46 protein-coding genes and 1 pseudogene (1 of these 47 cut by a window edge) are annotated in these 53,657 nt (G+C 68.3%); 18 read left to right on the top strand and 29 right to left on the bottom strand.

Features of this window, described 5'->3' with window-relative positions:
• The 7 genes from metG to ACMGFH_RS21545 all read right to left on the bottom strand — a co-directional run.
• Positions 1 to 227, bottom strand: the beginning of a protein-coding gene (gene metG / locus ACMGFH_RS21515) for a methionine--tRNA ligase (RefSeq protein WP_415380679.1). It extends 1,888 nt beyond the left edge of the window; 227 of the gene's 2,115 nt are visible here — the first part of the coding sequence; it begins with the start codon at positions 225 to 227; its stop codon lies off the left edge, out of view.
• 299 nt (positions 228 to 526) lie between these two features.
• Positions 527 to 829 carry a hypothetical protein gene (locus ACMGFH_RS21520; protein WP_415380680.1) on the bottom strand — a complete coding sequence of 101 codons (303 nt, stop codon included), beginning with the start codon at positions 827 to 829 and terminating at the stop codon, positions 527 to 529.
• A gap of 148 nt (positions 830 to 977) precedes the next feature.
• Positions 978 to 1,265, bottom strand: coding sequence for an ArsR/SmtB family transcription factor (locus ACMGFH_RS21525; RefSeq protein ID WP_415380681.1), 288 nt, complete (start codon positions 1,263 to 1,265; stop codon positions 978 to 980).
• Between the two features lie 131 nt (positions 1,266 to 1,396).
• Positions 1,397 to 1,996: a YqaA family protein gene (locus ACMGFH_RS21530; RefSeq protein ID WP_415380682.1), complete on the bottom strand. Its 600-nt coding sequence runs from the start codon at positions 1,994 to 1,996 to the stop codon at positions 1,397 to 1,399.
• 71 nt (positions 1,997 to 2,067) lie between these two features.
• Positions 2,068 to 3,117, bottom strand: coding sequence for a tyrosine decarboxylase MfnA (gene mfnA / locus ACMGFH_RS21535; RefSeq protein ID WP_415380683.1), 1,050 nt, complete (start codon positions 3,115 to 3,117; stop codon positions 2,068 to 2,070).
• A gap of 149 nt (positions 3,118 to 3,266) precedes the next feature.
• Positions 3,267 to 3,998 carry a DICT sensory domain-containing protein gene (locus ACMGFH_RS21540; RefSeq protein ID WP_415380684.1) on the bottom strand — a complete coding sequence of 244 codons (732 nt, stop codon included), beginning with the start codon at positions 3,996 to 3,998 and terminating at the stop codon, positions 3,267 to 3,269.
• Entirely contained in the window at positions 3,988 to 4,470 is a 483-nt protein-coding gene (locus ACMGFH_RS21545) for a hypothetical protein (protein ID WP_415380685.1), read from the bottom strand. Before ACMGFH_RS21545 ends, ACMGFH_RS21540 begins: the two co-directional genes overlap by 11 nt.
• 223 nt (positions 4,471 to 4,693) lie before the next feature.
• On the opposite strand from ACMGFH_RS21545, the gene ACMGFH_RS21550 reads away from it, so the two are divergent.
• The gene (locus ACMGFH_RS21550; protein WP_415380686.1) at positions 4,694 to 5,437 is read left to right on the top strand and encodes an SDR family oxidoreductase; all 744 of its coding nucleotides are present in this window, start codon (positions 4,694 to 4,696) and stop codon (positions 5,435 to 5,437) included.
• 21 nt (positions 5,438 to 5,458) lie between these two features.
• On the opposite strand, the gene ACMGFH_RS21555 is transcribed toward ACMGFH_RS21550, so the two are convergent.
• The 4 genes from ACMGFH_RS21555 to ppsA all read right to left on the bottom strand — a co-directional run bounded on the left by ACMGFH_RS21555 (position 5,459) and on the right by ppsA (position 11,149).
• Positions 5,459 to 6,382 carry a plastocyanin/azurin family copper-binding protein gene (locus tag ACMGFH_RS21555; RefSeq protein WP_415380687.1) on the bottom strand — a complete coding sequence of 308 codons (924 nt, stop codon included), beginning with the start codon at positions 6,380 to 6,382 and terminating at the stop codon, positions 5,459 to 5,461.
• A gap of 223 nt (positions 6,383 to 6,605) precedes the next feature.
• A complete protein-coding gene (locus ACMGFH_RS21560) occupies positions 6,606 to 7,514 on the bottom strand; it encodes a dihydrodipicolinate synthase family protein (RefSeq protein WP_415380688.1) in 909 nt (302 codons plus the stop codon).
• A gap of 96 nt (positions 7,515 to 7,610) precedes the next feature.
• Positions 7,611 to 8,750 (bottom strand): enolase C-terminal domain-like protein, encoded by a 1,140-nt coding sequence (locus ACMGFH_RS21565; RefSeq protein ID WP_415380689.1) that lies wholly within the window; start codon positions 8,748 to 8,750, stop codon positions 7,611 to 7,613.
• A 71-nt stretch (positions 8,751 to 8,821) separates the two neighbouring features.
• The gene (gene ppsA, locus ACMGFH_RS21570; RefSeq protein ID WP_415380690.1) at positions 8,822 to 11,149 is read right to left on the bottom strand and encodes a phosphoenolpyruvate synthase; all 2,328 of its coding nucleotides are present in this window, start codon (positions 11,147 to 11,149) and stop codon (positions 8,822 to 8,824) included.
• Between the two features lie 293 nt (positions 11,150 to 11,442).
• On the opposite strand from ppsA, the gene ACMGFH_RS21575 reads away from it, so the two are divergent.
• From ACMGFH_RS21575 to ACMGFH_RS21585, 3 genes are all read left to right on the top strand, one after another.
• Positions 11,443 to 12,681, top strand: a complete 1,239-nt coding sequence (locus ACMGFH_RS21575; RefSeq protein WP_415380691.1) for a hypothetical protein — start codon at positions 11,443 to 11,445, stop codon at positions 12,679 to 12,681.
• Between the two features lie 150 nt (positions 12,682 to 12,831).
• Complete coding sequence (locus ACMGFH_RS21580; protein WP_415380692.1) at positions 12,832 to 14,607, top strand: ABC transporter substrate-binding protein; 1,776 nt, start codon at positions 12,832 to 12,834, stop codon at positions 14,605 to 14,607.
• The gene (locus tag ACMGFH_RS21585) at positions 14,604 to 15,389 is read left to right on the top strand and encodes a phosphatase PAP2 family protein (RefSeq protein ID WP_415380693.1); all 786 of its coding nucleotides are present in this window, start codon (positions 14,604 to 14,606) and stop codon (positions 15,387 to 15,389) included. The genes ACMGFH_RS21580 and ACMGFH_RS21585 overlap by 4 nt, the downstream gene beginning before the upstream one ends.
• Positions 15,390 to 15,428: 39 nt before the next feature.
• Here ACMGFH_RS21585 and ACMGFH_RS21590 read toward each other — a convergent pair whose 3' ends face one another.
• From ACMGFH_RS21590 to ACMGFH_RS21620, 7 genes are all read right to left on the bottom strand, one after another.
• Positions 15,429 to 16,346, bottom strand: coding sequence for a PhzF family phenazine biosynthesis protein (locus tag ACMGFH_RS21590; protein WP_415380694.1), 918 nt, complete (start codon positions 16,344 to 16,346; stop codon positions 15,429 to 15,431).
• Positions 16,347 to 16,739: 393 nt separating this feature from the next.
• Positions 16,740 to 17,924 carry a tubulin/FtsZ family protein gene (locus tag ACMGFH_RS21595; protein WP_415380695.1) on the bottom strand — a complete coding sequence of 395 codons (1,185 nt, stop codon included), beginning with the start codon at positions 17,922 to 17,924 and terminating at the stop codon, positions 16,740 to 16,742.
• Positions 17,925 to 18,110: 186 nt separating this feature from the next.
• On the bottom strand, positions 18,111 to 18,236 hold the full coding sequence (locus tag ACMGFH_RS21600) for a hypothetical protein (RefSeq protein WP_415380696.1): 126 nt from the start codon (positions 18,234 to 18,236) through the stop codon (positions 18,111 to 18,113).
• A gap of 99 nt (positions 18,237 to 18,335) precedes the next feature.
• On the bottom strand, positions 18,336 to 19,130 hold the full coding sequence (locus ACMGFH_RS21605) for a helix-turn-helix transcriptional regulator (protein WP_415380697.1): 795 nt from the start codon (positions 19,128 to 19,130) through the stop codon (positions 18,336 to 18,338).
• Positions 19,131 to 19,574: 444 nt separating this feature from the next.
• On the bottom strand, positions 19,575 to 20,576 hold the full coding sequence (locus ACMGFH_RS21610) for a segregation/condensation protein A (protein ID WP_415380698.1): 1,002 nt from the start codon (positions 20,574 to 20,576) through the stop codon (positions 19,575 to 19,577).
• Complete coding sequence (gene smc, locus ACMGFH_RS21615) at positions 20,569 to 24,144, bottom strand: chromosome segregation protein SMC (RefSeq protein ID WP_415380699.1); 3,576 nt, start codon at positions 24,142 to 24,144, stop codon at positions 20,569 to 20,571. The genes ACMGFH_RS21610 and smc overlap by 8 nt, the downstream gene beginning before the upstream one ends.
• A gap of 24 nt (positions 24,145 to 24,168) precedes the next feature.
• Positions 24,169 to 24,435, bottom strand: a complete 267-nt coding sequence (locus ACMGFH_RS21620) for a bZIP transcription factor (protein WP_415380700.1) — start codon at positions 24,433 to 24,435, stop codon at positions 24,169 to 24,171.
• A 168-nt stretch (positions 24,436 to 24,603) separates the two neighbouring features.
• Between ACMGFH_RS21620 and ACMGFH_RS21625 the strand changes: the two are divergent.
• The 3 genes and pseudogenes from ACMGFH_RS21625 to gatB form a co-directional block, all read left to right on the top strand.
• Positions 24,604 to 24,804 (top strand): annotated as a pseudogene (locus ACMGFH_RS21625) (Asp-tRNA(Asn)/Glu-tRNA(Gln) amidotransferase GatCAB subunit B); the annotation flags it as partial.
• A gap of 141 nt (positions 24,805 to 24,945) precedes the next feature.
• Complete coding sequence (locus ACMGFH_RS21630) at positions 24,946 to 26,115, top strand: hypothetical protein (protein WP_415380701.1); 1,170 nt, start codon at positions 24,946 to 24,948, stop codon at positions 26,113 to 26,115.
• Between the two features lie 80 nt (positions 26,116 to 26,195).
• On the top strand, positions 26,196 to 27,686 hold the full coding sequence (gene gatB, locus ACMGFH_RS21635; RefSeq protein ID WP_415380702.1) for an Asp-tRNA(Asn)/Glu-tRNA(Gln) amidotransferase subunit GatB: 1,491 nt from the start codon (positions 26,196 to 26,198) through the stop codon (positions 27,684 to 27,686).
• Positions 27,687 to 27,740: 54 nt separating this feature from the next.
• On the opposite strand, the gene ACMGFH_RS21640 is transcribed toward gatB, so the two are convergent.
• The 3 genes from ACMGFH_RS21640 to ACMGFH_RS21650 form a co-directional block, all read right to left on the bottom strand.
• A complete protein-coding gene (locus tag ACMGFH_RS21640) occupies positions 27,741 to 28,019 on the bottom strand; it encodes a hypothetical protein (protein WP_415380703.1) in 279 nt (92 codons plus the stop codon).
• A gap of 137 nt (positions 28,020 to 28,156) precedes the next feature.
• Positions 28,157 to 29,131, bottom strand: a complete 975-nt coding sequence (locus tag ACMGFH_RS21645; protein ID WP_415380704.1) for a TIGR03560 family F420-dependent LLM class oxidoreductase — start codon at positions 29,129 to 29,131, stop codon at positions 28,157 to 28,159.
• Between the two features lie 1,428 nt (positions 29,132 to 30,559).
• The gene (locus tag ACMGFH_RS21650; protein ID WP_415383293.1) at positions 30,560 to 31,993 is read right to left on the bottom strand and encodes an MATE family efflux transporter; all 1,434 of its coding nucleotides are present in this window, start codon (positions 31,991 to 31,993) and stop codon (positions 30,560 to 30,562) included.
• 193 nt (positions 31,994 to 32,186) lie between these two features.
• On the opposite strand from ACMGFH_RS21650, the gene ACMGFH_RS21655 reads away from it, so the two are divergent.
• Together ACMGFH_RS21655 and ACMGFH_RS21660 are read left to right on the top strand one after the other, a co-directional pair.
• Positions 32,187 to 33,323, top strand: coding sequence for a hypothetical protein (locus ACMGFH_RS21655; RefSeq protein WP_415380705.1), 1,137 nt, complete (start codon positions 32,187 to 32,189; stop codon positions 33,321 to 33,323).
• A gap of 165 nt (positions 33,324 to 33,488) precedes the next feature.
• Positions 33,489 to 36,083, top strand: a complete 2,595-nt coding sequence (locus ACMGFH_RS21660; protein WP_415380706.1) for a DNA topoisomerase I — start codon at positions 33,489 to 33,491, stop codon at positions 36,081 to 36,083.
• A gap of 11 nt (positions 36,084 to 36,094) precedes the next feature.
• Here the strand turns inward: ACMGFH_RS21660 and ACMGFH_RS21665 are convergent, their stop codons facing one another.
• Together ACMGFH_RS21665 and ACMGFH_RS21670 are read right to left on the bottom strand one after the other, a co-directional pair.
• Positions 36,095 to 36,547 (bottom strand): Rieske (2Fe-2S) protein, encoded by a 453-nt coding sequence (locus ACMGFH_RS21665; protein ID WP_415380707.1) that lies wholly within the window; start codon positions 36,545 to 36,547, stop codon positions 36,095 to 36,097.
• A gap of 87 nt (positions 36,548 to 36,634) precedes the next feature.
• Positions 36,635 to 40,816 carry an Eco57I restriction-modification methylase domain-containing protein gene (locus ACMGFH_RS21670; protein ID WP_415380708.1) on the bottom strand — a complete coding sequence of 1,394 codons (4,182 nt, stop codon included), beginning with the start codon at positions 40,814 to 40,816 and terminating at the stop codon, positions 36,635 to 36,637.
• 160 nt (positions 40,817 to 40,976) lie between these two features.
• Between ACMGFH_RS21670 and ACMGFH_RS21675 the strand changes: the two genes are divergently transcribed.
• Both ACMGFH_RS21675 and ACMGFH_RS21680 read left to right on the top strand, forming a co-directional pair.
• Positions 40,977 to 41,699, top strand: coding sequence for a phosphoglycerol geranylgeranyltransferase (locus ACMGFH_RS21675; protein ID WP_415380709.1), 723 nt, complete (start codon positions 40,977 to 40,979; stop codon positions 41,697 to 41,699).
• A 92-nt stretch (positions 41,700 to 41,791) separates the two neighbouring features.
• Positions 41,792 to 41,929 carry a hypothetical protein gene (locus tag ACMGFH_RS21680; protein ID WP_415380710.1) on the top strand — a complete coding sequence of 46 codons (138 nt, stop codon included), beginning with the start codon at positions 41,792 to 41,794 and terminating at the stop codon, positions 41,927 to 41,929.
• 199 nt (positions 41,930 to 42,128) lie between these two features.
• Here the strand turns inward: ACMGFH_RS21680 and ACMGFH_RS21685 are convergent, their stop codons facing one another.
• From ACMGFH_RS21685 to ACMGFH_RS21695, 3 genes are all read right to left on the bottom strand, one after another.
• Positions 42,129 to 44,300 (bottom strand): amino acid permease, encoded by a 2,172-nt coding sequence (locus tag ACMGFH_RS21685; protein WP_415380711.1) that lies wholly within the window; start codon positions 44,298 to 44,300, stop codon positions 42,129 to 42,131.
• Position 44,301: 1 nt separating this feature from the next.
• Positions 44,302 to 44,745 carry an NAD-binding protein gene (locus ACMGFH_RS21690; protein WP_415380712.1) on the bottom strand — a complete coding sequence of 148 codons (444 nt, stop codon included), beginning with the start codon at positions 44,743 to 44,745 and terminating at the stop codon, positions 44,302 to 44,304.
• Between the two features lie 207 nt (positions 44,746 to 44,952).
• Positions 44,953 to 45,423: an Lrp/AsnC family transcriptional regulator gene (locus ACMGFH_RS21695; protein ID WP_415380713.1), complete on the bottom strand. Its 471-nt coding sequence runs from the start codon at positions 45,421 to 45,423 to the stop codon at positions 44,953 to 44,955.
• Positions 45,424 to 45,554: 131 nt separating this feature from the next.
• On the opposite strand from ACMGFH_RS21695, the gene aspS reads away from it, so the two are divergent.
• Positions 45,555 to 46,859 (top strand): aspartate--tRNA(Asn) ligase, encoded by a 1,305-nt coding sequence (gene aspS / locus ACMGFH_RS21700; RefSeq protein ID WP_415380714.1) that lies wholly within the window; start codon positions 45,555 to 45,557, stop codon positions 46,857 to 46,859.
• A gap of 162 nt (positions 46,860 to 47,021) precedes the next feature.
• Positions 47,022 to 47,645 carry a hypothetical protein gene (locus tag ACMGFH_RS21705; RefSeq protein ID WP_415380715.1) on the top strand — a complete coding sequence of 208 codons (624 nt, stop codon included), beginning with the start codon at positions 47,022 to 47,024 and terminating at the stop codon, positions 47,643 to 47,645.
• 42 nt (positions 47,646 to 47,687) lie between these two features.
• Here the strand turns inward: ACMGFH_RS21705 and ACMGFH_RS21710 are convergent, their stop codons facing one another.
• The 3 genes from ACMGFH_RS21710 to ACMGFH_RS21720 all read right to left on the bottom strand — a co-directional run bounded on the left by ACMGFH_RS21710 (position 47,688) and on the right by ACMGFH_RS21720 (position 49,520).
• Complete coding sequence (locus tag ACMGFH_RS21710; protein WP_415380716.1) at positions 47,688 to 48,524, bottom strand: bacteriorhodopsin; 837 nt, start codon at positions 48,522 to 48,524, stop codon at positions 47,688 to 47,690.
• Between the two features lie 177 nt (positions 48,525 to 48,701).
• Positions 48,702 to 49,217 (bottom strand): hypothetical protein, encoded by a 516-nt coding sequence (locus ACMGFH_RS21715; RefSeq protein WP_415380717.1) that lies wholly within the window; start codon positions 49,215 to 49,217, stop codon positions 48,702 to 48,704.
• The gene (locus ACMGFH_RS21720) at positions 49,218 to 49,520 is read right to left on the bottom strand and encodes a UPF0175 family protein (protein WP_274324235.1); all 303 of its coding nucleotides are present in this window, start codon (positions 49,518 to 49,520) and stop codon (positions 49,218 to 49,220) included.
• A gap of 166 nt (positions 49,521 to 49,686) precedes the next feature.
• Between ACMGFH_RS21720 and ACMGFH_RS21725 the strand changes: the two genes are divergently transcribed.
• The 5 genes from ACMGFH_RS21725 to ACMGFH_RS21745 all read left to right on the top strand — a co-directional run bounded on the left by ACMGFH_RS21725 (position 49,687) and on the right by ACMGFH_RS21745 (position 53,630).
• Positions 49,687 to 50,544 (top strand): pantoate kinase, encoded by an 858-nt coding sequence (locus ACMGFH_RS21725; protein ID WP_415380718.1) that lies wholly within the window; start codon positions 49,687 to 49,689, stop codon positions 50,542 to 50,544.
• Positions 50,545 to 50,746: 202 nt separating this feature from the next.
• On the top strand, positions 50,747 to 51,016 hold the full coding sequence (locus tag ACMGFH_RS21730; RefSeq protein ID WP_415380719.1) for a UPF0058 family protein: 270 nt from the start codon (positions 50,747 to 50,749) through the stop codon (positions 51,014 to 51,016).
• 89 nt (positions 51,017 to 51,105) lie between these two features.
• Positions 51,106 to 51,828, top strand: a complete 723-nt coding sequence (locus tag ACMGFH_RS21735) for a bacterio-opsin activator domain-containing protein (protein WP_415380720.1) — start codon at positions 51,106 to 51,108, stop codon at positions 51,826 to 51,828.
• A gap of 57 nt (positions 51,829 to 51,885) precedes the next feature.
• Positions 51,886 to 52,650: a 4-phosphopantoate--beta-alanine ligase gene (locus tag ACMGFH_RS21740; protein ID WP_415380721.1), complete on the top strand. Its 765-nt coding sequence runs from the start codon at positions 51,886 to 51,888 to the stop codon at positions 52,648 to 52,650.
• A 26-nt stretch (positions 52,651 to 52,676) separates the two neighbouring features.
• Positions 52,677 to 53,630 carry a M48 family metallopeptidase gene (locus ACMGFH_RS21745; RefSeq protein WP_415380722.1) on the top strand — a complete coding sequence of 318 codons (954 nt, stop codon included), beginning with the start codon at positions 52,677 to 52,679 and terminating at the stop codon, positions 53,628 to 53,630.
• The last annotated feature ends 27 nt before the right edge of the window (positions 53,631 to 53,657 follow it).

Genomic DNA, 53,657 nt, shown 5'->3' on the forward strand with positions numbered 1-53,657 from the left:
TCCTCGGGGTCGATGCCCTGCTCGGCGGCCTGGACGGCGATCGGGGTGCCGTGCATGTCCGATCCGGAGACGAACACCGTCTCCTGGCCGAGCGTTCGCAGCGCCCGCGAGAGCACGTCGCCGCCGACGTACGTCCGCAGGTGGCCGATGTGCAGGTCGCCGTTGGCGTAGGGCAACCCGCACGTGACAACGGCGGGGTTCTCGGTGGGAAAGTCGTCGTGGCTCATACTATGCGATACCTCCAGTCGACTCTTTAACGCGGTGATTCGGTGTCATCGTTGGATCGTTCGTTGGCGGCTGCTGTCGGTGAGCGGCGCGTTCGGGAGCCGGCGTTTCACCGGTCGCGTCGGACCGAAGGGGTCCGCTGTGGGGTATGAGCCCACCGACGACGACTGGGTCCACCCGGCGCTACTCGGAGAAGCGCATGCGCATACGGCCGGGCGGACCCCCGTGGAACACACCGGTACGTGGCCGCCCGCCGGCAAAAAGGTTGACCATCGGGTGTGACGGGGTGGCAGTCCTCGCCTCACTCCCAGGTGATCTTCACGAGGAAGGCGATGGCGACGAGTTCGAGGACGTTCATGGCCATCGTGCCGCGCTGGGCGATGGGCGCGGAGTAGTAGACCCAGTCGTGGAAGGTCGGGTGGAGGGTGTAGAGATACAGGGCCAGCAGGTTCTGGGCGAGGAGGACGACGGCGAACACGAGCAGACCGAGGGTGTGTTTGGCGCCGTGCGAGCGGTAGTTGCGCGCCCAGACGGTCGCGAGCCCGAGGAGTAAGACGACGTTGAGGACGACCGCGCCGCGGGCGGCCTCGAACCAGAGATTCATCCTCGAATCCCCCCTTTGCGACGGGCCGACAAATAGGCTGTCCAAATTGTCTCCACACTCGGGCGGTCGGCGGGCGGTCGGCTCTCGATGGCCGGTCGGTCGGTGATCTGTCGGTCGGAGATCTGCCGGTCGGTGGTCGGTCGGTGGATCATGAGTCGTCCTCCAGAACGGTCGCGAGAACCTCCTCGACGGTGTCCCAGTTGGCCCGGCACTGGTCGGTCGGGAGGTAGACGGCGCCGTACTCGTCGCCGCTGGCCTCGACGACGTTGTTGTCTTCGAGCACGTCGAGGTGGTGCCGGACGGTCGTGTAGTCGAGGGCGAGGTCCTCGGCGAGCTGGTTGGCGTTGCGCGGCCGCTCGTCGACCGCCCGGAGAATCCGCGCGCGGTTCTCACCGCCCCGGGTGCTGGCGAACACGTACCAGAGCACCCCTTCCATTACCCCGTAGGTGAGCCGGCCCCCTTGTAAGCGCACCGGCGGCGAAACGCGCCGACGAGGACAGCGAACGCGGCGCTCTGGCCGGGCGAGCTACCGGGCGGTCGCCCCGCGTGTCGCCACCGCGAACGGCGTCACAGGTTGGCGACGCCGCCCCGGACGATGACGATCCAGACGAGGAAGCGGCCGACGCTGCCGACGAATGTGGCCGCGGCGAACTTGAGGTAGTCGTCTTCGAGCACGGAGAAGGCGTAGACCGAGAGCGTGTCCGGAAAGGCGGGGACCGACAGCGCCAGCGCGAGGCCGGCGTAGCCGTACTTCTTCGAGAGCTGGACGACCTTCGACTGGGACCACTCGATGATGTCGAACCGAGAACGCCGCAGCCACCGGATCACGGGGCCCGACTCCTTGGCCTCCTGGCCGATGTGGAAGGCGAAGACGCTGCCGCCGGCCTTCCCGATGCTGGCGACGAGGATGACCAGGCTCAGGTTCGCCCACAGTGGCAGGCCCAGGCGGAGCTGGTCGGCCAGCGGGAGGACGATCTCGGAGGGTAGCGGGAGGATGAACGTGATCAGGAACGAGTAGACGGCGACGATGAGCAGTCCCGCGGGCCCGGTCGCGGTGCAGACCGCACCGACGATCGCGCCGCCGGAACCGTCGCTACAGGCGCCACCGAGCAGGAGTGCGGGGACCTCGACCGGGAACACGACCGGCGGTAGCGCCCGGGGTGTCATAGGCTTTCATATTTCCCCTATGGACCTGATTGTATCCATCGAACTCGGGGACCGGCCCGATGGAAGCGAGGTCAGTACCAGTCGAGGTCGGCGACGAACGACCGGAGCATCGACCGGGTGACGTGGGGCATGCAGACGACGCGCATCTCGCCGGCGCCGGTCTTGGTGACGCGCCAGCCCCGCGAGCGAAGCTCCTCGGTCATCGGCACGGACAGGTCGGCGGCCACCAGTGGCAGGTCGGGGTCGACGACCTCGTGGCCGCGCGCGGTTAGCTGGTCTGCCAACCACTCGGCGTTGTCCATCGAGGCGCGGTACTGCTCGCGGTACCCTTCCGGCCAGAGCGCCTCCATCGCGGCGACGGCGCTGGCGACGCCCGCGCCGCTCCGGGTGCCGGTCAGCGTCACCTGCGAGGTCGATTCGAGGTACGGCGTCCGGATGGCGAGCTCGTCGAGCAGGTCGCGCGAGCGCACGAGCAGCCCGCCGGCGGGGATGGCGGCCTGCCCCATCTTGTGGGGGTCGATGGTCATCGTATCCACGTCGGCGTGGCCGAAGTGCCACTCGTGGTCGGTGAAGGGGAGGACGAACCCGCCCCAGGCGGCGTCGACGTGACAGAGCGCGTCGACTTCGTGGGCCAGATCCGCGAGTTCGGGGATGGGGTCGACGTAGCCGTACTCGGTCGAGCCGGCGACGCCGATCACGCAAACGGTGTCCTCGTCGACGAGTCGGGCCATCGCATCGGGGTCGGCGCGGTGGTCGGTCGTCGGCGCGGTCCGGTACTCGACGCCGAGCAGGTCCGCGGCCTTCGTGAACGAGAAGTGGGCGCTCGTGGGTGCGACGACGTTGGGGTCGTCGGTGTCGGCGCGGTTGCGTGCGATCCGGATCGCCTGGATGTTGGCCTCCGTGCCGCCGCTGGCGACGTAGCCCTCGGGGTCGGGGTGGCCGGTGACCTCGCCGAGGAGTTCGACGGCGCGTTTCTCCAGGGCGGCGACGCTCTCGTAGGTGCCGGGGTCGCCGGGGTTGGTCGCCAGGAACCGCTCGGCCGCCTCCCGAGCCGCGGGGTGTGGTTCGGTGCACATCGACGACAGGACGCGCTCGAAATCCTGCGGCTCGGCCAGCTGCATACCCGATCACTGGGATGGGAGGCGTTTAGCAGTTGCGCTCCCCGACGTGCCGAGCCGAGCCGGGCCCGACCGGGCTGAGCATGGTCCGACCGGATTGAGTCGGGCCGCCGTCGATCCCGCGGCGGCGCGCGCTCGGTTCGCCCGGGTCTCTATTCGGCGACCTCGTCGAGAAAGGAAGTCAGGTCGTCCACGATAGCCGGATCGTAGGTCACGACGCCCGCGTACTCGCCCGGATCGTCCTCCTCTGCGATCATCGCACACTTCGCGTCGTCGTCGCCCGCGCCGTCGAACGCGACCACCCAGAAGTCGGTGAGGTCGCCCGCGTCGTCGAGGTGGACGGTCAGGTGTTCCACGGCAGGCGGCTCCCAGTCCGGCGCGCCGAAGACCGTCGCGCGCAGGTCCGACCGGCCGACCAGTCGCTCGTAGACGGGCACCTGCGCCCGGAACGCCGACAGGGACTGAAACGCGGCGTAGAGACGCCCGCGGCCGTACCGGAGCGCGCGGTCCTCGATCTCCCGGGTCGTCGCGAGCAAGTGGCCCTTATCGTCCATCACGAATGTCGTCCCCGCGAGTAGCTCGACGAGGTCGCGATACGCGGACTCGCGCGTCGCGGCGTCCCAGGGGAGCCCGCTGTCGGGATCGCGCAGTTCGCCGAACGCGGCCGCGGAGATCGAACCGAGACTCCGGCCGTCGACGGTGACGGTGAGGTACCCCTCAGACTCGGGGAGCGGGAGGTACTCGTGGGCCAGCGAGACGTCGAACTGTTCGAGGGCGGGCCCCAGGTCGGCGTAGGAGTCCGGACCGAACGTCGTGACGGTCTTGTCGGGCCCGCGAGCGCGGTCGCGCAGGTCGCGCAGCGAGCGGTTGGCGTCAGCCGCCATCGCCGTCCTCGGTGGCACTGCCGGGCCGGTCGCCCCGACCCGCTCCGTCGTCGGGGCCGCACGCGGCCTCGCCGGGCCGACACGCGTCCCCCTCTCCCGCGGCGGCGGCCAGCACCCCCTCGATGTCGAGCGGCGTCTCCGTCGTGTCCGCCTCGAAGGCCGCGTCGAGGATCTCCTCGGCGGCCGCCGAGTACCCGCGGAGGGCGACCGTCCTGTCGTCGACGTCGTACTCGATCAGGTCCGCCTCGTCGAGCATCGGCAGATGGACGTGGTATAATTCGGCACGGACGGCGTCGCGGTCGACCGGTTCGTCGGGGCCCGGGCCGACCTCGACCCACCCGCTCACGAGGTCGACCAGCCCGTCGAGCGTCGCGGTCTCGTGTTCCCGTAGGTAGTAGAGGGCGATCCGGCGATACCGATGTGCGAGCGCGTCGAACAGGCGCGACGCGTCTTTCGTGCCATCGGTTGTCATAGTGTACACTCGTATCGCTGCACCGAAGAGTCTGTCGGCCCCACCCACCGGTAATCTCTGAAGAGCGACTGTCAACACTGGAATCAGCGTGCTGAACCGTCCTGGCGCGGCCGGCCCCCCGCGGCAGACAGTGACCGATCACGCCCAGGGCTCGACGGTCTGGCCCGCGATCCGGAGCGGCCGACTACCGATACTTATAGTCTCGACCGTCCTATCCCGTCGCATGTCCACCGAGCAGTCTCTGGACGGCGACGCAGCGATCGTCACGGGCGCGAGTTCCGGGATCGGCGAGGCGACTGCCCACGCTCTCGCCGAGGACGGCGCCGACGTGGCGCTGGCGGCTCGCCGCGAGGAGCGACTGGAATCGATCGCGACCGATCTCGAAGACGCCTACGGCGTCGAGACGCTGGTCGTCCCGACGAACGTCCGCAGCGAGGACGCCGTCGACGCCCTGGTCGAGAAGACGGTCACGGAGTTCGGCGGGCTGGACCTCCTCGTGAACAACGTCGGCGTCGTCGCCGGCGAGGGCGTCGACGACCTCGCCACCGACGACTACCGCACGATGATGGAGGTCAACGTCGACGGGTACTTCTTCGCGACGCGCGCGGCGCTGCCGCACCTCCGCGAGTCGTCGGGGACGCTCGTGTTCATCGGCAGCTTCGCCGGGCAGTACCCCCGGCCGTTCAACCCGGTTTACGCGGCGTCGAAGTGGTGGGTCCGCGGCTTCGCCAAGAGCGTCTCCGCCGACGTCGGCGAGGACGACGTGGCCGTCACGACCATCAACCCCGCCGAGGTCCGCAGCGAGTTCGCCAGCGAGAGCGGCGAGTCCTTCGAGGAACGCTTCGAGCGCGGCGAGGCCTCCGAACCGACCGAGATCGCCGACGCCGTCCGCTTCGCCGCGAAGCAGGACCCCTCGATGGTTTCCGAACTCGACCTCTATCGCCGCGACAAGCTGACGTTCTTCTGATCAGAGACGGGCGGGCCCCGGTCACCCGCCGTTCTCGGTCTCCGTCGCTGCCGTCTCGGTCTCGGCGGTAGGCGTCTCGGTCGCGGTCCCTTCGCCGCCTCCGCCCTGGTTCGCTTCCAGCGCGCTCCACTCGACGCTCCCCTGCTCGACGATGTTCTCGGGCGCGAGCGCCGGGTCGGTCAGCGTCACCCGCGCGAGTCCCACCGGGCCGACGCGGGGCTCTGGGAGCGCTTCGGCGTCCTCGGTCTCGAAGTCGGCGTCGGTCTCGTCGCCGACGACTACGCGCATCGCCATCCCGAACACCTCGTGGGGCGAACAGAGGAAGTCGTAGACGCCCGGTTCGTCCAGCGCGAGTAGCCAGTAATCCGGTACCGGCCCCTCGCTCCCGCCGTCCGTTCCCGTCGCGGTCCCGGTGTCCGTGGGCGTCTCGGTCTCCATCGGCGTCGTGGCTTCGCCGCCGGGGGTCGCTGTCGCCGTTCCCCCGGGTCCCTCCTCGGCCGCTGGCATCGGCGGGTCGACCATGTCTCCCGGGATCGAATCCGGTCGGTAGCCCTTGAGCGGTGCGGAGATCGCGTCGACCCCGAGCGGGACCCGCCGTCGCATCCCGAAGGCCGGGTGGTAGGAGACGACGTTGTGGTCGGGGGTGACGAACTCGAAGCGGATCACGTCGCCCGGCTGGACGTGCAGTCCGGTGGGCTGGTAGAAGAAATCGGCCGGCCGTTCGGGGTTCGTCGGCGGCCCGCTGATGAGCGTCTCTACGGTGTGGACCGACCCGGCCTGCTGGAGCCGGTCGTCGTGCTCGACCGCGGCGGCGTCGACCTCGCCGACCGCTCGCCCGTCGCGCCCGCTGACCACGGCGGTCCCGCCGAGCGCAGTGAGTACGGTCCCCGCACCGACCGCCTTCATCACGTCCCGTCGTGAGGATTCGAGGTTCTCCTGTGACATTGCAACAGTGTGTGAGGGCGTCGCGATCCTTCGTTATCAGCGAGGTATCCGGCCGGGAGCGACGGCAACGGACCGTTACTCCGCCGCATTCAGCTGCCCCGACTGCACGGTCGATCCGCCCGCCCGCCGAGCGATGCCCGAGGCTACTGGGTTCGACGCGGCATTTGGTGATCGTTACCAATGAACATTCGGGCGCCGAGGCAGTCTGGGGTGTCTCCGGCAGTCACAGCTCCCCGAGGTAATCGAGCGCGCGCTCCAGGCGGTCCTCCCAGAGGTCGACGACGTAATCGTCGGGGTCCGTGGTGGGCGGACGCATATGCGTCGCGTCCTCGGCGATGAACCCGCGGCGGGCCTGGATCTCCTTGTCGAAGCGGACGAACGACTCGCCGCCGGCGCTGTGGTTGAGCATCGGCAGGAGCCTATCGTGGACCGCGATCGCGCCCTCGCGGTCCCCGGCGTCGTACCGGTCGAATATCTCGACGTAGAACTCGTGGAGGCCGCCGGTGGGGATCACGCCGACGCCGCCGCGATCCAGCAGCTCGATCAGGTGCTTCCCGTTGGAGCCGACGAGCACGTCGACCGCGCCGTCGGTCGCGTCGAGGAGCGCGGTCGCGTACGGACCCGGCGGTTCGCACTCGACTTTGAAGTGCGAGACGTTCGAAACGTCCTCGCTCACCTCCGCGAACGTCCCGGGGGCGATAGTCACCCCGACGTTCTGCGGGGCGTACTGGACCATGATCGGCAGGGAGACGGCGTCGGCGACGCTCCGCATGTGCGCCAGGAGCGCGCCCTCGCTCGGGCCGGCCATGTGCGGCGGGAGGAGCATGAGGCCGTCGACGCCGGCGTCGGCGTACCACCCGGCCCACTCGACCGCCGCGGCCGTGGTCTGCTCGGTCACCGAGGCGTACACCGGCAGGTCGAACTCGGCGCCCGCGTCGACGGCGACGCGCGTGAGTTCGCGCCGTTCGCCGTCGCGTAGCTTGTAGAACTCGCTGCCGAACCCGAACAGGATCACGCCGTCGCAGCCGCCGTCGGCGAGCGCGGCGATCTGCGTCCGGACGCTCTCGTAGTCGATCTCGCCCGATTCGCGACACGGGACGGCAAGGATAGGGAGTACGCCCTCGAATGGCATACCCGTGGGTCGGCGGGAAGCGCTTTCAACGTTCGGGCGGCGGAAGCGGTCGCCTCGGCAGGGGAGACCGCTCTGCCGGACCGTCGACTCACCGGGTCAGTCGACGAGCGTGCGGTCGGTCTCGTTCGCCTCGACGAAGTCCCAGTCGATCTCGATGCCGAGGCCGTCGCCGTCGGGGACGGGGACGTGGCCGTCGTCGTCGATCTCGTCGACGGGCTCGGCGAGGCCGGCCTCCGAGTGCCACTCGGTGTGCGGGTGGAGCAGGCCGTGTTCGTAGTAGTTCGAGTTCGGGACGGCGCTGAGGAGGTGGAGGTGGGCCGCGCCGCCGAGGTGCGGTTCCACGTCGAACCCCGCTGCCTGGGCCGCGTGGGCGGTCTTGAGCGCGCCGGTGATCCCGCCCCCGAGGTGGGCGTCGACCCGGAGCATGTCGAGCGCGTCGTCGAAGAGGTGGTTGATGCTCCCGAACGGCTCCGTGCGGGAGTGTTCGATCCCGAGCAGCGGCGTGTCGATGTCGTCGGCGAGGCGGCGCATGGCGTAGACGCTCTCGCCGGTCTCCCACATCGGGTCCTCGTACCAGTAGAAGTCCAGGTCGTCGAGCACGCGGCCCACGCGCAGGGCGTCGCGGTAGGTGGTGTAGGTGCTGGAGGGGTCGAGCATGAGGTCGAGTTCGTCGCCGACACGCTCGTCGACGGCGCGACACACCGCGATGTCCAGATCCGGGTCCCCCAGCGGGTGGAGCTTGTAGCCCGGATACCCGCGCTCGGCGCACGCTTCGGCGTGGTCGGCGAAGACCTCGGGCGTGTCGTGTTCGGGATTTCCGGGCAGCGTCGAAGCGTACGCCGGGATCCGGTCGCGCTTCCCGCCGCCCAGCAGTTCGTACAGCGGCGCGCCGTAGTGCTGGCCCGCTAGATCCCAGAGCGCGACGTCGATCGGCCCGATCCCGATCCGGTCGGTGTGGCGCCCGCGCCGCCAGAAGTCCATCCAAATATCCTCGCGAGCGAGTGGGTCCCGGCCGATCAGCTCCTCGGCCCACATCCGGATCTGGGCGAGCTGGACGTTCGGGAACATCACGCCGCGGTACTGCCCTTCGGTCCCGTCGCGCGTGCGGATCGTGAGGATAAACATCGCTTCCGTCCGCTCAGCGCCGGGGACGTAACAGCCGGCGCCGTCCTCGCGTGTCCCGTGGTCTTCGATCGTGTTCTCGTACTCGTGGATCTCGATCTCGGCGATTTCCATCAGCCTAACGAATGAATCGATCGTGACAAAAGCCTTCGCGCCGCGGAACTGCCGACCGGGAACGCAGCCGCTCAGCGGACGTTGTCGAGCAGCAGTTTCTGCTCGACGCGCTTGACCTCGTGTTGGACGTCGCGAACGGCGTCGATGTTCGCGGAGATAGAGGTGACGCCCTCGTTGACGAGGTGCTGGACCATCTCGGGCTTCGAGGCGGCCTGGCCGCAGATGCTCGTCGAGACGCCCTCCTCGCGACAGGTCTCGATGGTCTCGCTGATGAGTTTGAGGACCGACGGGTGGAGCTCGTCGAAGCGGTCGGCGACGCGGCCGTTGTTGCGGTCGACCGCGAGCGTGTACTGCGTGAGGTCGTTCGTGCCGAACGAGACGAAGTCGACGCCGGCGTCGGCCATCGACTCGACGCCCAGCGCGGCCGCGGGCGTCTCGATCATCACGCCCCAGTCCTGTTTGTCCGGGTCGATGCCGGCCTCTTCCATGAGTCGGCGGGCCCGGAGTACGTCCTCGGCGTCGTTGACGAGCGGGAACATGATCTCCACGTTGTCGTAGCCGAGGTCGAACAGCCGGCGGAACGCGGCGAGTTCGTGGGCGAAGAGGTCGGGGCGGTCGAGGCTGCGGCGGATGCCGCGGTAGCCGAGCATCGGGTTGTGCTCGGCGGGTTCGCTCTCGCCGCCCTCCAGCTGGCGGAACTCGTCGGTGGGCGCGTCGAGCGTGCGGACGCGGACGGGCCGGGGGTAGAACTCCTCGGCGACGCCGCGGACGCCGTCGACGATCTCCTCGACGTACTCGTTCTCGCCGTGGTCGTCGATGTAGCGCTCGGGCGTCTTGTTCGTCGAGAGGATCATGTGCTCGATCCGCAGCAGGCCGACGCCGTCGGCGCCGGTCGCGGCCGCGCGCTCGGCGGCGTCGGGGATCGAGACGTTGACCTTCACCTCGGTGGCCGTCATGGGCTTGACGGGCGCCTGCGGGCGCACTTCCTCGACGGGTTCGCGCTCGTCGGCGCCGGTCGAGTCGCCCTGCTCGACGGTGCCCTTGTCGCCGTCGATGGTGACGACCTGACCGTCGTGCAGGCGCTCGGAGGCCTGCTCGGTGCCGACGATGGCGGGGACCCCGAGCTCACGGGAGACGATGGCGGCGTGGCTGGTCATGCCTCCCTCGTCGGTGATGATGCCTGAGGCGCGCTTCATCGCGGGGACCATGTCGGGCGTCGTCATCTCGGCGACGATGATGTCGCCTTCCTCGACCTTGTCGAGGTGGTCGAGCTTGCGGATGGTCCGTGCCGGGCCCGACACGCGGCCGGGGCTGGCGCCGATGCCGGAGAAGATGACGTTGCCCCCGTTCTGTTCGGAGCCGCTCGCGCCGCCGGACTGGGCGGCGCTCCCGCCGTCGGCGACGCCGGCGATGTCGTCGACGCCGTTCGAGGCGCCCGCGACGCCGCCGGCGTTCTCGTCGATGGTCGTGATGGGGCGGGACTGGAGGACGTAGAGGTCGCCGTCGGCGATGGCCCATTCGACGTCCTGCGGGTCGCCGTAGTAGGACTCGATCTCGTCGCCGAGGCCGACGAGGCGATCGAGCTCCTCCTCGGACAGGACCTGCTGGTCGCGCTTGTCCTCCGGGACTGCCCGCTCGATGGTCTCGCCGGTCTCCTCGTCGCGGACGTGCATCACCTTCTTGGTGGCGACGGTCGCGTCGCGCAGATCGCCCGTCTCGCGGTCGAGGACGTACTTGTCGGGCGAAACGGCGCCGGAGACGACGGCTTCGCCCAGGCCCCAGGCGGACTCGATGATCGCCCGTGGGTCGCCCGTGGTCGGGTGGCTCGTGAACATGACGCCGCTCTTCTCGGCGTCGACCATCAGCTGGACGACGACAGCGATGTTGACTTTCTCGTGGGAGAAGCCCTGCTCCTGTCGATAGTAGATAGCTCGCTGGGTGAACAGGGACGCCCAGCAGTCGCGCACGCGGTCGAGCAGCCCCGAGCGCGTGACGTTGAGGTAGGTCTCCTGCTGGCCGGCGAAGGAGGCGTCGGGCAGATCCTCGGCGGTCGCCGACGAGCGGACCGCGACGGAGGCCTCGCCGTCCTCGACGTCGTCGTAGGCCGCGAGGATCTCCTCGCGGATGGACTGGGGCATCTCGGTCTCTCGGATGAGTTCCTGGGCGCGCTCGGCGGCGCGAGCGAGCGCCTCGGAATCGTCGACCGAGACGTCGACCGCCTCGAACAGCTCCTCGTCGATTCCGGTCTCCTCGATGAACGACCGGTACGTCTCGGCCGTCACGACGAACCCGGGCGGAACCGGCAGGCCCGCCGATGTCAGCTCGCCCAGGGATGCGCCTTTGCCACCGACCGAGTCGAAGTCCTCGGCCGTAACGTCGTCCAGCCAGAGTAATGCCATAACCGTATCAAGAGTGTCGCCCAGGACACCCAAGAACTTTCCGGCCCTGGTCCCGATAAATACCTTGCGTTAGGGGGGTAACGGGTCCGTTTTCTGGAATATTGTTTCGCTTCCGAGTACTTGTGGCCCCCTCCCATGGGCCGGTGGCGCACGGGCCGCTGGGCCGGTGCCGCCACGGCCTCGTGACCGTCGCGTTCGGCGAGTTGCCGAGTCGCCGTCGCGTTCGGACGCCGGGCGCAGATCGAAGCCGAACGTAACCGGGAACTAATTGTGGGGGAGCCGTACAGGGGGGTATGAACCGCCGGGTGGTTGGCGCGGTGTCCGTCTGCGTCGTCGCCGCTGCGCTCGGCGTCGGCGCGCTCGCCGGGAGCCCGCTCGCCGGCGGCACCCCCGGCGGAGGCGGCCACCATTCCGGAGACACCCTCGGCGGTGGCGGACACCACGCCTCCGGCGATACGGGCGCCGTCAGTCCGGACCGCACCGGCGCGGACCGGCCCGCGGCGAACCGACCCGTCTCGGACCGCCTGGTCCAGCCGCGGGAGGCGGGGAGTTACCTCTGGCCGTACACCAGCCGTCGCCGATCGGTCGACGGGCGGACGCTCGCGCTGAACGTCGTCGTCCTCGGCGAACCGGACCGCGTCAGGCGGGTCCTCGAACGCCGCTCGGACGCCAACTGGTCGGGCGCAGAGAGCGACGCCGCCATCGGGGAGACGCCCTGGCGCCACGCCAGCGGGGCGACCCGGTACACCTACGTCGCGGACGCGCCGGAGGTGGAGGGTCAGTGGGTCGAGGCGACGTATCAACTCGCGGTCGGCTCGTATTTCACCTCGCGCGTCCACGCCCGCGCCTACCCGGCGCCGTCGGGCGACTGGACCGCGCTGCAGGTCCACACGGAGTACTGGGACTGGTTCCGCCTCCGCCACACCGTCACCGGGACCGGGCCCGGTGCGCGGTTCGTCGAGGAGGACCTGCGCGGGGTCCCGTCGACGACCGACCTGCGCCGGGAGTACCACGGCCTGGGCGGCAGCGGGAACAGCGGCTGGCTCTCCGTGATCGAGATCGCCTCTGCCTCGGCCGCGGGGCTGCTCGTCGTCGCATCCCGCCGGCGACTCCACGACCGGGCCGCCGACCTGGCGCTCCCCGGCGTGCTCGTGGCGATAGTCCTGGGCGTCCGCGTGGCGGGCGTCGCCATCGCCGACTTGTTCGTCGGGACGAACCCGCAGGTGCTCGCGGGTCTCTGCTACCCGGTCCTCGTCGCGGGGCCGCCCGTCGCGGCCGCCAGGCTCGCGCCGGACGACCCCGGGTACGCGACGGGGTTGGCGGCGCTCGGCCTCGGTGCCGGCGTGACGCTCGACCTCGCACTCGTCGGGGTCGCCGCGGTGCCGCTCCGCCTCGCGCTCCACCGTGTCGCCCTGGTGGTCGCGCTGGCGGCCGTGGCGGCCGGGGCGAGCGCGCGCGACCGGCGGTTGACCGCAGCCGGCCTCCTCGCGTGGGGACTGACGCTTGCGCTCCCGCTCGCCGGCGTCGTCTGACTCCCTCCGCGGGGTGATATAAAGGGGTTACTCGGGCGGGAGAGTGAGATAGATCAGATTACCGGCTTTAGGGCCGGAGTAATCCGCTATTGTTGTCAATTATGACCACAGGAGACTAATACCCCCTCGCCCAACGCTCACGGACGAACGATGACAGGAAGGGGAGAGGCTTCGCAGGCCATCGACCGGCGGTCGGTGCTGGCGGCAGCGGCGGCGACCGCGGCCGGGGCGAGCGGGTGCGTCAAGCGGACGCGCAACGTCATGGCCCGGGACCCCGCGAGTCAGGTGTCGTTGCGGATCCTCACGATGCCGGTCGACGCCAACCCCTATCCGTCGCGGATCGCGCGCGAACTCGCCGAGAACCTCCGAGCCTGCGGCGTGGACGCGAACGTCGAGCCGATGGGCCCGGAAGCGCTCTACCGGCGGGTCCTGCTGGACCACGACTTCGACCTCTACGTCGGTGAGTTCCCCTGGAACGACTGGCGCGACCCGGACCAGCTCTACGCGCTCTGTCACTCGGTCTACGGCGGCGAGCCCGGGTGGCAGAACCCCTTCGGGTACACGGACCTCGGGCTCGACGAGCTGCTCGACGCCCAGCGGACGACGAGCGGCACCGACCGGCGGCGAGCGGTCACCGACGTGCAGACCCACCTCGCCGAGAACCAGCCGTTCACGACGCTCGCGGTCCCCGACGCGCTGGGCACGCTCCGGAACGACCGATTCCGCCGCTGGCGCGGGAGCCCGATGGACCCGCTGGTGCTGCTCGGCCTCGAACCGGTCGATTCGGCGACGACGCTGTCGCTCGCGACCACTGACGGGCGGGTCACTGGTAACCGCAACCCGATCGCGGCGGAGTTCCGGGCGCGCGGGACGTTCGTCGACCTGCTGTACGACCCGCTCGCGCGGCGGGTCGACGGCGTCCTGCGGCCGTGGCTGGCCAGCGAGTGGGAACTCGACGGCGACGGTGGCAGCCCGGTCGCCGAGGTCACCCTGCGCGAGGACCTGTCCTGGCACGACGGCGAGTCGCTGACCGCCGGGGACATCGCGTTCACGTACGAGTTCCTCGCGGACACGTCGCTCGGCACGGCTGACAGCCCGATCCCCGCCTCGCGCTATCGTGGCCGCACCTCACTCGTCGAGGACGTGACCGCCGTCGACGACCGGACCGCGCGGATCAGCTTCACCGACGCCTCGACCGTCGTCGCCCGGCGGGCGTTCACGGTGCCGCTGCTCCCCGAACACGTCTGGTCGGACCGGACCGATACGGCGAAGGTCGCCGGCGTCGAGACCAACCGCACGATGACCGAGGCGCTCGCGTGGAACAACCCGCGGCCCGTCGGCAGCGGCCCCTTCGCGTTCGAGCGCGCCGTCCCGAGCGAGTCGCTCCGCCTCGCCCGGTTCGACGACCACTTCCTGCGCGACGAGCCCGACGGCCTCCCGGAGCGGCTGGCCGGCGCTCCCGCCTACGAAGAGATCCGCCTGCGGGCCGTGGGGTCCGACGACTCCGCCGTCGAGATGGTCGCCTCCGGCGACGCCGATGCCACGGTCGCGCCCCTCGGCGCGGCGGTCGTCCCGCGGATCGGCCGCGAGTCGGTGCTCGACCTCGTGAGCGAACCCTCCCGGGCGTTCTATCACGTCGGCTACAACACCCGGACGACGCCGCTGTCGAACGCCCGCTTCCGGCGCGTCGTGGCCAGGCTGCTCGGCCGGTCACATCTGGTCGAGACGGTCTTCGACGGCTACGCGCGACCGGCGGCGAGCCCGCTCGCGGGCACGGGCTGGTACGACCCCGAGGCGTTCCCGGACGACAGCGGTCCCGGCGACTCGCTCGTCGACGCGGACGGCGAGCTCGACGCCGAGGCGTCGAAAGCGGCCTTCGTCGAGGCCGGATACCGATACGACGACGGACGGTTGCTCGTCGAATGACGCTCCTCCCGGTACTCACCAAGGTCGCCGCCGTGAACCTCGTCGTCGTGACGGCGAGCGCCGTCGCGCTCGTCGGCACCGACCGGCTCCGGACGACGGCCGCCGAATTCCCCGACCGACTCCGGGAGGTCGCGGTCCCCGTCGGCGTGCTCGCGGTCGTCCTGCTGCTCAACAGCGTCGTCCGCGAGCCCGTCACGGAGGTCGCCTGGCTCGTCGGGATCAACATCACGCCGCTGATCTACGGTATCGAGGGCGACTTCGTCCCGTGGCTCCAGTCGATGGGCTCGCCCGCCCTCACGACGCTGTTCTCCTACGCGTACGTTTACGGCTACGTCTACGTCCTCGTCTTCCCGCTGATCGCCTACGCGGCCCTGGAAGACACCCGCTCGCTACGCAAACTCGCCATCGCCTACAGCGTCAACTACTGCCTCGGGCTGGTCTGTTACGTCCTCTTCGTCGCCTACGGGCCGCGCAACCTGCTCGGTGGCTCCGTCGAGTCGCTGCTGTACACGCACCACCCGGAGTTCCAGTTCCTCACCAGCCAGGTCAACTCGAACACGAACGTCTTCCCGTCGCTGCACACCTCCCTGTCGGCGACGGTCATCGGCGTCGCCTACGACACCCGCGAGACTTACCCGGGCTGGTTCGCCATCGCGACCGCGATCGGGCTCACGATCATCGGCGCCACGATGTACCTCGGCATCCACTGGGCGACCGACGTGGTCGCCGGCCTCGTCCTCGCGGCCATCGCCGTCGCCGCCGGCCGGCGGTTCGCCGATTGAGTCCGCCAGAGAAGTCGGTCGGCGGACGAACCGAGCCGGTCAGGCCTCGATGATGTCGTCCTCGTCGCTCTCGGGGATCGTGACGTCGCCGTCCAGCGTCGTCACGGCGCGGCCGCCGACACGGGGGGCGGTCTCGCCCTCCTCGCCCTCGCGGGTGTCGACCAGCACGCGGCCCGGCCGGTCGAGGAAGTGGCCCTGCTCGAACACCAGCGGGTCCGCTTCGTCGAGCGCGCCCTGGTAGCGCAGATACGACCCCACGGCGCCGCTGGCGGTGCCTGTCACGGGGTCCTCGTCGATGCCCGCCAGCGGGACGAACGCGCGCCCGTGGAGCGTCGCATCGCCTTCCAGCGTGTCGAACGTGAACGCGTAGAGTCCCTCCGTGTCGGTTTCCTCGCACAGGCCCTCGATGGCCGCCAGGTCGGGGTCGACGGCCGAGAGCTGTTCGAAGTAGCCCACGGGGACGACGAGGAACGGGAACCCGGTCGACGCGCGGGCGAGCGGGAGGTCCTCGCCGACCTCCGACAGCGCCGCCACGTCGAGCCCGAGCGCGTCGGCGGCGTCTTCGAGGGACACGTCGACCTCGCGGATCTCGGGCGGCGACTGAGTGAGCCAGACCGTGCCGTCGGGTTCGATCTCCACGTCGAGCGTGCCGACGTTCGTCTCAACGGTGTAGTCGCCGCTCTCGACGACCGCCCGGTCGTACAGCGAGGCGAACGCCGCGACCGTGGCGTGCCCGCACAGGTCGACCTCGCGCTCGGGCGTGAAGTAGCGCAGCCGGCGGTCGGCCTCGTCGGCGGGCAGGACGAACGCCGTCTCGCTCGCACCGAGTTCCGAGGCGACGGCTGCCAACTGGTCGTCTGCGAGGTCCGCGGCCTCCGGGACGACGCCGGCGGGGTTGCCCGCCATCGGTTCCGTCGTGAACGCGTCGACGATCTGGACGCGCCGTGAGTCGGTCATGTCTCGTTCCCTCGGCCACCTCCCTCATAAAGTCGCCCGCTCGGAGCCGCTTGAAACTGGACGGAGTGTTCTGGTACAGCACTCGACCCCGGCTGTGGCCTGACACCAGCCACTGCCGATAGCAGTACTGCTGGCACCGCAAACAGTGTGAAAGCCCCATCCGCTTAGACTGATTGATCCGCAGAAACGGGTGGGACTGAAAGGGGCGGCCCGTTCGGCGAAGCACGGGGCCTCAAGCACCGCAGCGCAGCGAGGAGCGCAGAGCGTCCCGCGCGAGTCGAACGGGTCGGGGCTTTCACGCTGTTCGCGGTCGCAAGTTCACTCCCGCGGTCGGCGGTCGAAGTAGTCCTGCACACGCTCTCGTTGGATCCAGACCAAGGAACGAAAACTCAGTCAGAGCGGGTCGAGTTCGCCGGCGTCGTCGGTGATCAGGTCGTTGATCTCGTCTTCCCTGGTGTCGGCCTGCTGCTGGATGTTGGACTTGGCGTCGACGGCCTGGTCCTGCAGGGCGTCGATGCGGTCGACGCGGGTGACGTTCGAGAGGAGGACGGCGACCGAGAGGCTGTCGACGCCCTCGCGGGGGTCGTCGCCGGCCAGCACTTCGACGCTGTCGGTCTCGCGTTCGAGCCACTCGCGGGCGCGCCGGAGGCCCTTCTGGGAGAACTCCGAGGGCGGGCCGGAGACGACGACCAGCGAGCGCTCGGCGGAGTCGATCTCGGCGGGGACCGTCAGCCGGGAGGTGACGGCCTTGCGGACGAGACCGTGGACCTTCATGGTCAGATCGTTCTCGTCGGGCTCTGACTCCTCGTGGCCGTTGGTAAAGCGGTTGATGAGGCCCCGCTGCTCGCGGGTGCGCGACTCGACCTCGGAGGAGGCGAAAGCGATGGAGCTGACGCCGCCGGTGGCGAGGGTGCGCTTGACGTCCGAGGAGTCCATGGCGGCCTCGGAGATCTGCGAGCCGTCGAGTTCGCCGGCGGCCAGCAGAGTGACGACGCGGCGGGCGATCTCCTCGTTGGTGCGGTCGTACCCCATCTCGACGGAGTCGCCGTGCTGGCGCCAGGTGTCGTTGTCGAAGCAGATGAGGTTCTCCGTGGCCTCGGTGAACGAGGTGAGCGAGCGAGCGGCGTTGAACGCGGCGCGGCCCCCCTCGTCGGCGCTCGGGAGGATGCCCAGGCCGTACACCGGTTCGGCGTAGCGGTCGTGGAGCGTCTCCGCGATGACGGGCGCGCCGCCGCTGCCGGTGCCGCCACCGAGGCCGGCGACGACGAGGAACCCGTCGATGTCGTGGATCGGGACGCCGTCCATCGCCCGTTCTATCTCCTGGTGGTCTCGGCGGGCGATCTCCGCGCCGACCTCGGGGTCGGCGCCGGCACCGCGGCCCTTCACGCGCTGGTCGGTCTGTCCGATGAGGATCCGGTTGTCCCGCGGTACGTGGTCGAGTTTGGCGAGGTCGATCTCCGCGGAGTTGACGGCGAGCGCGAACCGCCACAGCGACCGCCCCGTGTTCTCCTCGAACGCGAGCAGTTTGTCCGCGACCTTCCCCCCGGCGTTACCGAATCCGATGACGGCCAGATTCATGGGTTTCTGTCAGTCGGGGGTTGCGTTAACTATACGCTGCTTTCATCGGTCCGCGCTCGCACAACCGGCGCTTACCGCCGCGCCGGAATCGCCTGCTGCCATGGGGAGCGATACCGTAATGACAAGCAACTCGCAACCAATCTCGGTCCGTTGAGCGGCCACTGGTGCAAGTCTCGCTGCCGGGAGTCAGCGTCGGCGTCGTCGCCGCGTCCGTCCGTCGTCGTGGACGTACTGGAGCGCCCCGTAGAACGTCTCGGTGTCGAACTCCCCTTCGCGCTCCCGGAGTCGCTCGCGGATCTTGGTCGGCGTCATGATCACCGTTACCATATGTCTCAGAGAGCGATAAGCGTTTCGCCGCGCTCGGTGGCGACGAGACGACGAGAACAGCGGCTGTGATCCGCCGGTAGCCGCTCAGTCGTCGGCAGCGTCCGTCGCCGGGACGGGGTCGGCCCGCCGTCGGTATCGATCGATGCGGTCGTGCGCCCACGCGAGGACCTCCTCGGCGTCGGACTCCAGGAGCGCCTTGGGGTCGCCGTCATCGTCGACGCCGATCTGGACGAACTCGTCGTCGAAGACGCCGACGAAGTAGGGGACGGGGTCGTCCTCGTATCGCAAGAACGTCGGATCCGGGCGGGCCTGCAGGTCGCGGAACAGCGGCAGGTAGTTCTCGTCGGTCCGCAGCGTCCCCGCCGCGTTGGCGTCGACGACGAAGCGGTGGTCGGCGTCGTCTTCGGTGACGCGCTCGTGGACCGCCTCGACGGCGTGCAGGCCGACCAGCGGGAGGACGCCGCGGACGCGGTCGGCGGTCTCCAGCGCGCGGACGTGTCGGTTGACCATGGCCCACGGGTCCCCCGGTTCGGGCGTCCAGACCTCCGCGTCGGCGAGCGTCCGCAGGTCGAGGTCGAACGCCTCGGGCGTCGTCCACCGGAGGAACGGCTCCAGTTCGACGGCGAGTTCCGCCCGGTCGACGAACTCGGAGAACTCGTGGACGAGGTGCTCCCCGAACGCGGTCAGCGCGTACGCGCCGTCCGCGTACGCGACCAGGTCTGCCGCCTCCAGTTCGCGTATCGCCCGATCGAGCGTCGACCGCGGGAGGTCGTGGGCCTCGACGAGGTCCCGTTTCTCCCAGGGCCCCTTCCGGAGCGACGCGAGTAGTTCAGCGCGACGCCGCAACAGGTCGACGAGTTCCGAGGTCGTGTCGTCCATAGCAGTGAGTCCGGTGATCCGAAACGGTACACATCCGTCGTGTATTCGATCCCAAAAAGGCACTGGCCGGCGTCAGCCCTGTCCGGGCCGATATCCGGCCGATCGCGACCGATTTCTGCCGAGAGGGATATCGTTTTATGTCGCTACCGCTCCGTGGGCCAGTTCCCGGACGGTAACGTAACCCGCCCGAACGGTCGAATTAGAGGCGGACGCGGGAGGGTATCGACCGACGCCCCTGCCCCTCGAACGACCGAACGTCCGGGTGGAAACGGTCGCGGCTCGCCGTGACGACGTTCGTCTCTCGCAGCGTTCTGGTTCCCGGGGCGCGCCCGCGAGAACTTCGAGGGGTGCCTCTGACATGGACACGCAGGGGCCGTCCGCTTCCCGCGTCGCTTTGCGGTCGAGACGAGTTCTGCGAGCGGACAGTCGCGAAAGCGAGTGGTCTCAATCGGCGACGGCTTCTTCCGAACCGGTCGCGGCGTTGGGGTCCTGGACCCACAGGTCGCCGAACATGTCGTCCTGGTTGAGACGGACGTGGCCGCGGTGGGCCAGAAACAGCAGGCCGAGGAACGTGAGGACGCGCGAGCCACCGGTCTCGGCGATCTCGCGGTAGAGCACCTCGTCGCGGCCCTTGTCGTACTGCTCGCGCAGCGCGTCGTGGACGTCGTCGATAATCTCGTCGACGTGCTCCTCGTGGGCGGTGCCGACGACGTCGGAGGCGCTCGGCTCGTCGTCCATCCGCAGGTCGTCGCCGGTGTGGTAGTCGAGCTCCTGCGTCCCGCGCTGGAACCCCGCCGGCGAGTCGCTGGTGTCGTACTCGCGGGACTCCTTCCACCAGTTGTCGCGCTCGGCGTCCCGCAGGTCGCGGACGAGCTCGTCCAGCGTCTGGGGCATCCCGCGGGCACGCCGGCGCTCCAGCCGGCGGTCCATCTCCGACTCCAGCGCGGTGAAGGGGTCGGGCCCCTCGAAGCCGTCCTCGGCCATCTCGCCGCCCTGCTCCCAGGGCTCTTCCCACGGTTCCTCCTCGTCGTCGTCGCCGTCGTCGAGCATCGCGTCGCTCTTCATGCGCAGGAGGACGCTCGCGTAGAAGAGCGCCCGCCCGGAGGTGCGCAGGTCGCCCTCGTCGAGGCGGTCGAGGAACTTGTCGGTCACTGCCACGATGTCGATATCCCACGGGTCGATCTCGCCGTCCTCCGCGAGGTTGACGAGCACCTCGACCGGTTCGACCTCCTCGTCCTCGTCGTCTGCGTCAGGGCCCAGACTGTCCGCACCGGCGTCCTCGTCGACCGAGGGGTCCGGCTGGCCGTCGACGGACGGCTCACCGGTGACTGGCTCGTCTGGGCTGTCGTCGTCGCTCTCGGCCAACAGTCCGCCGCCATCCGCACTCGGCGCCTCGCGGTCCTCGTGACCGGCGATGTTCAGGGGAATATCGTCCTCCTCAGTCATCGGCTGGCACCCCCTCGGAACTGAGGTCGATGCCCGTCACCGCGCTGACGTTGTCGCCCTGCATCGTCACGCCGATGGCCCGCTCGGAGCGTTCGAGCATGGCCGAGCGGTGGGAGACGACGACGAACTGGGCCTTCCCCGCGAGTTCGTCGACCATCTCGCCGACCAGATCGGCGTTCTTCGCGTCGAGGAAGGCGTCGACCTCGTCCAGCGCGTAGAACGGCGCCGGGTTGTGCCGCTGGATGGCGAAGATGAACGCCAGCGCCGTCAGCGACTTCTCGCCGCCGGACATCGCGTTGAGCCGCTGGACCGGCTTGTCGGCCGGCTGAGCCTTCATCGTCAGGCCGCCCTCGAAGGGGTCCTCCTCGTCTTCGAGGTGGAGCTCCCCCGTCCCGTTCGACAGGCGCTCGAAGATGTCCTGGAACTGCTCGTCGATGGCGTCGTAGGACTCCATGAACGTCGCCTTCTTGTTCTCCTCGTAGCGGTCGATCCGGTCGCGGATGCCCTCCGCCTCCTCGACGAGCGTCGCCTTCTTCTCCTGGATGTCGTCGAGTTCGTCCTGCACGCGGTCGTACTCCTCGATGGCGAGCATGTTCACCGGCTCCAGGGCCTCCATCTCGCCTTCGAGGCGCTGGATCTCCGACTCGACCTCGTCGTGGTCGGGGATCTCCTCGGGGTCGTAGTCGCCGACCGCCGCCTCGAGCTCGTCGACCTCCCACTCCAGGCGGTCGCGCTCGTCGCGCAACTCGTCGAGGTCGCTCTCGACCGCGCCGACCTCGTCTTTCATCTCGTCGCGCTCGGTCCGCGCCTCCTTGAGCTCGTCTTTGAGTTCTTCGCGCTCCGCCTTGAGGTCCGTCAGCTCTTCTTCCAGTTCGGCGACCGCTTCCTCTTTCTCCTCGAGGACCTCCTCCTTCTCGCCGATCTCCGCCTCGAAGCCCTCGATGCGCTCCTGGTGTTTGGCCTTGCGGTTCTGCGCGCTCTCGATCTTCTCCTGCAGGTCGTCGATAGCGTCCTCGGCGTACTCTTTCTCCAGTTCGAGCTCGTTCAGCTCGCCGTCCAGGTCGTCGATCTGGTCTTCGAGGTCGTCGATGGCGGCGTTGATCTCGTCGGCGCGACTCGTGAGGTCGGGGAGTTCGGAGTCCTCGACCTCGGATTCGAGCTCGTCGATCTCGGCCTGCAGCTCGTCGATCTCGGCCGTCTTCGCCTCGATGTCGGCCTCGATGTCGTCCATGTCCTCGGAGACTTCGTCGCGCTCGGCCTCGATCTCTTCGAGGCGCTCGGTGAGGTCGTCGATCTTCGCCTCGACCTCTTCGCGCTCGCTCTCGCGGCGCTCGATGTCGGTCTCGATGTCGCGGACCTGCTCGGCGGCGTCGGACTCCTTGTCGCGGGCGTCGTCGAGACGGTCCTCGACGTCCCGCAGGTCCTCGCGGACGGACTGCCGCTCGTCTTCGAGGTCGTTGATCGTCGCGGCGATGCGTTCGAGCTGGCCCTCGCCGCCGGAGAAGGAGTAGCGAGTGCCCTTCGACGAACCGCCGGTCATGGCGCCCGACTTCTCGACGAGGTCGCCGTCGAGCGTGACCATCCGGAAGTCGCCCATGAACTCGCGGGCGGTGTCCATGTCGTCGACGACGAGCGTGTCGCCGAGGACGTACGAGAAGATACCGGCGTACTGACTGTCGTAGTCGACGAGGTTCGCGGCGAAGTCGACGACGCCGTCGTGGCTCGGCAGCGAGGGGAGCGAGCGGTTCTGCATCTGCGTTATCGGCAGGAAGGTCGCTCGCCCCGCGCCACGCGATTTCAGGTAGTCGATACAGCGCTGGCCGATGCTGTCGTCGTCGACGACGACGTGAGCCAGTCGCCCTCCGGCGGCGGTCTCGCAGGCCACCGCGTACTCGGGGTCGACGCCGCCCAGTTGACCGACCGTCCCGTGCACGCCATCGATGCCGGCGTTCAGGATGGTCGTCACCGCACGGCCGTACGAGGAGTCACCGTCCTGCCCGGCCTTCGCTTCGAGTTCGGCGTACTCCTGCTGTTTCGCCGTGAGCTCGTCCTCGATGTCGTCGAGGTCGCCCTGTAGCTCGCGGCGCTCGTCCTTCAGGTCCGAGACGACCTCCGAGATGGTCGACTGGTTCTTCCGCGACTTCTCGAGTTCGGCCTCCAGGTCGTCGATCTCGGCCTCGATTTCGGGAATGCGCTCCTCGAGCTCCTCGATCTCGCCCTCGGTCTCGCGCTGCTCGTTCGACCGCCGGCGGGCCTCGTCGAGCAGTCGGTCCTGCTCGCGCTGGAGGTCGTTCTTCTCGGACTTGAGGTCCTCGAGGCGTCCGCGCTTCTCCTCGAGCTCCTCTTTGACTTCCTCGAACTCCTCGCCGACTTCGTCGATCCGCGCCTGCACCTCTTCGAGTTCGCTCTCTCTCTCCTGGACGTCGGCTTTCAGCGAGGACTTCGACACCTTCGCTTCGCGGATGTCCGATTCGAGGTCGTCGATGGTCTCCTGCTTGCGGTCGATCTCGACGAACGCCTGGCGGCGCTCGTTCTCGGCGTCCTCGATGGTCTCCTCGGCGGACTCGATCTTGTCATCCAGCCGGGAGATGTCGCCTTTCACTTCCTCCATCTCGCGCTTGATGGCGAGCTGCTCGTCCTCGCCCTTGCGCTCGATCTCGGCGTTCAACTCTTCGAGCTCCCCGTCGAGGCGCACGACCTTGCCCTGGCGCTCGTCGAGTTCGACCTGTAGCTCTGCGAGTTCGTCCTCCAGGTCGTCGATCTCGTCGGTAACGCTCGCGAGGTCGTCGCGCTTGTCTTCGAGTTCGGCGGCCTTCCGGTAGCTCTCGTACTCTTGTTTCTCGTCGCGCAGGTCCTGGTACTCCAGAGCGGTTTCGCGCTCGTCGGAGAGCTGTTCGAGGCGGCCCTCCTTCTCCTCGATGCGGAGTTCGGCCTCCTCGATGCGCTCCTCGACGACGTCGAGTTCCTCGAAGGCCGACTCCTTCTTCTGGTCGAACTCGGCGACGCCGGCGATCTCGTCGATGATCTCCCGGCGGGCGCCGGCGGTCATGTTGATGATCTCGGTCACGTCGCCCTGCATGACGACGTTGTAGCCCTCGGGGGTGACCCCCGCCTGGGCGAGGAGATCCTGAATGTCGGAGAGGTTGACCGAGCGACCGTTGATGTAGTAGTAGGAGTAGTAGTTGTCGTCGGTCTCCTTGACGCGCCGTTTGATGGAGATTTCGTCGACGTCGCCGACGTTCTCGGTGCCGGCGGCGGTCACGACCTGCGAGCGGGCGAGCGTGCCGTCGCCGTTGTCGAGGATGACCTCGACGCTGGCCTCGCGTTCCTCGCCCGTCTCGACGTCGTCGTCGTCGTGGTGACCGGGGTTGTAGATGAGGTCCGTCAGCTTCTCGGCACGGATGCCGGAGGTCCGCGCCAGCCCGAGCGCGAAGAGGACGGCGTCGATTATGTTGGACTTACCGGAGCCGTTGGGGCCGCTGACAGTGGTGAAATCTTCGTAGAATGGGATGCGAGTCTTCCGGCCGAAACTCTTGAAGTTGTCAAGGACGAGCTCTTTGATGTGCATGGTCGCTCGCGGTAGAGTGGTGGCCTACGCGACGATGATGTCGCCGGGGCCAGTCTCCGTGCTATCCTCCTCGTCGGTATCCTCGGTTTTAGTCCTATCGGCCTCGGCTTCGTCTGGAGATTCCGACGTGTTGAGCGCGTCCTCGGAGGTGAAGCCGGTGTCTTCGTCCACCGCATTCTCCAGCTCCCGCAGGCGCACCTTGCATTCGACGAGTTCGTCAGTCAGGCCCTCGACGGACGCTTCGAGTTCCTTGACGCGTGATTCGAGCTCCTCGACTCGGTTACCGCACATATCACTACGACCGGACTCCCGTATGATAAACCTACGTCAGACATTCCCCCCGAACCTGATAGGTACTTGCTACTCGGGGCGGTGTTCGGGGTGTGGACGATCCGGTGCGCGGCGAGCCCGAGCGGGCGGGTCGTTAGCCTTTAGCCCCGCGGTACCGAATCGCGGGTAATGACCGCACAAGCCGTCGAGACGGGGGACCTCGCGACCGTCATCGGGCTGGAGGTCCACGTCCAACTCGAGACGGACACGAAGATCTTCTGTGGCTGTTCGACCGATGTCGGCGACGACGAGCCCAACACCCACACCTGCCCGACCTGTCTAGACCTGCCCGGCGCGCTCCCGGTCGTCAACGAGGCCGGCGTCGAAGCCGTCCCGTCGGACGACGCCTGACCAGTAGCCCGATCTCGTTGTCATTCTGCAGTCTCTCGATTTCGACGGAGAAAAGTCACGACCGATAATTGTCTTCAGTTGAAACGTAAACGTCTTGAACAAGTCGGGAGGGGTGTAAGTATGGCCCGACAACTTGCCGCCCTGCTCGTCGTGGCCCTGGTCCTGCTCTCGGGCTGTAACCTCCTCGGCGGGTCGTCGACCGCGACCCCGTCGACGCCCGGTGACGCGACCGACGCCGCGACGACGACTGGGGCTCCGACTCCAACACCGACGCCGGCGGAGACGACCACCCCGACGCCCACTCCGACACCGACGCCGGCCGCCGGACTCAAACCACTCTCGTCGATGTCGCTGCCCGACGGAGTGACGTCGAAAGATGTCGACGCTGGCGAGTTGACGTCGGCGTTCATGGAACGGGTTTCCAACATCACGTACCGGGCGGACGTGACTGTCGAGAACTCGACGGGGACGATCTGGGAGTATCACGCCGAGAACGACAGCGACGCCTCGTTGGTGACACTGTACGGAGGGACCACGGTCGAGATCGTCCGCTGGGTCGGGCCGACAGAAGCCGGGGTCTATTCCCCCCGGAAGACGGCTTACGTGAACGGTCAGACAAAGTTGCGGAGACTCGCGAAGATGTACTCGAAATTGACGAGTTTCGATTTCTCCGGCCACGTCTTGAGAGTAGTCTGGGACCCCATTGGAGTGAGAACGACCGACGAGGGCGAGCGCGTCGTCCTGAACGCGACCGGCCTCGCCGAGAACGTCTACGTCTACACCGACGGCGACGTCGTCGGCGTGTCCGGGACGGTAGACGTCACCAGCGAGGGAAGGATCGTCAACGGCACCATCGCGTACACCGTCGACTACGGGAACAAGACCGACACGCGAACGGTCACCATCGAGACCGAGCGCGCGAGCGGCGATTTCGTCTCGAAACCGGGGTGGGTGTCGGACCCGCCGCAGGTATCCGCCGAAGTCACGGAGAGCGACAAACTCCTCGAGATGTCGCTGACAGACGGGCCGACTATCGAGGCTGGGACGACGCTATCGGTCAACGAGACGGTCTTCGGGTACACGCTCGGGACGGTCACCCTCGACGAGCGCCTCGACCCCGGAGAGACCGTCTACGTCTATCGGACCCGGGAGAACGGTACGGCGACGTTCCACGCCAGCGTCGGCGAGCGCCCGACGCTCCACGGGAACGCCACCGCGTTCACCGAGGACCTGTACCTGCACGGCCGACAGGGCGACTACGTCTTCCAGGCCGGGGTCACGATCGAATAGTCGTCCGAACTACTCGGGTCGTTCCGCTCGGTTTTCCGCGGGTCGTTAGCCTTTAGCCGGGCCGCCACGAATCGCGGGTAATGACCGCACAAGCCGTCGAGACGGGGGACCTCGCGACTGTCATCGGACTCGAGGTCCACGTCCAGCTCGAGACGGACACGAAGATCTTCTGCGACTGCTCGACCGATGTCGGCGACGACGAGCCCAACACCCACACGTGCCCGGTGTGTCTGGGCCTGCCCGGCGCCCTCCCGGTTCTCAACGAGGGCGCCGTCGAGGCCGCCGTCAAGATCGGCAAGGCCATCGACGCCACCGTCCCCGAGGAGACGACGTTCCACCGGAAGAACTACTACTACCCGGACCTGCCCAAGAACTTCCAGATCACCCAGTACGGCGCTGCTATCTGCCAGGACGGCGAACTGGAGTTCTCCGTCGAGGGCGAGCGCCGCTCGGTGACCATCAACCGCGCCCACCTCGAAGAGGACCCGGGCAGTCTCCAGCACAAGGGCGGGTCCATCGACACCGCCGATTACACGCTGGTCGACTACAACCGCGCGGGCACGCCGCTGATGGAGATCGTCACCGAACCGGACTTCCGATCGCCAGACGAGGTCCGCTCGTTCCTCGCGAAGCTCACCGAGGTGCTGGAGTACCTGGGCGTCTTCGACGCGACCCGCGACGGGTCGCTCCGCGTCGACGCCAACCTCTCCATCGTCGACCTGAGCGGCGTGGACGCCGACGAGATAGACGCGTCGGTCCTGGACGAGGCCGACCCGAACCGCACGGAGGTCAAGAACATCTCCAGTCACAAGGGCGCGGAGAAGGCGCTGGCCTACGAGGAGACGCGCCAGCGGAACGCGATCCAACGCGGCCGCGCGGTCGAGCAGGAGACCCGCCACTGGGACGAGTCCAAGGGCGTTACCCTCTCGATGCGCTCGAAGGAGGAGGAGAAAGACTACCGCTACTTCCGCGAGGCCGACCTGCCGCCGCTACGCGTCAGCGACTGGAAGGAAGAGATCGAGATCCCGGAACTCCCGGACGCGCGCCGCGAGCGCTTCAAGGCGGCGTACGACCTCAACGAAGAGGCCGCGGACAAACTCACGAGCACGAAGGAGGTCGCGGACTTCTTCGAGGACGTCGCCGAGCAGTTCGACCCCGACCTGGCCGCGACGTGGGTCGCCGACGAACTGCTGGGCGAGTTGAACTACCGCGACATGCAGATCACGGACGTCTCCCACCGCTTCGACGAGATCGAGCGCCTCGTCGAACTCGTCGCCACAGACGAGATCACGACGAAGAACGCCCGCGAGACGGTGCTCCGTGAGATGCTCGACGACGGCGACGCCCCCGACGACATCGTCGAGCGGGAGGGGCTCGGCAAGACCAGCGGCGACGAGATCCAGGACGCAGTGGTCGAAGCCATCGACGAGAACCCCGAGGCCGTCTCGGACTACCACGGCGGCGACGACGGCGCCATCAACTTCCTCGTCGGGCAGGTCATGCAGAAGACCGGGGGATCGGCCGACCCCGGCGACGTGAATCAGTTGCTGCGGGAAGCGCTGGAAGCGTAACGACCGACCGCGAGCGGTCAGTTTTCCGCCTCCGTCTTCGCGAACGGGCGGAGCCTACGACCGGCGGACGTAGTGGGCGACAGTCGCGACGAGCAGCCCGAGCACCACGAGATAGAGACCGATCTGCAGCGTCGAGGGACCACGTCCCGCCTCGGTCTCGCCGCCGAGGACGATGTAGACGACCATGAACGGGAGATAGAGGATCATCCCCGGGATCCGGAGGACCGACAGTTCGACGTAGATGCGGTAGAGGGCCATGGGAACGGCGAGCAGCGCCGTCGAGACGACCGCGTCCCGGAGGAAGACAGTCCGGCGCGGACTGATCGAGATCATACCGACGCCGACAGTACAGCGGGGTAAATATCTTGCCCATTGACATACAGGCGTCGAGGCGACCGCTATCTCTGCTGATCGAGGCCGCGACGTGACGCGGCAGCACGCGTCCACGTAGCTGGTATCGACCGAGACACCTACAGCGAGCCCATCACTTCGTCGACGAACAACTCGACGGTACGGCGGTCGTTCGAGGGGACCATGAGCATGAACGTGTCGACGCCGACCTCGTCGAATCGCTGCAGCCGGTGCGCGACCTCGGCGGGCGACCCGACGGCGCCTCGGCCCTCGTCGCGTGGCGTCGGCCCGGCCTCGGTCCGTCCCATCAGTTCCTCGTAGGTCTCGTGGGCGTCTTCGCTCGACTCCCGGATGACGGTCCGGTTACCGACTGTCTTCGTGATGGCGGCGTCGTCAGTGCCCAGGTCCTCGCAGTGGCCTTCGAGTACGTCGAGCTTGTGGTCGATGGCGTCGGGGTCGCCCGAGGGCACGTTCCAGCGGTCGGCGTACTCCGCGGTCGCACGCAGGGTCAACTCCTCGCCGCCACCGCCGACGAGCACCGGAATCCCGTCCTCGGGTTTGGGCTCGCAGTAGAAGTCGTCTATCTCGTAGTGCTCGCCCTGGTAGGAGACGGGCGAGTCCTCGCTCCACATCGCCCGGCAGATCTCGATTGTCTCGCGCAGCTGCCGATTTCGGGTGGCGATGTCCGGGTACTCGAGATCCATCGCGTCGTACTCGTCCTCGTACCAGCCGGCGCCGATGCCGAGCACGGCGCGCCCGCCCGAGACGTGGTCGAGGGTGGCGAGGGTGCGGCCGAGGTAGCCGGGGTTCCGGTAGTGCGGGCAGGTGACGAGCGCGCTCAGTTCCAGGCTGTCGGTGGCCTGGGCGACGGCGGGCAGGGCCGTGTAGCAGTCCAGGAACGGCTCGTCGCGCTGGCCGACGAAAGGGAGCTGCCAGACGTGGTCCATCAGCGAGAGCCAGGTGAACCCCTCGGATTCGACCCACTGTGCGCGCTCGACCGTGGACTCGATGGCGGGGCTGTCCGGGCAGTCGACGTAGTCGAAACTCGCGTGGTGGTAGCCGAAGTCCATGACGAGGGTGGGAGCGGAATCCACTACAAGATTTGCCCCTGCTCGGTAGGGGTCTGCCGGACTCGTACCGGTACTCGGCGGTCTGCGTTCGACGGCCGGAGAGCGACGCGGTTCGGTATCGGATCAGGCCGGGACCGATATGGGAGTACTCCCGGCCGAAAGCGGGACGACGGGTCGCCGGACGACGCCGTGCCCGTCTTCACCAGTTGTACCACCACGACCAGTGCTGCTGTCGGCTCCGGCGCTGACCCGGTCGTCGCGCTTGCTCACTCGTTCCCCCGGTCTGTACTGGAACGTCTGTCTCCCCTTGCTCCGACTCCGGCGCCTCTATCGGGACGTCCGTGGGACGCTGTCCGGATTCCGAAGGCGTCCCCCGCTGTACGGGCTGTTGGGCGGCCTGTTCGCGGTCGGGAATCTGCGACTGTGCCGCGGGTTGTTCGTCTGCGGGTGCCGACGGCTGTGATCCCTGGAACTGCTGCTCTCCCGGTCCGTACGGCCGATCCGCCTGTCGCGACTGGCCCTGTTGTTCCTGTTGTGGCGGTTGCTGTGGCGGCCGTTGCTGTGGCGGCCGTTGCTGCGGTGGCTGTTGTGGCGGTCGTTGCTGTGGCGGCTGTTGCTCCGGTGGCTGCTGATGTGATGGTTGTTGTGACGGGTGCTCCTGGGGCTGTTGGTGTTGGGGCTGTTGCTGTGGCGACTGTTGCTGTCCAGGCTGGGGCCGTTGCTGTTGAGGCTGTTTGAACGGTTGCTGTTGGGGCTGTTGGGGCTGTTGCTGCGGCGGTTGCGACGGCTGGGGTCGCTGAACTCCGCCGGTCGGCTGCTGACCCGTCTGCGAAGCTTGCTGCTGCGGGAACGATGACTGTGGCTGTGGCGACTGTTGCTGTGGCGGCTGTTGCTGTGGCGATTGTTGCTGCGGCGACGGTTGCTGTTGCTGGTTCCTTGAGTCGACCTGCGTTCCCCGATCACCGAGGTTCGGCGGGACCGGCAGCCCGACGGCGGCGAGCGAGACGTTCTGTTCGTAGGCCTGCCGGACCTGTTCCGGATACTGCTGACTGAGCCGTTCCACGTAGGCCCGCTCTTCGGTGGTGAGGAATCGCCCCGTGTCTGGATCCCGCTGGAACTCGATGGGATCGAGACTCGACGGCGACCGGTTCCCTCCCGGTTCGGCTGGTCGGTTCTGTCCCTCCTGTGGTGACGGTTGCGGATCCTGTGATGGGTCGTGATTCACGAGAGATCACGTGGGCGGACGCCCACTCGACGGATGCGACACTCTCACGATGTGGGGTGTCCGAATAAACCCGCACCTCCGTTTACGGCCGGCTCACGTCGTAAATCTGGTATTACGTGGTTGCGCCCGCTCCGACCTGGAGTCCGTCGACGGACTACCGTGCCTGCGTTCGGCCCTCCTCTCGATAGCCGGAACTTACGCACTGGTCCCGAGCGTCTGGACTGGCCTTAATCGGTCGTCAGTTCCTCGTCGGCGTCCACGCCCTCACCGCCGGCGCGCGGTCCACCAGGCACCTCCGCGTCATCGTCGATGACAGCTGTGCGCCAGCCGCCGCGGCGGAACCACGCGACGCCGACGACGAACGAGGCGATGGCCGAGACCGCCATCGCCCACCAGAGCCCGTTCACGTCGACCGGCGTCACCGAGACCGGGTCGAGCGCGACGGCGTACGCCAGGGCGAAGGCGACGGGCACGCGGAAGATCCACCGCGAGAGCAGCGAGAGAACGAACGCGACTTTCGTCCGGCCGGCGCCGCGGAACCCACCCTGGATCACCATCAGCCCGCCGAAGAAGGCCCAGAAGGGCGCGATGATCCGCAGCAGGGTGACGCCGGCGTCGATGACTGCCTGGTCGCCGATGAACACGCCCATCGCGATGGCCGGGAACGCGTAGATGAGCCCTCCGGCGGCGAAGAGGACGGCCATCGCGCCGCCGGTGGCCTTCCACGTCACGTCGGCCGCGCGATCCGGCTGGTCGGCGCCGAGGTTCTGGCCGACGCCGGTCGCGGCGGCCTGGCCGACCGCGCCCGAGACGGTCCAGGAGACGGACATCAGGCGGAGGCCGATGCCGTAGGCGGCGGTGGCGACGGCGCCGAAGCGGGCGACCAGCGCGGCGAAGGTGACCGCCGCGAGCGAACGCGTGAGCCCGTCGAACGTCGCGGGGTAGCCCACGTCGATCAGTCGGCGGAGGATCGCCCAGTCGGGGGTCAGGTCGCCGATCCGGAGGCGGATGCCCCACCCGCCGTCGACGAGGATGTAGAGGCCGATGGCGGCGGCGACGCCCCGAGAGATGAAGGTGGCGACGGCCGCGCCCTGCGCGCCCAGGCCGAGGAACGGCCCCCAGTCGAGGATGAACACGGGGTCGATGACGATGTTGAGGCCGGCGCTCGCCCCGACGAGCCACATGGCGGTCTTCGTGTCGCCGGCCGCCCGGAGCGACGAGCGGAAGACGAAAAAGAGGAAGGTGAAGGGGATGGCGAGGAAGACGAATTCGATGTAGGCGATCGCCGCGTCGAACACCGCGCCTTCGGCGCCGATGAGGGCGACCAGCGGCTTCCGGACGACGAAACCGAACACGGCGAGGGCGGCGGCGACGGCGATGGCGAGCAGGACAGATTGGGCGACGGTCCGCTGGGCGCGGCGCTCGTTGCCGGCGCCGATGTGCTGGGAGACGACGGCGTTGGTGGCAGCGGTCAGCCCCATCGCGACGGAGATGAAGAGGTAGGCGGTCGGGAACATCAGGGAGACGGCGGCGACGGCCTCGGCGCTGACGCGCCCCACCCAGAACATGTCCGCGAGGTTGTAGGCGGTCTGGAGGAGGTTGCCGGCGACGAGCGGCCAGGCGAGTTTGAACAGGCGCGGCGTCACCGCGCCGGTGGTCATGTCCACGCGACTCTCCGATTCGCTCACTGTCCCCGTGGAGGGACCACCCGCCCGTAAACGTATTCGTCGCGGACGGACCCACCTGGGTCGGCCGCGGGTGAATCGTCTCCGGCCGGTCGCGGTCGCCGGGCTGGCGGCCCCTTTCGACTCGCGTATCAGAACGTCCTTGACCGTCCGGCCCCGACCGTCGACAATGACACTCGGACAGGCGCTCGGAGCGACCGCGCGCGGGCTCCCCGGCGCTATCGACGCCGTCGTGGCCCACAGCGGGACGACCCACGCAGGGACGCCCCACTGGGTCCTCGGCGCGGTCACGATTCTCGGGATCCTCGCCGTCGCCGGCGGCTGGAGGGAGCTCCGGGACGAAGACGCGTCCGGCCGGCTCGGTGCCGGTCTCTTCTCGGTCGGCGTCGTTCTGGTCATCGCGGGGACTATCGGCCTCGTCGAGGTCCAGATCACGCCCGGGGACACGCCCGACTGGACGAGCTGGTTCCCGGTGATAAACGCCGTGACGGCGAGCCTGCTCGCGGTCGGGAGTCTGGTGGTCGTCCGCTGGCAGTGGCCCGAGCGGCCGCGGTACGTCGGCCTCGGCCTCCTGCTCGCGGCGTGGATCGGTTACCCCGCGCTGATGCCCAACGAGGGCCTGTATCACCCGTTCGGGTACCTGCTCGCCGCCGCCGTGCCGACCGCGATCGCGTACGTCCTGTGGCGGGACGCGGGCGAGGCGTTTCCGCGCGTCCTGGGGATGCGGGTTCCGCTGGCAACCGCGCTGGCCTCGTTCACGATGTTCGCCGTCTTCTACGCGTTCTCGGCCGGGACGGTCTCGATGAACCCCGACGTGACCGCCGACATGGCGGGCCAGGGGTTCGTCACGCCGTACCAGGTCGCCTCGCCGCTGGTCTACTGGCCGGCGCTGGAGTTCTACTTCCCCGCGATCCCGCTGTCGGGCTACGTCTCCCTGGGATCGCTCCTGCTCGTCGGGGTGCTCGGCGGGCTCGTCGCGAGCAACGCCGCGCTCGCCGCCAGGCAGTGGACGGCGGGCGGGGCCATCGAGTCGCCGCGGGCGATGATCGGCACGGTGACGACCGCCGGCGCGACCGCCTGCGGCTGCTGTGCGCCCGCCGTCTACGGCGCCGCCGGCGCCCTCTTCGGCGCCGCCGCCACGCCCGTCTACTGGGCATTCATGGACCCGTCGTCGCCCGTCGGCGGTCTCTTCTTCGCCGCGAGCGTCCTCCTGCTGACTGGGAGCGCGCTGCGCGCGAGCCACGACCCCGCCTGCGCGGTCCCGCGAGAGCCGGAGTCGAGCGGCGTCTCCGAACAGGCGGCCTGAAGGAGTCCATCGCGCACGCCCACGCGAGACGCGAGCGCGCCCACTCGCGGGCGCTCGATCGCACGCACACGCCCGCTGTCGGCCGATTTCGCCCGAAACCTTTAGGGCGGGGACACGCCTATCGGCTTCCATGACCGACTCCCGCGGCCCCGGAGGTGGCGCCCGGTGGAGCTGATAATCACCGAGAAGAACAACGCCGCCAGACGGATCGCCGAGATACTCAGCGACGGCGGCGCGAGCACGACCCAGCGCAACGGCGTCAACGTCTACGAGTGGGGCGTGACGCGTTGCGTCGGCCTCTCGGGTCACGTCGTCGGGGTCGATTTCCCCGAGGAGTACTCCGACTGGCGCGACGTCGAGCCCGTCGAGCTGATCGACGCCGACATCGTCAAGTCGCCGACCCAGCAGAACATCGTCACCACCCTGCGACAGCTCGCCCGCGAGGCCGACGAGGCCGTCATCGCGACCGACTACGACCGCGAGGGGGAACTCATCGGCAAGGAGGCCTACGAGCTCATCCGGGAGGAGACCGACGTACCAGTCAAGCGAGTGCGGTTCTCCTCGATCACCGAGCGGGAGGTCAAGAACGCCTTCGCCGAACCGGACGACATCGACTTCGACCTGGCGGCCGCCGGCGAGGCACGCCAGATCATCGACCTCGTGTGGGGCGCTGCGCTCACTCGGTTTCTCTCGCTGTCCGCGCGCCAGCTCGGCGAGGACTTCATCTCCGTCGGGCGGGTGCAGTCCCCGACGCTGAAGCTCATCGTCGACCGGGAGCGGGAGATCCAGGCGTTCGACCCCGAGGACTACTGGGAGCTGTTCGCCGACCTGACGAAGGACGGCGACACCTTCGAGGCGCAGTACTTCTACGACGACGACGGCAGCGAGGCCGAGCGTGTCTGGGACGAGGACGACGCGACCGAAGCCTACGAGCGGCTCCGCGAGGCGACCAGTGCGGAGATCACGACCGTTCGCCGACGCACGCGCACGGACAACCCGCCGGCGCCGTTCAACACCACCGCGTTCATCTCCGCCGCGGGCTCGCTGGGGTACTCCGCCCAGCGCGCGATGTCCATCGCCGAGGAGCTGTACACGACCGGGTACGTCACCTACCCGCGGACGGACAACACGGTCTACCCCGACGACCTGGACCCCGAGGAGCTGCTCGACGAGTTCACGATGACCCACGAGTTCGGCGACGACGCCGAGTCGCTGCTCGAACTCGACGACATCGAGGCCACCGAGGGCGACGACGAGACGACCGACCACCCGCCGATCCACCCGACGGGCGAAGTCCCCGACCGCGACGCGCTGGACGAGGACGAGTGGGAGGTCTACGAACTCGTCGTCCGCCGCTTCTTCGCGACGGTCGCCGAGCCGGCGACGTGGGAGCACCTCCGCGTCGTCGCACAGGCGAAGGACTGCCAGCTCAAGGCCACCGGCAAGCGCCTGCTGGAAGCCGGTTACCACGCGGTCTACCCGTACTCGTCGGCCAGCGAGTCGTTCCTGCCGGCCGTCGAGGAGGGCGAACACCTCGACGTGAGCGACGTGGAACTCGAGGCCAAGCAGACCCAGCCGCCCCGCCGCTACGGCCAGTCGCGGCTCATCCAGAAGATGGAGGACCTGGGGCTGGGGACGAAGGCGACGCGACACAACACCATTGAGAAGCTCTACGACCGCGGGTACATCGAGTCGGACCCGCCGCGACCGACCGCCATCGCCGAGGCGGTCGTCGAGGCCGCCGAGGAGTTCGCCGACCGCGTCGTCAGCGACGACATGACGGCCCAGCTGGAAGCGGACATGTCCGCCATCGCCAGCGGCGAGGCGACGCTGGACGACGTGACCGAGGAGTCCCGGGAGATGCTCGGACGCGTGTTCGACGAGCTCCGGGAGTCCCGCGAGGACATCGGCGACCTCCTGCAGGAGTCGCTGAAGGCCGACCGCCGGCTCGGTCCCTGTCCCGAGAGCGACCACGACCTGCTGATCCGCCAGAGCCGCCAGGGGTCGTACTTCGTCGGCTGCGACGGCTATCCCGACTGTCAGTACACGCTCCCGCTGCCGAGTTCGGGCGAACCGCTCGTCCTCGAAGAGACCTGCGAGGAGCACGGCCTGAACCACGTGAAGATGCTCGCCGGGCGAGACACGTTCGTCCACGGCTGCCCGCAGTGCAAGGCCGACGAGGCCGACGACACCGAAGACGAGGTCATCGGCGTCTGTCCCGACTGCGGCGACGACGAAGGGGGCGAACTGGCGATCAAGAAGCTCCGATCGGGGTCGCGCCTCGTCGGTTGTACGCGCTACCCTGACTGTGACTACTCGCTGCCGCTCCCGCGCCGCGGCGACATCGAGGTCACCGACGAGTACTGCGACGAGCACGACCTGCCCGAACTGGTCGTCCACAGCGGCGACGACCCCTGGGAACTGGGCTGTCCCATCTGCAACTTCAAGGAGTACCAGGCCCGGCAGGCCGTCAACGACCTCGAAGACCTCGACGGCGTCGGGCCCGCCACGGCCGAGCGCCTGGAGACCGCCGGCGTCGACGCGCCTCAGGACCTCCACGACGTCGATCCCGACGTCCTCGCGACGGAGATCCAGGGCGTGAGCGCCGGCCAGATCCGCGACTGGATCTCGCAACTGCCGGACGTCGACGTCGGAGGGGACGACGACCCCGACGACGACGGGGACGCGGAGTCTGAGACCGACACCGAGGACCTGATCGACGGCGCGAGCCCCGCCGACGAACGCGCAGAGAGCGACTGAGCGCCCGCAGTTCAGAACCCGACGTGTGAGGTCGAACTCGGTCCGTCGTCGCCGTCGTCGATTTTTCCCTCGTGATCGAACGCGTACTCGTCGTCGACGAGGAACACCTCTCCGTCCTCGACGGCCACGTCCACGTCGGGGAGGGTGGTCCCCGCCGCTTCCCCGTTGTCGCAGTCGCCCGAACACGCGTCGAACATCGAGCCGTGTTTCGGGCAGATAATCTCGCCGTCGCGCATCGGGACACCGCGGCCGGTGTCGAATCGCTGTGCCTCGTGCGTACAGCGGTTGATCCACGCCGCGACGCCGCCCTCGTCACTTTCGGGCCCGTCGTCTGCGGCGACCTCGTCCTCGCAGGGGACGACGATGATCTCCTCGTCCATGTCGAATGAGTTGCTCGCGGTGAACAGGAACGATCCCTCCTCGTGGACGGTCTCGACCGCCGTGAGTCGCGCGCCGTCTGGCATTACCCGTACATCGGCGGTTCCCGAAATAGAACTGACGGGGACGGTCCGGTCTCTCTGTTTCGACCCGTGCTCGGGTGCGCGCGGACGCTATTCGCCGACCGCTTCCTCGACGATCTCGATCTCCTCGTCGGTGAGCCCGTACAGGTCGTAGACGATCTCGTCGATCAGTTCGTCGGTGCGTCCGATCTCCCGTTCCAGTTCCTCGGCCCGACCCACCGTCTCTCGGTAACTCGCGAGTCCGTCTTCCACGTCGGACACCTCCGGGAGTGTCAGCGAGCGCAGGCGATCGACCAGCGAGTTGGTCTTCGTCGCCGTCTCGCGGAAGCCCGCGAACCCACCGGCCTCGTCAACGGCCGCGGGCACGAACGCCTCGATCAGGTCCGCCTCGGTCTCGGAGAGGTCCGTGATCCGAAGCGCCGGCAGCGGCTCGGTCTCGGTGTACGCGTCTCTGCCCTTCTCCTTCGGGTCGGGCTTGTAGCGCGCTGTGAGCCGAATCTCGACCGTATTGATCGATTCGCGCTCGGCCGTGGCCTCGCCCACCCGCAGGTTCGGCTTCTGTTCCGTGGTCTGCTGGAGAACCGAACCGGCTGCGTCCTCTGGCGGTTGTGTCAAACCGATCTCTGCGAGCGTCTCGCCGTTCGAATAGGCGCCGATATGGTCGCGGAGAGAGAGATTCAGCACGTCCCGTGAGCGCGAGAGATCCGACCGCTGTCGGGCCAGGAAAGCCAACCGCTCGTGGAAGCGCGCGGGCGCGAATTCGGTCTCGTCGCCCCCTCCGTCTTCGACCGGCGCCTCGGCGCAGGCCTGGTAGTCCCCCCTCGCATATGCGTCCTCGAACTCGGCACCTGCTCCGCCTCCATCGGACGGCGTCCGTACCTTTCGTATCGGCAGTCGTCGAATGTCGTCCGGATACACGTGCAGGAACTCCGCCATCGTCGCCTCGAAGTAAAACTCCAGAAGCGTCGAATTGAGCAGCGCGACTGCGTAATTGAGGTCGATATCCTCCACTCCGTCGGGCGTCGCATCTCGCTCCGGGACTCCTCTCGTCCGGGCGAGTTCCGGATTCTCCCGGAGCAAATCGGTGTTCCGCGCGACGAAGACGACCGTCTCGTTCCCGTAGTGTCGCTCCGTGTCGAGGGCCGCTCTGAGTTCGGTCGCCACCTCGCTCATCGCTATCTTCTCGACTTCGAATAGCTCCGGAAACGCCGGGCGGTGTAAGTCGTCGGGCAGGTACAGTAGCAGTTCGCCGTCGTATCTGACCGTATACGGGTGAATATTTCGACCCTTGATAAACGGTTTAATGCGCTCGTCCGGGTCGTCTCCGCTGGCGAGCTGTTCCAGGCGGTCGACGGCCGCTGTGCGGGAATCGAACACGAACTTCGATAGATTCCCCGGTTGAGCCCCGTAACTCACGTAACAGAAGTCCGCGATCCGCCACGAATCAGTGGTAACCGTCTCGCAAACGCGCCACATCTCGTCGGTGATCGAGAGGATTATCTTCTTGTCGTAGATCTTATCGAAGATCGACTGCTCGGTGGCGTACTCCCGGTAGTTCGGGTCCGATTCCCGCCCGACGGCGATCGCGATCTCGTTCTGCGCAGGGTCGGCGCATCGAATATTGTAGACGACCGGGGAGTTGGAGACGCCCTCGAAGACGGGTTCCTCGCGGAGGTCCCACACCTGCTCGATCGTGTAGTCCGACAGGACGCGGTCTCGGAGCGACTTCCCGTAGTCCGAGACCAGCCACTTGTCCGGGACGATCATCGAACTGAAACCGCCGTCTCTGGTCAGGTGGAGCGATTTGTAGATGAAGGGGAGGTAGATGTCCGTTCGACCGTAGACCACCTCCGAATACGCTCGTTTGACGTATTCGACGCTTTGGTCGTCGAGGTTCTCGATCGAAATATACGGGGGATTCCCGGCGACGACGTCGAACCCGGCATCCGGGCGCTTCTCGCCGTCGTCGTCGAAGAACACCTCGGGGAACTCCAGTTCCCAGTGGAAGAAGTCCTCGTCGGCGGCCACGGATTGGGCCTCCGCGAACCACGGCTCGGATTCGATCGCCGCCCACTCCGATTCAGCTTCGATGGCGGCGGCCATCTCCTCGTAGGCGTCGTCCGGGACGTCTACGCCGAACTGCTCCGCCGTGTGCACGTTCGCCAACTCGAACAGTCGCTCGTACAGGGGGTCGTCGCGGATCTCCCGATAGATCCCCTCCATCGACTTGACGTCGTCGAGCGTCTCGTTGTCGATGGCGAGCAACTCTCGCATCAGGTCCATCACGTGGTCGAGCGTGTCCTTGCGCACTCGCGCGAACGCCTGCGTGAGAGTCAACTGTCCGCCTTCTTCGGCGACGTCGTCACTCAGCACTCGCGTGACGTCCGAACCGACCAGCGAGTCTCCGGTTTTGAGGCGGTGATCCAGAAACGCCAGCGGCTGGTCGGTCGCCAGCGTTTCCAGCCACATCGACAGCTTCGCTAGCTCGACAGCCATGCCGTTGACGTCGACTCCGTAGATGCACTCCTTGGCTATCTCCCGGCGCAGGTTCTGCTCGTCGTAGCTCTGGATCTCCTGCTCGCGGACGACCTCCATCACGCGCTCGGTCAGATACCCCGTGGCCTTCGTCAGGAAGTGGCCGCTGCCCATCGCCGGGTCGAGGACCGTCAGATCGCGGACCGACTGCCAGAAGCGCATGAAGTACTCGCGGTCGCTCGGTTCGAGCCCGTCCTCGCGCAACTCCGCGTCGATGTCTCCGATCAGGGGGCCGACGGTCTCCTCGACGATGTGGGCGACGACGTAGTCGGGCGTGTAGTACGCGCCCGTCGCTTTCCGCTCGCCGTCGTCGTTGACCACGTACAGCTCGCCGCGCTCGACCGTCTCGACGGCGTCGGCGTCTGTCACCTCGGTCGCGGGCTTCCACACCTGGCCGCCGTCCTCGTCGACGGCCGCGTAGGCCTCCGGAGCGATGCGGAATTCGTGTTCGAGCAGGCCCTCGTAGATGCTCCCGAGGTGGCGGGTATCGAGGTCGGCGTAGTCGGCGAGGACGAACGAGCCGTCGTCGGATTCGGTGGTTCCCAGGCGGTAGAGTACCTCGGCGATGTAGCGGTCGGCGACCTGGTTCTCGGCGAGAAAGCCGTGCTGGTCGTCGTCGAACAGGCCGCCGTTGTACGGCGGGATACCCAGCGACCCCTCGCCGGAATCGACGAGTCGGAACAGGTCCTCCAGCCGGCTCCACATCGAGGTCGAGTGCTCGCTGTAGTCCGAGAGCGAGCCCCCCGATCCCACGTCGTCGTGGATGTCGAACCGGAGCCGGTCGAGGCTGAAGTGCTCCTCGTACTCGGCCACCGAGTCGGGGTCGTCGGGATGGATGAGTCCCCGTGACTCGGCGTAGAGGACGAACATCAACCGGTAGAGGAGGACCAGCGACTGCTCTTTCAACTCCTCGAGCGCGTCGTCGTCTTCGGGGTCGATGTCGAGGTCGTTCGTTTCGACGAACCCGTCGCCGAGTACCCGGAGTGCGGTGAAGACGTTGTCTTGCAGGTCTTCGCCGAGTTCCTGGGCGGCGGTCTCGCTCTCCGACCAGACCGTGTCGAGGAAGGACGTGCCGGCGCTCTGGCGGAACGCCTCGGGTCGGAAGAACGCGTAGAAGTACTTGAACCGCTCCACGCTCCCCGAGGCGAGTAGCTCCGGCAGGTCGACTTCGTAGTAGGTCTCCGTCGCGTAGTCTTTCGTTCCGTAGAGCCGCCACTTGCGGCCATCGGTCAGGACGCCCCAGCGGAGTCGTTCGGGCGTGTGTTCGAGATAGTACTTTATCTGATGTGACGCGTCGCGGTACGACCGCTGTTCGCTGAATCGCGCGGAGAAGTCGGCGCCCCATTGCTTCGCTTCGAGAACGGCCGCGGCGGTCCCGTACATCGCCTCCGGTTCGCCCGCTCTCTTCCGAAGCGCCCCTTCGCGCCTGTCCTCCTCGGACTCGAACAGCAGCCGGTCGTTGTACCCGCCGCCGCCCGGCAGCGTCGTCTCTGCTGCGGTCCCGAATCCGAGCACGTCGAGCACATCGTCGATCCACGAGTCCAGTAACTCGTCTTCCTTGTACGACGGGGCGAGATCCCCTTCGAGCTCCCAGCGCTGCTGCAGTTCCTCGAACGCTTCCGTCGCTTCCTCGTCGCAGTCCCACGCGTCCAGATCGGCGACGCGTTCGTCGAGATAGTAGCCGGAGAAGAGATTCGAGTTGTGATACGGAGCCGACGGGAGCGTCGCCTGACTCATTTGATACCCCTATCTCCTGTCGGCGGTCACCAAGAAAGTACGGGGCATCGTTGCCGGCGAACCACGCCTCCCTCGGTAGCGCTGTCTGTTCGGCATCGTCTCCCGGCCGTGATCGCCAGTATCCGAAGCGGTTTTATCCGGGCGCGGGGTGTGTGCCAGTATGCAGAGGCCGTGGGACGACTGGGACCACATTCTGAAGGTCGACCCGGACAAGGATCTCGTCGACGGCGAGACGTTCGAAGATGTCGTCACCTGCGGGACGGACGCCATCGAGGTCGGCGGCACGACCGGTGTCACCGAGGAGAAGATGCGACAGGTCGTGGACGCCTGCGCGGAGTACGACGTGCCACTGTACGTCGAACCGTCGAACCCCGCGAACGTCGTCTACCGCGACGGCGTCGACGGCTACCTCGTCCCGGAGGTGCTCAACGCCGGCGACGTCGCCTGGATCACGGGCGTCCAGAAGGAATGGGTCCGACTCGACGACGACATCGACTGGGCGAAGACGTTCACCGAGGGGTACGTCGTTCTCAACCCCGACTCGGCGGCGGCCGTCCTGACCGAGTCGAATTGCGACCTCGACGCCGACGACGTGGCCGCCTACGCCGAGGTCGGCGAGCAGATGCTCGGCCAGGAGATACTCTACACCGAGTACTCGGGCACCTTCGGCGACCCCGAGGTCGTCGCCGCGGCCGCCGACGCGCTGGAGGAGGCCGCCCTGTTCTACGGCGGCGGCATCCACGACTACGAATCCGCGAACACGATGGCCCAGCACGCCGACACCGTCGTCGTCGGCGACCTCGTCCACGACGAAGGCGTCGACGCCGTCACCGAAACGGTCGAAGGCGCCAAAGACGCCACGGCCGCGGCGCTCACCGACTGACACGGCCGCTCTCGCAGCCGATTCTCGCAGCGCTCCCCGCCCGACGCAAGGTTGAACTGCGTCCGGGCCCCCGATCTAGGTGGTGTGATACCATGTGCCACGAATACACGTCCCGCGTCTGGGACCGTGACCGCGAGGAGGCCGAGGCGGAGACCGAGGACGACCTCCCGGAGTTCCTGAACGAGGACGGCGGCGACGACGTCGAAGTGCTGACCGACGGTGGAGCGTAGCTCCACCGGGCTCTGACTCGCCCACTCGCCAGGACTACGGTGGGGAATAGCGCTCTCGGACTCCGTCTCACGTCGCTCGATAGAAATAGGGCGACGAGTGAGAGGAACGGCGAATTTTTTCGCGATGGGCCGTGATCGGACGAGGACGGAGCGACGAGGATGGGGACTCGGTTTCAGAGTCCCACCTGTGTCCAGGGTCTCAGAACACCGTGCGTTCGAGCAGGCGGCCGACGAGTCCGGTGCGGCGCGAGGGCCGCGGGCGGACCGTGATGATACCGGTCGCGTCGCGGGCCTGGTCGACCTGGTCGGACCGCACGACTACGTCGCCGTCGCTCGCGGCGATCACGAGGTCGCTCCCCTTCGCGGCGTCAGCGAGCGCAGCGTCGCGGTCGCCGCCGGTGACGACGCGTGACTCGACCGGGACCGAACACAGGTCGGCGAGCGAGTCGTGGTAGTCGTCGACGGCCGTCGCGCGCTCGGGGGGCTCGCCGGCGTCGATCGCGTGGACGAGTTCGAGGGACGCGCCGTTCTCCGCGGCGACCGCGTCGGCGATCCGGACCTTCGTCGGGTCGAAGGGACCGCGGTCGGTGACGAGCGTCACGGTGTCGAGGTCGTCGACGCCGTCTGCGGCGACCGTGAGCAGGTCGTACTCCGTCTCCCCGGCGTCGAACAGTCGCGAGACGGACCCGCTCGCTGCGGGCTCGGCCACGACCTGGTCGAAGTTGTGGCCAGTCGCGAAGTTGACCGTCGCGCGCTCGGGGTCGTGGCTGACCACCTCGCCGTACTCGACGGGGACGTCGAGGTCGGCGACGAGTCGGTCGGTGCGCTCCTCGAAGCGGCGGTCGGCGTCGGAGACGACACCCTCGGCGTAGTCCAGCGGAACCTGGTCGGGCACCTGGTCGAACTGGACCACGGTGACCGTCCCGTCGTCGCGCCGCGCCAGGCTGGCTCCGACCGTCAGGAGCGCGCGCTCGCGCGACTCGGTGGTGTCCTCCGTGACGGCGACGAGCACGTCGGTCTCGGACGCGTCGCGGAACGCCGACCCGGTCTCGGCGATGGCCTGCCGATCGATGCGGCGGCGGACGGCGTCGGCGGCGACGCCCTGGCGCTGGACGCGGGGGCGGCCGTAGGCGTAGTACCACAGCGCGCCGCCGACCGTGATCACGAGGGCGCCGACGAGCGGGAGCGTTCCCATCTGCGTGAGGAGGACGAGCCCGCCGACGACGCCGAACGCCTGCATCCAGGGGTACAGCGGCGAATGGTAGGACGGTTCGTAGTCGACGTCGCTCGTGCGGAACGCCACGACGGCGACGTTGACGAGGACGAACACCAGGATCTGGAACGCGCTCGCGAGCTTGGCGATCTCCATGATCGGGACGAACGCGATGAGCCCGAGCATGACGACCCCGGTCAGCGTGATCGCCGTCGTCGGGGTGTTGAACCGGTCGCTGATGGTCGACAGCGACGGCGGCGCCAGCCGGTCGCGGCTCATCGCGAAGGGGTAGCGCGACGACGAGAGCAGGCCGGCGTTGGCGGTGCTGACGAGGGCGAGGATCGCCGCGGCGACGACCACGACGACGCCCGCGGTTGGCATGGTCGCGGCCGCCACGTCGGCGACGGGCGTGTTCGAGCCGACGATCCCGTCGGGCGTCACGCCGACGATGACGGCGACGATCAGCACGTACAGCAGCGTCGTGAACCCCAGCGAGTAGATCATCCCCTTCGGGATGACGCGGTCGGGGTCCTCGACCTCCTCGGCGACGCTGGCGATCTTCGTGACGCCGGCGTAGGAGACGAACACGAACCCGGTCGCGGCGAGGACGCCGCCCCCGCCGGAGGCGAAGAACCCGTCGAACGCCGCCCGCTCGACGGAGCCGAAGCTCCCGCCGACGAACCAGACCATCGCCGCGAGCATCGCGGCGACGATGGCGACCTGGAGGCGACCGGTCTGCTTGGCGCCGAAGAGGTTCACGACGATGAGCAGGGCCGCGAGGCCGAGCGCGACCGGCTTTATCGGCAGGTCGAACAGGACGACCAGGTACGGGACGCCGCCCACGAGCGCGAGGGCGCCCTTGAACGAGAGCGCGAACCACGTGCCGATGCCGGCGATCGTCCCGAGCATCGGACCCATGCCGCGCTCGATGTAGATGTAGGTGCCGCCGGCCTCGGGCATCGCCGTCGCCATCTCGGCCTTGCTCAGCGCCGCAGGAAGCACCAGGACGCCGGCCAGGAGGTAGGCGAGGATGACGGCCGGCCCGGCCATCTCGAGCGCCAGCGCCGGGAGGATGAAGATACCGCTCCCGACCATCGCGCCGATACTGATCGCCAGTACCTCCGGGAGACCGAGGTCCCGTTCGAGTTCCTTCGGCACGTCAGATGGCCTCCTCGAGCGTCGCGCTCACCTGGGGCGTCAACGTGTCCGACCCGCAGACCGTCGCGACGTCGAGTCCGGCGAACGCGCCCTCCCGGTCCGGGTCGTTCACCCGGACGACGATGTCCCTGACGCCCCGCAGCGTCTTCAGTTGCTGGGCGACGAGCATGTTCGTCTTGTCGCGGTCAGTGGCCACGACGGCCGCGTCGGCCGCGAGATCCCACGAGGGGAGTTCGCTCTCGCGGTCGAGCGTGTCGTGTCGCGCGTCGACGCCCTCCGCGCGCGCACCGGCGAGGACGTCGCGACGGTCGCTGACGAACGTCACGTCGAACTCGTCGGCGAGGCGAGCGGCCAGCGCCCGCGTCTCGTGGGACGACCCCACCACGACGACTCGTCGCCGCCCCGGCGCGTCGCTCATCCGCCTGCGCACGGCTCCGAGGACCATGGCACCACCTCCGTTCGGTCGATTCGCCGGTCCGCTTGCAGTCCCGCGTCGGTACCGACCGCAGACCGATCCGTCTCGAATGTCGGTAATCCGTTCATCGTCCGAACAGAGTAACCGGTGCGGTATAAAACAGCCGATTCAATTGACGGACCGGCAATTAAACGTGCGTAACACGATTAATTCGGCAAAATGCGCGTCGGTGACGGGTCACCCGTCGGCGTCGTCGAACCCGCTGTAGGGGTGGACGTACTCGTTGCGGATGATGTCCTCGTCCTCGATCTCGAAGCCGAGTTCGTCGAGCTCGCGGCCGATCCGGGACAGGTCGTCGCCGTCGCGGCCGACGACCTCGACGTGGACGTTCTCGTTGCCGGTCATCACCTCGCGGACGGCGACGACGCCCTCGATCTCCAGCGCCTCCCGGACGAGCGTCTCGCGGTCGGGGACTGGCGCGGTGCAGACGATCAGCGTGTGCAACTGGAAGCCGGCGGCCTCGTAGTCCACGTCGGCGTGGTAGCCGGTGATGATCCCGGCTTCTTCGAGATTGCGGATCCGGGTGCGGACGGTGCTCGACGCGACGTCCATCCGGTCGGCGATCGTGCTGGTCGACATCTTTCGGGCGTCGTCCTGGAGCGCGTGGAGGATCGCTCTGTCGAGGTCGTCGAGTTCGCGGTCTGGCATGAACCCCTATTCTCCGCCGCCTGACAGAAACGTTGCGGTGGACGATCGGAGCGTGGCATCCCTTCGCGCGGCGTGCGAACCGCTGACCCGGAAGGGCTGTTCTTAAGTCGAGCCCCCCAGAACCCACTCCCATGGACGATCGCACCTACACCGCAGACGCCGAGCCGGGCCAGACCGTCACGGTCGCCGGCTGGGTCCACGAGATCCGAGACCTCGGCGGCATCGCCTTCCTCATCCTCCGGGACACGACCGGGAAGATCCAGGTCAAGTTCGAGAAAGACGAGATGGACGAGGACCTCGTCGAGACCGGACTCGGGGTCCACCGCGAGTCCGTCGTCGCCGTGACCGGCGACGTCGAGGAGGAACCGCGCGCGCCCACCGGCGTCGAGATCACGCCCGACAGCCTCGACGTCGTCGCCGAGGCCGACCCCGAACTCCCGCTCGACCCCTCGGGGAAGGTCGACGCCGACCTCTCGACGCGCCTCGACAACCGCACCCTCGACCTCCGCAAGGACGAGACCAAGGCGATCTTCGAGATCCGCGCCGAGGTGCTGCGCTCGGTCCGCGAGGCGTTCCGGAACCTCGACGCCACGGAGATCAACACGCCGAAGATCGTCGCCACTGGTACCGAAGGCGGGACCGAACTGTTCCCGATCACCTACTTCGGGCAGGAGGCGTTCATGAACCAGTCGCCCCAGCTGTTCAAGCAGCTGATGGTCGGTTCCGGCCTGGAGCGCGTCTTCGAGATCGGCCCGATCTTCCGCGCCGAGGAACACAACACGCCCCGGCACCTCAACGAAGCCACTTCCATCGACTTCGAGTCGGCGTTCTACGACCACACCGAGGCGATGGACGCCTGCGAGACCATCGTCAAAGCCGCCTACGAGGGCGTCGCCGAGAACTGTCAGGAACAGCTCGAAGCGCTCGACCTGCAGGACGAATTCGAGGCGCCCGAGGGCGACTTCCCGCGGCTCACCTACGAGGAGGCCATCGAACGGATCAACGCCACGGGCGAACTCGACGAGCAGCTCGTCTGGGGCGACGACCTCCCCACGGAGGGCGAGCACGCGCTCGGCCAGGACGTGGGCGAGCACTACTTCATCACCGACTGGCCCTCGGAGATCAAGCCCTTCTACATCAAGGACCACGACGACGACGAGCAGCTGTCGACCGGCTTCGACATGATGCATCCGACGATGGAACTGGTCTCGGGCGGCCAGCGTGAGCACCGCTACGACCACCTCGTCGACGGGTTCGAGCAACAGGGCCTCGACCCCGAGCAGTTCGACTACTACACCAAGATGTTCAAGTACGGCATGCCGCCCCACGCCGGCTGGGGCCTCGGCGGCGAGCGCCTCGTCATGACGATGCTCGGCCTCGGCAACATCCGGGAAGCCGTTCTCTTCCCGCGAGATCGCCAGCGACTCTCTCCGTAGAGTCGCTCGATCTCGCAGCGGTCGGAGTTCGGCGCCGACTCTCTCCGTAGAGTCGCTCGATCTCGCAGCGGTCGGAGGTAGCCAGCGACTCTCTCCGTAGAACCGCCGACCGGACCGCGAACGCACGGCTACTTTTTTGGTCGTCACCGTGAACGATGCGCTGTGGAGTGGACGGCATACAGCTTCGAGTGTGCAGACCCGGACGCCCGCGAGTCACTGGTCGAGTGGTTCGAGGAGACCCATCCGGTGGACGTGCCCGCCGACGAGGACCACGTCCACGGGGACCTCGTCGACGGCGACGACGAGGAGCGAGCCGCGGATCTGGCGTGGGTCGCCGAGTACGTCTACGCCCTGACGAACGAGCCCGTCCCGGGGCTGCTCGTCGAGAGCGCGCCGCTGTGGGAGCGGGCGACCGTCGCGACGTTCGACTCGGAGACCGAGACCTGCACGGAGGCGGTGCTGTATCGGTCGGTCGACGACGCGCCGACCGAAGCGGCTCGCTACGAGGGCGAGGACGGACTCGCCGGCCAGGGCGTGCTCTACCGGTTCGCCATGGACCACCAGTTCCGCTTCCGCGCGTTCGCCCACGCGCCGCCGGCGCCGATGTTCACCGAACCGTTCGGCGCGTTCGACGCCCCCGTCGGCATGGGCTGGGGGAGCGACCTGCTGGAGGAGTTCGAGGCGGAGACCGGCGTCGCGCCGACGGCCCGCGGCGTAACGTTCCTCGAAACGGACCCGGTGCTGGACGAGGGCGAGTTCTACGACGCCGCCGAGGCCGACGAGTGATCGGCCGAGGATCCGGGGCCGTCCGGCGGGCGAGCGACGCGGTCAGTCGTCGCCGACGGTCGCGGCACCGCTCTCGGACCCCCTCCTGAACCCCGAGCCCGCGACGACGTCCTGGTTCGCGGCGACCCACCGCAACAGCAGGTACGCGAAGACGTACTTCGCGCCGATGTCCAGCAGGGAGTAGGCCCACGACGTGAGCCCGACGGACTCGACCAGCGCCAGCCCCTCGACCCCGGCGGCCCAGACGATCGGATAGCCCAGCCACAGCACGACCGTCAGCGTCCGGAGCGTCCCGAATATCTCTCCCGCTCCCGCAGCGTCGGCGGCCCGTGGCCACCTGACCACTAGCGCGTACAGGACGACCACGAAGAACGTACAACTGATGACGTAGAAGGCCCAGCGGAGCGCGTACGACGACGTGACGAGCGCCGCGGCGAGGCCGGTGACGCACATCCCGACGTCGCAGGCGACGACGGTGAACAGGCTCGCCAGGTCCACGTCGGCCAGGACCCCCAGCGCGAGCAGGATCAACGGCGTCGACAGCGTCCACGTCAGATACCGGCCCCACTGGCTCAGCACTGCTTCGCCGCCGAGGGGATGGTTCGGGGGCATCTCCACGAACCCGGCCGTCAGTCCGGATAACAGCCCCGTGTAGCTCGCTATCGACACGAGCGGTACCAGCAGCGTCGCCGCCCAGATGAGTCTCGCGCGCTCTCCCTCGACGTTCCGACCCATGTACACGAACAGCAGTATCGACAGTCCCGCGAGCGCGATGTTCACCCATAGCGACGACGACAACAACGCGTCGTTCCGGATCTGTTCGACTACCTCGCCCTGCGTCACTTGCTGCAGGATCCAGATAGGTTGAAACAGTGACATAGTGGTTTGTTGGTTCCGTCACTGGTGTAACCACTCCCGGCGAATGCAGGGGCGACGAAGTGCCCACCGAAAACGTGGGTGAAAAAGCACGGTTCGTTCGCTGCTCGCGGGCTTCGCCCGCTCGCTATCGAGGCGCTCGGTTCACTCGCGCCTCGAACCGCTCACTGGCCGCGGACGCTACTCTCCCACGGCACCGACCGCCTGCGACCGCATCTCCCCGGTCAACTGGATACCGTTGGCGTCGATCCGGCGGACGATCCGCCGCGCCTGCGATCGCGAGAGGTACTTGTCTTCCGTGGCGGCCCGCGCGACGACGCCGAAACTGCTGGTAACGGCGCCGCCGAGACCCTCGGCGATTCGCCGGACGCGGCGGTCCTCGGAGACGACAGCGACGGCGTGGCGGTCCTCGGGGTCGGCGTGGGCGATGACGCCGGCGATCATGGCGGCCTCGTGTGTCCCTTCCTCGATACCGACGACCTCGGTCGCCCGCTCGTGGGCGGCGTCGGGGACGGCCGTCGACACGTCGGTCTCGTCGACGAACGACGCGAGGGCGCTCCGGGCTGGCTCGGTCGTCACCTGTTCGCGGACGACCTCCGGGACGACGAGGCGGCCGTCGAAGCTCTGCAGGAGGTCGAGTTCGCCCACCTGCCCGAGGGCGTACAGCGTCGTCGGGCCGACGTAGATGCGGCTCATCTACAGCTCCTGTGCGGTGTAGGCGTCGTCGCTCAGGTCCTCGGCGGCGAGCTGCGTGGTGAGGTTTCGCTCGTGGGCGATCTCCAGCCACTCGCCGAGCGAGACGCCGGCGACGCGGGCGGCCTCGGCGACGGAGGCCTCGCCGGTCTGGTAGCGCTCGACCGCGCGACGGATCCGCAGTTCCTTCAGCCCCTCGCGCAGGGCCTTCCGGATCGTGGTGCTCCGGTCCTCTTCGAGCAGTTCGGCGACGTCGTCCAGTTCCTCCTTCTCGTCCATCGGGAGGCGAGCGCTGACTGACGGCATTCTCGATACGTTGTCTAACACCGCATACAATAACTCTGTGGGTGACACGGACGATCGGCTCCCGTGAGCGGGAGCCGACGACGGCGACGAAGTAGAGCGCGCCTGACCGGCGGTTTCCCGGCCGGAGGACGAAACTGATTACAGGCACCGCGCCGAGGGTGAGACAATGACAGCGGTGGCACGGGCGTTCGTCCCGGGGCACGTGACGGGCTTTTTCACTGTCGACAGGGGCGAGGACCCGACGAGGACCGGATCGCGCGGCGCCGGCATCGCGCTCTCGGAAGGCGTGACCGTCACCGTGCGGCCGGCCGACGAGCGAGAGACGGTACTCAACGGCGAGTCGGTCGAGATCGAAGCGGTCGAGCGCGTTCTCGACGCGCTGGAGGCGACGGTCCGGGTCTCCGGCGTGACGGACTTGCCGGTGGGGTCGGGCTTCGGCGTCTCGGGCGCCATGGCCCTGGGCGCTGCGCTGGCGACTAACGACGTGCTCGACCGGCGGCTCTCGACGTACGAACTGGCGACGATCGCCCACGGCGCGGAGGTCCAGGCCGGGACCGGTCTGGGCGACGTGGTCGGGCAGCTCCACGGCGGCGTGCCGATCCGGCTGGAGCCGGGCAGCCCGCAGCACAACAAAATGGACGCGGTGCCGGCCCGCTCGCGCGTCGAGTTCCAGACGCTCGGCGAGCGGTCGACGAGCGAAGTCATCGGCGGCGACACGGGGGCGCTCTCGACGGCCGGCGAGCAGGCGCTCTCGCGGCTCGTCCGCGAACCGACGCTGTCGACGTTCGTGGGGGCGTCCCGGGAGTTCTCACGGGAGGCGGATCTGCTCTCCGATCGAGTCTACGAGGTGATAACCGACGTGGCCGAGGCGGACGGGCAGGCGCTGATGGGGATGCTCGGCGATACCGTCGTCGCGCTCGACACCGGGCTGACGGACGCGGGGTACGACCCGACCGTCTGTCGGATCGACCCGACGGGCGCGACGCTTCTGGAACCGCCGGGCGACCGCGCGCTCCCCGAGTAGGGGCCTCTTACCGGCCCGGCCTGGATGACCATACTATTCAGGTATTCGTTTTTCCCCGGTGGCTACGTAATTCCGTGGTGGGTCGACGGAACGACGTCGCGTCGCTCCGTCGTCTCCCGGCACTCTCCGACACCCCAGACCCCACCCCCACCCCACCCCACCCCACCGGGGGATTCACCCCGGTCTTTCAACGGAACGAACCATGCGAAAACGCGAATCACTCTACCTGCACGCGCTCCTGGCGCTCGTTCGCGACGAGTTCGAGCACAACCGCGACCTACCCACAGACGCGTTCGACGAGTACGAGGCGATGGACGTCCGCCCGACCGGAATTCACCGGTCGAAGGGCGCCCACCAGCGGGCGGTGTTCGCACTCGCTCCCGAACTGAGCGCGCTCGCGGACCGGGCCACCGACGGCGACGAGCGGCCGCGTCTCGACGCCGGTCGCGGCACCGATCAGTATGCGGAGTGAGCGACGACACCGGGTTCGCCGCCGGTGTCGCCGTCCCGTCGCCTCGACACGAGAGACAACCCCGAACTGTCGTAACGCCGAGTGATACGATGCCCACGTCGGACCCACAGCCGACCGAACTCGAGTTCCGGGTGACGAGTTCCGAGTACCCGTTCGTCACCGGGTCGGAGCGGGGCTCGTGTCGGTGCGTCCTCCGGGAGCTGTTGCCCCGGTCGGGTGGGGAGTACCTGGCGTTTTTCGAAGTGGTCGGCGCTTCGCCGACGGTCGTCGACGCCATCTCGGAGGCGGAGCCGGTGGCCGAGCGACTCGTCGACCAGTACACGGACAACGGCGTCGTGGTCTTCCGCATCGAGGACCCCTCGGAGTGCGTCGCGGCGACGCTCGCCGACGAGGAGGCGTTCATCCGGGATCTCTGGGCCGAGGGAGGCGACGGGCGCGTCGTCGCGGAGGTGATGCCGTCGCGGGACGCGGGCGCTGTCGTCGAATCGATCCTCGACGAACACCCGACGATGGACCTGATCGCCAAGCGCGACCGCCCGCGGGAGGGACCGCTGTTCCTCCGCCAGCACGTCCAGGACGTGCTGGCCCGGCGGCTCACCGACCGCCAGCGGGAGGTGCTGGTGACGGCCTACCGGTGCGGCTACTTCGAACGGCCCCGCGACAGGACGGGCGCCGAAGTCGCCGAGCAACTGGACATCTCACCGTCGACGTTCTCCCAGCACCTGCGCGCCGCACAGCGCAAACTCCTCTCCGCCCTGCTCGAGGAGGACAGCCCGGCCGGCGGTCACCGCATCGCCGTCGAGTCGCGGTGACTGCCGTCGGCGTCCGGAAACGTCGGCTTTTCGTCGCTCGCCCGCGAGCGTCCCTGCATGACCGACGGCGAGATCCCGGAGAGCCACCCGCGCTACGAGTCGCTGCTGACCCGCCACCGCATCGAGGAGGGCGTCGACAAGGGGATCACCTCCCGACAGGGGCTCATCGCGCAGGGCCGCGGCGAGGCTTTCGACTACCTGCTCGGCGAGCGGACGATCCCCTCGGCCGACGACGCCGAGCGGGTCGCGGCGGCCCACCTCCTGCTCGCCGAGCACCCCGTCATCTCGGTGAACGGTAACGTGGCCGCGCTCGTCCCTGGCGAGGTGGTCGAACTCGGCGAAGCGACGAGCGCCGACCTCGAAGTCAACCTCTTCAACCGCACTGACGAGCGGATGACCGCCATCGTCGACCACCTGCGCGAGCACGGCGCCGAGGACGTCAAGGGGCTGACCGCCGACGGGCGCATCCCGGGATTGGACCACGAGCGCGCGAAGGTCGACGCCGACGGCATCGGCGACGCCGACGTCGTCGTCGTCCCGCTGGAGGACGGCGACCGCGCCGAGGCGCTGGGCGAGATGGGCAAGACGGAGGTCGTGATCGACCTCAACCCGCTCTCGCGGTCGGCACGGGCCGCGGACGTACCGATCGTCGACAACGTGATCCGCGCGGTGCCGAACGTGACCGAGCACGCTCGCGATCTCGCCGATGCCGACCGCGAGACGCTCGAATCGATCGTCGCCGAGTTCGACGCCGACGAGGCGCTCGCGGCCGCCGAACGGGCGATCCGCGATGGCGACGGCGCGGACGCGGCCGAAGATTGACAACCGGTCACGGCTAACCGCCGCACGTGACGGTCCCCGCTCTCTCCGCGCTCCTCGCGCTCCCGGCGACGCGTGCGCCGCTCGACACCGGGCCCGTATCGGCCGGCGTCGTCGGGCACACGCCGACAATCTGGTACGGTGAGGCCGTCGTTCTCGCCGTTGCGGCGGTGCTGATCGGGCTCACGGCGCGGGACGTGCTGGACGGCCCGGACGCGGCGCCGTCGACCGGCGAAATCGGGCACCCGCGCGAGTGGCTGCGGCCGGGACGACTCGTCGACCTGGTGCCGGTCGTCGCGACGCTGGCGCTGTCCGTGCTGGTGTGGACGGAACCGCTGGACGTGTGGCTGTGGGGCGTTGCGGCCCTGTTCGCCGGGACGCTCGCGCTCGGGCCGCTCGTCCACGGGCGACGACTCGCCGCCCGCACACCCACCGAGGGGGAGCGGCGGCGGCTGGCAGCGGCGGGGATCGATCCGGATGGGTCGGTCCGCGTCGTCGAGACGGCGAGGCCGACCCACCGGAACGGCTACAGTATCGGCGGACCGCTGTCCGGGGCGGTCGGCGTGAGTCGGGCGGCCGTCGAGACGCTCCCGCCGGCGCAGCTGGCGGCCGTCGTGGCCCACGAGCGGGGCCACCTGGCGGGACGACACGCCTTCGTCCGGTCACTCGTGAGCGCGGGCTGGCTGTTCGCGGGCGCGGCGGTCATCACGGCGGTCTTCTCGGTGACGACGCCGGCGGCCACGGCAGCGCTCGCCGCCTGGCTGTTCGGGGAACGCGCCGTCGCCGTCCTCGTGGGACGGGCCACGGAGTACCGGGCCGACGCTTACGCCGCCAGTCACACCTCGCCCGCGGCCGTCGCGGGCCTCCTGCGGACGCTCGACGACGGCAGTCGCCACTCCGTGACCGACCGACTCCGCGGACTGGTCTCGCCGCACCCGTCGTTCGAGCGCCGGATCGCCGCCGTGGAGTCGATGCCGGCGTAGCGGTCGGAAAGATTCATACGGCTGTCC

This window comes from Halosimplex rarum (assembly GCF_047715405.1).
Lineage (GTDB): Archaea > Halobacteriota > Halobacteria > Halobacteriales > Haloarculaceae > Halosimplex > Halosimplex rarum.

Excerpts from the sequence above, each read along its gene's own strand:
- ACMGFH_RS21520 (WP_415380680.1), bottom strand. The coding sequence starts at position 829 with ATGAATCTCTGGTTCGAGGCCGCCCGCGGCGCGGTCGTCCTCAACGTC.
- ACMGFH_RS21525 (WP_415380681.1), bottom strand. The coding sequence starts at position 1,265 with ATGGAAGGGGTGCTCTGGTACGTGTTCGCCAGCACCCGGGGCGGTGAG.
- ACMGFH_RS21530 (WP_415380682.1), bottom strand. The coding sequence starts at position 1,996 with ATGACACCCCGGGCGCTACCGCCGGTCGTGTTCCCGGTCGAGGTCCCC.
- mfnA (WP_415380683.1), bottom strand. The coding sequence starts at position 3,117 with ATGCAGCTGGCCGAGCCGCAGGATTTCGAGCGCGTCCTGTCGTCGATG.
- ACMGFH_RS21540 (WP_415380684.1), bottom strand. The coding sequence starts at position 3,998 with ATGGCGGCTGACGCCAACCGCTCGCTGCGCGACCTGCGCGACCGCGCT.
- ACMGFH_RS21545 (WP_415380685.1), bottom strand. The coding sequence starts at position 4,470 with ATGACAACCGATGGCACGAAAGACGCGTCGCGCCTGTTCGACGCGCTC.
- ACMGFH_RS21550 (WP_415380686.1), top strand. The coding sequence starts at position 4,694 with ATGTCCACCGAGCAGTCTCTGGACGGCGACGCAGCGATCGTCACGGGC.
- ACMGFH_RS21555 (WP_415380687.1), bottom strand. The coding sequence starts at position 6,382 with ATGTCACAGGAGAACCTCGAATCCTCACGACGGGACGTGATGAAGGCG.
- ACMGFH_RS21560 (WP_415380688.1), bottom strand. The coding sequence starts at position 7,514 with ATGCCATTCGAGGGCGTACTCCCTATCCTTGCCGTCCCGTGTCGCGAA.
- ACMGFH_RS21565 (WP_415380689.1), bottom strand. The coding sequence starts at position 8,750 with ATGGAAATCGCCGAGATCGAGATCCACGAGTACGAGAACACGATCGAA.
- ppsA (WP_415380690.1), bottom strand. The coding sequence starts at position 11,149 with ATGGCATTACTCTGGCTGGACGACGTTACGGCCGAGGACTTCGACTCG.
- ACMGFH_RS21575 (WP_415380691.1), top strand. The coding sequence starts at position 11,443 with ATGAACCGCCGGGTGGTTGGCGCGGTGTCCGTCTGCGTCGTCGCCGCT.
- ACMGFH_RS21580 (WP_415380692.1), top strand. The coding sequence starts at position 12,832 with ATGACAGGAAGGGGAGAGGCTTCGCAGGCCATCGACCGGCGGTCGGTG.
- ACMGFH_RS21585 (WP_415380693.1), top strand. The coding sequence starts at position 14,604 with ATGACGCTCCTCCCGGTACTCACCAAGGTCGCCGCCGTGAACCTCGTC.
- ACMGFH_RS21590 (WP_415380694.1), bottom strand. The coding sequence starts at position 16,346 with ATGACCGACTCACGGCGCGTCCAGATCGTCGACGCGTTCACGACGGAA.
- ACMGFH_RS21595 (WP_415380695.1), bottom strand. The coding sequence starts at position 17,924 with ATGAATCTGGCCGTCATCGGATTCGGTAACGCCGGGGGGAAGGTCGCG.
- ACMGFH_RS21600 (WP_415380696.1), bottom strand. The coding sequence starts at position 18,236 with ATGACGCCGACCAAGATCCGCGAGCGACTCCGGGAGCGCGAAGGGGAG.
- ACMGFH_RS21605 (WP_415380697.1), bottom strand. The coding sequence starts at position 19,130 with ATGGACGACACGACCTCGGAACTCGTCGACCTGTTGCGGCGTCGCGCT.
- ACMGFH_RS21610 (WP_415380698.1), bottom strand. The coding sequence starts at position 20,576 with ATGACTGAGGAGGACGATATTCCCCTGAACATCGCCGGTCACGAGGAC.
- smc (WP_415380699.1), bottom strand. The coding sequence starts at position 24,144 with ATGCACATCAAAGAGCTCGTCCTTGACAACTTCAAGAGTTTCGGCCGG.
- ACMGFH_RS21620 (WP_415380700.1), bottom strand. The coding sequence starts at position 24,435 with ATGTGCGGTAACCGAGTCGAGGAGCTCGAATCACGCGTCAAGGAACTC.
- ACMGFH_RS21630 (WP_415380701.1), top strand. The coding sequence starts at position 24,946 with ATGGCCCGACAACTTGCCGCCCTGCTCGTCGTGGCCCTGGTCCTGCTC.
- gatB (WP_415380702.1), top strand. The coding sequence starts at position 26,196 with ATGACCGCACAAGCCGTCGAGACGGGGGACCTCGCGACTGTCATCGGA.
- ACMGFH_RS21640 (WP_415380703.1), bottom strand. The coding sequence starts at position 28,019 with ATGATCTCGATCAGTCCGCGCCGGACTGTCTTCCTCCGGGACGCGGTC.
- ACMGFH_RS21650 (WP_415383293.1), bottom strand. The coding sequence starts at position 31,993 with ATGACCACCGGCGCGGTGACGCCGCGCCTGTTCAAACTCGCCTGGCCG.
- ACMGFH_RS21655 (WP_415380705.1), top strand. The coding sequence starts at position 32,187 with ATGACACTCGGACAGGCGCTCGGAGCGACCGCGCGCGGGCTCCCCGGC.
- ACMGFH_RS21665 (WP_415380707.1), bottom strand. The coding sequence starts at position 36,547 with ATGCCAGACGGCGCGCGACTCACGGCGGTCGAGACCGTCCACGAGGAG.
- ACMGFH_RS21670 (WP_415380708.1), bottom strand. The coding sequence starts at position 40,816 with ATGAGTCAGGCGACGCTCCCGTCGGCTCCGTATCACAACTCGAATCTC.
- ACMGFH_RS21675 (WP_415380709.1), top strand. The coding sequence starts at position 40,977 with ATGCAGAGGCCGTGGGACGACTGGGACCACATTCTGAAGGTCGACCCG.
- ACMGFH_RS21680 (WP_415380710.1), top strand. The coding sequence starts at position 41,792 with ATGTGCCACGAATACACGTCCCGCGTCTGGGACCGTGACCGCGAGGAG.
- ACMGFH_RS21690 (WP_415380712.1), bottom strand. The coding sequence starts at position 44,745 with ATGGTCCTCGGAGCCGTGCGCAGGCGGATGAGCGACGCGCCGGGGCGG.
- ACMGFH_RS21695 (WP_415380713.1), bottom strand. The coding sequence starts at position 45,423 with ATGCCAGACCGCGAACTCGACGACCTCGACAGAGCGATCCTCCACGCG.
- aspS (WP_415380714.1), top strand. The coding sequence starts at position 45,555 with ATGGACGATCGCACCTACACCGCAGACGCCGAGCCGGGCCAGACCGTC.
- ACMGFH_RS21710 (WP_415380716.1), bottom strand. The coding sequence starts at position 48,524 with ATGTCACTGTTTCAACCTATCTGGATCCTGCAGCAAGTGACGCAGGGC.
- ACMGFH_RS21715 (WP_415380717.1), bottom strand. The coding sequence starts at position 49,217 with ATGAGCCGCATCTACGTCGGCCCGACGACGCTGTACGCCCTCGGGCAG.
- ACMGFH_RS21720 (WP_274324235.1), bottom strand. The coding sequence starts at position 49,520 with ATGCCGTCAGTCAGCGCTCGCCTCCCGATGGACGAGAAGGAGGAACTG.
- ACMGFH_RS21725 (WP_415380718.1), top strand. The coding sequence starts at position 49,687 with ATGACAGCGGTGGCACGGGCGTTCGTCCCGGGGCACGTGACGGGCTTT.
- ACMGFH_RS21730 (WP_415380719.1), top strand. The coding sequence starts at position 50,747 with ATGCGAAAACGCGAATCACTCTACCTGCACGCGCTCCTGGCGCTCGTT.
- ACMGFH_RS21735 (WP_415380720.1), top strand. The coding sequence starts at position 51,106 with ATGCCCACGTCGGACCCACAGCCGACCGAACTCGAGTTCCGGGTGACG.
- ACMGFH_RS21740 (WP_415380721.1), top strand. The coding sequence starts at position 51,886 with ATGACCGACGGCGAGATCCCGGAGAGCCACCCGCGCTACGAGTCGCTG.